This window comes from Stenotrophomonas sp. B1-1 (genome assembly GCF_010894375.1).
GTDB lineage: Bacteria > Pseudomonadota > Gammaproteobacteria > Xanthomonadales > Xanthomonadaceae > Stenotrophomonas.
On record NZ_JAAIUZ010000007.1, the window covers coordinates 168946 to 225547 of the forward strand.

Sequence of the window (56602 nt, forward strand, 5' to 3'; positions counted from 1 at the left end):
GATGCTGTGCAGGGCCAGGCCGGGCGTGTGCTGGATCAGCGGTGCATGGAACACACGGCCGGCCAGGCCGTAGCCGATCAGGGCCAGTTGCAGATCGGGGCGCATGGCAGGGCTCCGTGGGGGCGGGAAGGGCAGGGTAAACGAGCACGCGCGCTGCGCAAAACTGAACGGTTTGCCGTGCAAGTGCGCTGATTCACGGCGGCATGACCGTGGCGCCACGCCTGCCACACATGCCGGTGCGCACACTGCCGGCACACACAGAAGGAGCACCGCACGATGAGCACCCTGACCCGCACGATGATTGCTTCGGCCCTCACCCTGGGCCTGGCCCTGTCCTCCTCTGCTGCATTCGCCAAGGACCCGGCCGCCAAGAGCCCGCCGAAGGCCGACCATTCGGCGATGACCCATGCCGATCGCCACGATTCCAACGAGCCGGTGACCGACAGCTGGATCACCACCAAGGTGAAGGCCGACCTGCTGGCCAGCAGCAACGTGCCGGGCACCGAAGTGAAGGTGGAAACGGTGAACGGCGTGGTCAGCCTGAGCGGCACGGTGGCCACCCAGGCCGAGCATGACAAGGCGGTGACCACGGCCAAGGGCATCAAGGGCGTGACCCGCGTCGATGCGGCGGCGCTGAAGGTGAATGCCGCCGCCAAGCGCTGAGGCCAGCGCCAGACCCTGCAACACGACGGGGGCGTCCAACGGGCGCCCCCGTTTTTGCCGCGCCCGGGAAACCCCGTGACCGTCTGCGCTATATTGCCGGTTCCGCTGCGGTGCTGACGAGGGACTATGGCGCTGGTGTTCAGTGATGATGTCTGGGACCGCTGGCGATTGCCGGCCTTGGCCCTGGCGGCGGCCGCGATCATCGTGGTGCCGTGGCTGACCCTGCGCAAACTGCAGCAGGACAACGAGGCAGCGATGGCCTGGGTGACCCATACCCAGGCCGTGGGCGTGGCCCTGCAGCAGCTGCAGGCCGACGTGCGCGATGTGGAATCGGCCGCGCTGACCCTGTCCAAGGGCGTGGATGCGCCGGGACTGCGCGAACGTATGGCCAAGGCGCAGGACATTCCCGGCCGCCTGGCCGAACTGGGCCGCCTGACCCGCGACAACCCCGAACAGCTGATCCGCATTGGTCGCATTGAAGCGATGCTGGACGGGCGCATGGCGCTGGCGCGCGAACTTGCCCGTGCCGAGCCCAATACCGACCAGCGCGAGCTGGTCCAGGACCTGAGCACCCGCTATCCGATCCGTGGCCTGGTGGAAGAACTGCAGGCCAACGAGCAGAGACTGCTGGCCCAGCGCGCCGAGCAGGCCAGCCGCCAGCGCCGCCAGACCGAGTTCATTTCGTGGAGTTCGCTGGCCGTGCAGCTGGGCCTGCTGGGCCTGGTGCTGTGGCTGCTGCAACGGCAGATCGGGCGCCGCCTGCAGGCCGAGCGGCAGTCGCTGCGCGCGGCCGGGCGTGCGGCGTCGGTGCTGCAGACCGTGCGCGAACCCATCGTGCTGCTGGACCGCGAACTGCGCGTGCAGCTGCACAACCCGGCCTTTTCCGAGCTGTACGACCTGCAGGATGAGCGCGCCGACGGCACGCTGCTGGGTGATGTAGGCGATGGGGCATGGAAGGACCCGGTGGTCCGCCAGCGCCTGGCCGACGTGTTGCTGCGCGGCCGCGAGCTGTGGGATTTCGAACACGAACAGCGCACCGCCGATGGCATGGTGCGCTACATGCTGTTGAACGCACGGCGCATGCCGCTGCCCGACAGCGACGATGAAGTGGTGCTGCTGACCATCAGCGATGTGACCGTGCAACGTGCCGTGCAGTGGCGCGTGGAAGAACTGAACCGCCAGCTGGAAGGCAAGGTCGCGCAGGTGTCCGAGGTCAACCGCGAACTGGAAGCCTTCAGCTATTCGGTATCGCACGACCTGCGTGCACCACTGCGTCACGTGGCCGGTTTCTCGGACAAACTGACGCGCCATCTGGGCGACGACGCGGACGAGAAGAGCCGCCACTACCTGGAGGTCATTTCCAGTTCGGCGCGGCGCATGGCCGCACTGATCGACGATCTGCTGGTCTATTCGCGGCTGGGCCGCGCGGCCATGCGCCAGCAGGCCGTGGACATGCAATCGCTGGTGGCCGACACCCGCGCCATGCTCGACGCCAACCTGAAGACCGATGCCGAAGCCGGCGCGCCCGCGCACAGCGTGGAGTGGACGATTGCACCGCTGCCGATCGTGGTGGCCGATGAAAACATGATGCGCCAGGTGTGGCTGAACCTGCTGGGCAATGCGGTGAAGTATTCAGGCAACCGAGACCCGGCGAAGATCCGCGTGGACTACCAGGCACAGCCCGATGGCGGTCATCAGTTCACAGTCAGCGACAATGGTGCAGGCTTCGACATGGCCTACGCGGCCAAGCTGTTCGGGGTGTTCCAGCGCCTGCACAAGGCCAGCGACTACCCCGGTACCGGTATCGGCCTGGCCAGCGTGCGCCGCGTGCTGACCCGCCACGGTGGCCGCATCTGGGCCGAAGCCGAGCCCGATGCCGGCGCCACCTTCCACTTCTACCTGCCTCCCGCGCTGGACGCGGTCAACCAAGGTCCTTCCGCATGACGACTCTGCGTACCATCCTGCTGGCCGAAGACAGCCCGGCCGACGCTGAAATGGCCATCGACGCGCTGCAGGAAGCGCGCCTGGCCAACCCCATCGTGCACGTGGAAGACGGCGTGGAAGTGATGGATTACCTGCTGCGCCGCGGTGCCTTTGCCGATCGCGAGGAAGGCCTGCCGGCGGTGCTGCTGCTGGACATCAAGATGCCGCGCATGGATGGCCTGGAAGTGCTGCGGCAGATCCGCGAACACGAAGAACTCAAGCGCCTGCCAGTGGTCATCCTGTCCTCCTCGCGCGAGGAAAGCGATCTGGCGCGCAGCTGGGACATGGGCGTGAATGCCTACGTGGTCAAGCCGGTGGACGTGGACCAGTTCTTCGGTGCCGTGCAGACCCTGGGCAAGTTCTGGGCGCTGATCAACCAGGCGCCGGAGCGCGAGTAAACCCATGGTCCTGACCGCCCACGCGCTCGGCCCGCTGCGCATCCTGCTGGTGGAAGATTCGCCGGAAGATGCCGAGCTGATGTCCGAACAGATTCTGGACGCAGGCCTGGAGGCCCGCTTCGAACGCGTGGAAAGCGCGGGCGAGCTGCGCCAGGCGCTGGCCGGTTTCCTGCCTGACATCGTGCTGTCCGACCTGAGCATGCCGGGCTTTTCCGGCGATGAAGCGCTGCGCATCGTGCGCGAGAGCGCGCCGGATGTGCCCTTCATCTTCGTCTCGGGCACGATGGGCGAAGACAACGCAGTGGAAGCGCTGCAGAAGGGCGCCAACGATTACATCATCAAGCACCAGCCGGCGCGCCTGCCGTCGGCGGTGGCGCGTGCGGTACGCGAGGCACGCAGCGCGGTGGAACGCATGCGCGTGGAAACCGAGCTGATGCGCGCGCAGCGCCTGGAAAGCCTGTCGCTGCTGGCGGCGGGGTTGAGCCATGACCTGCGCAACATTCTGCAGCCGCTGCTGATCATGCCGGACCTGTTGAAGGCGCGTACCCAGGACCCGCAGCTGCACCACCTGGCCGATGTGATTGCCGAATGCGGGCGCCGTGGCCATGAGATGGCCGAATCGATGCTGTCGTTCGTGCGCGGTTCGCGCAAGCCCAGCGAACACATCCGCATCGATGATCTGTTCCAGGCGGTGGCGCTGCTGTTGCGCAGCAGCGTGCCCGATGCGGTCACCCTGGATGTACAAGTGCAGGACGAAGGCCTGGCCGTGGATGCCAATTCCACCGAGCTGCAGCAGGTGCTGTTGAACCTGGCCTTGAATGCGATCCAGGCGATGCCAGACGGCGGCCGCCTCAGCCTGGTCGCGCGCCATGATGGCCAGCGCGAGGGCGTGGACTGGATGCGCATTGCCGTGGCCGACGAAGGCATCGGCATGGACGCAGATACGCTGTCGCACCTGTTCAATCCCTTCTTCACCACCAAGGCCGAGGGCACCGGATTGGGCCTGATGTCGTGCAAGCGCATCGTCGAAGGCGCTGGCGGCAGCATCCAGGTCAGCAGCCAGCCGGGGCAGGGCAGCTGTTTCGAGCTGCACCTGCCGATGCACGACCGCGCCGACCGCAGCGAGCCGGTGGAACAGCTGGTGGCGCTGGGCAGTGGCCAATCGATCCTGGTGGTGGATGGCGAAGCCACGCGGCTGTCGCTGCTCGGCAATGCGCTGTCCAGCCAGGGCTACCAGTTGCAGTTGGCTTCCGACGGCCCGGCGGCGCTGCGCTGGATGCAGCAGGAGGCGATGCCGGCGCTGGTGATTGCCGATGCGGGATCGCGGTTGTTGCCGGCCAGCCAGCTGCTGGGCGAAATGGCCGCACTCGGCTATCGCGGCCCGGCGCTGGTGCTGGAAGAGGCGCAGGTGGACATGCCCGTCGACGATATTCCGCAGGGCATCCAGGTGCATGTGCTGCGCAAGCCGCTGCAGATGCAGCAGGTGTTCCGCGCCGTGGCCGAAGCATTGGCCTGAGCGCAGGTCGCCGGGCGTGGCCCGGCGCTACCCGGCTTCGCCGCGCGAGGTTTCCCACGGGAACCTGGGCAGGCTTTCCACCGCCTGTTCCAGCCGCCGCGACCAGTTCTGGTGGATGTCGGCGTACAGCGCCGAATCGGCCCCCAGCCGCAACTGCTGGCCGACCCGCAGCTCGCCATCGCGGATCAGTGCCAGATCGATCGGCAGGCCCACCGACAGGTTCGAACGGATGGTGGAATCGAGCGACACGATGGCCGTGCGTGCGGCATCGCCCAGGCGCGTGGCTGGGCTGAGGATGCGGTCCAGGATCGGCTTGCCGTACTTCGATTCGCCGATCTGCAGGTACGGCGTTTCCGGTGAAGCGGCAATCGCGTTGCCCAGCGGGTACACCATGTACAGGCCGGGTCGCTCGCCGGCCACTTGGCCGCCGAAGATCAGCGTGGCCTGGGTGTTGACCCCGTCGTGGCCGTGTTCGCTGTGCTGGCACTTCACCTGGCTTTCCACCAGCAGCTGGCCCACGTAGGCCGCGGCCTCGAACAGGTGGCTCATATCGCGCAGGTTCGGCGTGCGCCGTTCGGCGGCATCGCGGGCCAGCCGCGAGACCAGCAGCTGGGTGGTGGCCAGGTTGCCGGCGGCCATCAGCACGAAGGCGGCCTGGCCGGGGTAGTCGAACACGTGCAGCTTGCGGTGCACGCGCACGTCGTCCAGCGAGGCATTGGTGCGGGTGTCGGCGGCGAAGACCAGGCCCTCATCCACCTCGATTCCAACGCAATAGGTCATGTCGGTGCCCTATCATGTGCGTCCCGGAGTGTAGGCAGGCCGCCGTGATGACGGCATGCCCACGTCCCCCAGAACGCCGCCACCGGAATCGCATGACCACCGTGCTCCTGAGCCTGGGCAGCAACGTCCAGCCCCGCCGCTACCTCCACGCCGCGGTGGCGGCCCTGCGCGAGCGTTTCGGCGCCGTGCGGGTGTCGCCGGCCTACCAGACCGCCGCCGTCGGCTTTGAAGGCCCGGCCTTCCTCAACAACGCCGTGGCGATCGAGACCGACCTGCCGCTGCAGGAACTGGACGACTGGCTGCATGCGCTGGAAGACGCGCATGGGCGCGATCGCAGCGGGCCGCGTTTTTCCGACCGTACGCTGGACATCGACGTGGTGTTCTACGGCGATCTGATCGTGGAAGGCCCCGGCCACCTGCGCATTCCGCGCCCGGAACTGAAGCACGCCTTCGTGCTGAAGCCGCTGGCCGACATCGCCCCGGATTTCATCGACCCGGTCAGTGGCCAGGACCTGGCCACGCTGTGGCGGGCGCACCGGCAGCATGGCGAGACGTTCGAGGTGGTCGATCTCGCGTAATGGCGGTTCCCGCTGCGCTCGCCGGGCATGGCCCGGCGCTACCCGCCGCCCGCATCGGTAGCGCCGGGCCATGCCCGGCGGAACGCTCAACTGACGGTGCGGCCGCCATCCACGCGTAGCGTGTGGCCGGTCACGAAGTGCGCATCGGCCACCAGCCAGTAGACGGCCTCGGCAATCTCTTCCACGGTGCCGATGCGCGCCAGCGGCGTGCGCGCCAGCAGCGCTTCGCGCGCGAAATCATCCTTGCCCTGTTCCGGCCACAGGATCGCGCCGGGGGCGACCGCGTTCACCCGCACCTTCGGCGCCAGCTCCAGCGCCAGCGAACGGGTGGCCATTTCCAGCGCGGCCTTGGCCATCGTGTAGGCCACGTGGTCGCGCATCGGGTCGGTGCCGTGCAGGTCGGTCAGGTTCACGATGCTGCCGTGCTGGCGGCGCAGGTGCGGGGCGGCGGCCTGGGCCAGCAGCAGCGGCGCGCGCGCGTTCACCGCATACAGTTCGTCCATGGCCTCGGCGGTGACCTGGCCCAGCGGGGTGGCGAAGAAGTTGGAGGCATTGTTGACCAGCGCATCCAGGCGGCCGAAGTGGGCCACCGCCTGGTCCACCAGGTCGGGCAGGGCGGCGGCGTCACGCAGGTCGGCCTGCAGGGCCAGCACGCTGCCGGGGCGGACGTTTTCCAGATCGAAGGCGGCCTGCTGCAGCTCGGCGCTGGATGTATGCGCGTGCAGCACCACCGACCAGCCACAGGCGTGGAACTGGCGGGCAATGGCCGCGCCGATCCGGCGTGCGCTGCCGGTGATCAGGGCCACGGGGGCGGTGTCGCTCATGAGGGTCCTCCAAGGCTCGGCTATCCTGTGCACCATTGTCACCGCATTCGAAGACGCCATGCAGCCCACCTTCCCCCTGCCCGAAGCCGATGCCCTGGCCCACAGCGACCAGCTGGCCGCCGCCCTGCGCGCTGAAATCCTTGCGCAGGGTGGGGCGATGCCGTTCTCCCGCTTCATGGAACTGTGCCTGTACGCGCCGGGCTGGGGCTATTACAGCGCCGGTGCCAGCAAGTTCGGCGGCAGTGGCGATTTCACCACCGCGCCGGAACTGGGCGCGCTGTTCGCCGGCAGCGTGGCCAACGCGCTGGCGCCGGTGTTCGGCCAGCTGGGCGCGCACGCCCGCCTGCTGGAACTGGGCGGCGGCACCGGTGCATTCGCCGAAGCCGTGCTGCTGCGCCTGGCCGAGCTGGACGCCCTGCCGGCGCGCTACGCGATCCTGGAACCCAGTGCGGACCTGCGCCAGCGCCAGCAGCAGCGCCTGCAGCAGAACCTGCCGGCCGAGCTGGCCGCGCGCGTGGAGTGGGTGGACCGCCCGTTCGACGATGACTGGGAAGGCGTGGTGTTCGCCAACGAAGTGATCGACGCGCTGCCCACGCCGCGCTTCCTGGTGAAGGACGGCGAGGTCTACGAGGAAACCGTGGAACTGGATGGCCAAGGCAACTTCATGCGTGGCGCGCAGCCGGCCGACGTGCTGCTGAACGGCGCGGTGCGCCATATCGAGCGCTATCTGGAAAAACCCTTCGCCGAGGGCTATCGCTCCGAAGTGCTGCCGCAGCTGCCGTACTGGCTGCAGGCGGTGGCCGGTGGCCTGCAGCGCGGTGCGATGCTGTTCGTCGATTACGGCTACAGCCGCGCCGAGTTCTACCAGCACGACCGCGATGACGGCACGGTGCGCGCGTTCTACCGCCACCACGTGCACAACGAGGTGTACCGCTGGCCGGGCCTGCAGGACATCACCGCGTCGGTGGATTTCACCGCGATGGCCGAGGCCGGCCTACATGCGGGCTTCGATCTGGCCGGTTACTGCAGCCAGGCCAGCTTCCTGCTCGGCAACGGCCTGGACCAGGTGCTGGTACTGGCCGAAGAGCGCACCGATGAGGTGGGCCGCATCCAGCTGCGCGACCAAGTGAAGAAGCTGACCCTGCCGACCGAGATGGGCGAGCGCTTCCAGGTGATCGGCCTGCAGCGCGATGTCGATTTCGAGCCGGCCTTCGAACTGGGTGACCTGAGCTGGCGCCTGTGAGTGCGGCGCTGCCGCTGCTCAAACCGCTGCGCCGGCCGCGGCTGTGGGCGGCGCTGTGGGCGCTGGCGGTGCTGGTGGTGATCGTGGTCTGCCTGATCCCACCGCCGCCGCTGGACCTGCCGAAGAACAGCGACAAGGTCGAGCACGTCCTGGCCTATTTCATCCTGGCCGGCAGCGCCGTGCAGTTGTTCCGCCGTGGCCGCCCACTGCTGTGGGCGGGCGTGGGCCTGGTGCTGATGGGCGTGTGCATCGAGTTCGCGCAGGGCGCGCTGACCAGCAACCGCAGTGCCGACGCGATGGATGCCATCGCCAACACGATCGGCGTGCTGGCGGGCATGGGCACCACCTTTACCCCGCTGCGCGACCTGCTGCTGCGCTGGCGCGGGTGAGGGCTCCGATCGGGGTCAGAGCCCTTTCCTGCGGAGAGGGATCCGACCCCGCGACCGGGGGCGCTTACCGCAGCGTGGCTTCGTCCAGCACCCACATCGCCGGGCGGGTGTCGCCGGTGAAGTTGATGCACAGATCATCGGTGCCGGTCAGGCCGGCCGGCAGTGTGGCGTGCAGGGTCACGAAGCCATCGGCATCGGGCTTTTCCGGCAGCGGCACTTCGGCCAGCACCGGGCCGCTGCAGTCGCCGCGGCGGATGCGCATCTCACCGTTCGCGCGCGTGGCCTTTTCGAACTTGCGCGCCGGTTCGTCGTGGGCCAGCTGGAAGTAGTACGGAATGCGCCCGGCACGCACGTCGATGCGGCTGATACCGGTCAGCTGTGCATCGGCCCAGCGCCAGCACGGCTGGAAGATGTCCACATTGAACACGGCGCGTTCGCCTTCGCGCGGGCCGTCATCTTCCAGGCGCAGCACCAGGCCCTTTTCGCCCACGCAGCTGAGCAGCTGCTGGCTGCGGCGACTCAGCAGCGACTGCGCGCTGTAGTCCACCACGGTGGGCGCAGCGGCCAGCATCTGGCCCTGGTAGAACGCGGCCGCCTGCACGGTGGCCGGCAGCTTTTCGGTCAGCGGCGTGGTGTACAGCGGCGACTGCGCGGTGACCGGCTTGCCATCGGTGCGATAACGCACCTCGTAGCCCAGCGGGTTGGACAGCGACACCGTTACGGTGTTGGCGGCGCGGTTGTCGGTCTGGCCCACGGCCATCTGGAACGGCGTCTGTGCGTAGGCCAGGCCCCAGGCACGGTAGCGCTGCAGCTGCGCCGGCAGGCGGGCCAGGAAATCGCGGAAATCACGCTGCGCGACCGGGCTCCAGCCGGTTTCGGCCACCGCCGCCAGGCGCGGGAACAGGTTGTGCTGCAGGCGCGCGTAGCTGCGCGTGTGCTCGGTGAACATGTTGGCCTGCAGGCCCAGGATGTGCCCGCGCTTGTCGGCGGCCAGTTCGGCCGGCACCGGCTCGAAGGCGTACAGCTTGGCCAGGTTCACCTGCGCCGGGCGACCCGGTGGTTCGTTCGGCGAAGCCGTCTGCAGGTAATCCAGATACAGGTGGGTGACCGGCGACATGATCACGTCATGGCCGGCGCTGGCCGCGGCCAGGCCGCCTTCGGTGCCGCGCCAGGACATCACCGTGGCCTGCGGCGGCAGCCCGCCTTCCAGGATCTCGTCCCAACCGATCAGGCGGCGGTCGTGGTCTTCCAGGAAGGTTTCCAGGCGCTTGATGATGTGGCTCTGCATGGCCATCTCATCCTTGATGCCCAGCTGGCGCATGCGCTGCTGCACGCGCGCCGAGGCGATCCACTGGTCTTTCACTGCTTCGTCGCCACCCACATGCACGTAGCGCGCGGGGAACAGCGCGATCACTTCTTCCAGCACGTTTTCCAGGAACTGCACCGTGCTGTCTTCGGTATTGAACAGGTTGGGGAACACGCCCCATTCGCTGATCGGCTGCAGCGGGGTGCTGATCGAGCCCAGTTCGGGATAGGCCGCAATGGCGGCGGTGGCGTGGCCGGGCACGTCGATTTCCGGAATCACCTGGATATGCAGCTTGGCCGCATAGGCAATCACTTCGCGGATCTGGTCCTGGGTGTAGTAGCCGCAGTACGGGTACTGCTTGCCGCTGACCGGATCGATGCCGCCATCGCCGGCGGGCAGACGGCAGCTGCCGACGCTGGTCAGCTTCGGGTAGCGCTTGATCTCCATGCGCCAGCCCTGGTCGTCGGTCAGGTGCCAATGGAAGGTGTTGAGCTTGTGCGCGGCCATCGCATCGAGTACGCGCTTGATCTCGTCCAGACTCTGGAAATGGCGCGCCGAATCGAGCATGAAACCGCGCCAGCTGAAGCGCGGTTCGTCGGAAATCTGCACGGCCGGCAGTACGCCGTTGCTGCCGCCGGTGGCCAGCTGGGCCAGGGTGGTGGCGCCGTAGAACAGGCCGGTTTCGTTGCCGGCCTGCACCCGCACGCCCTGTGCGTCGCTTTCCAGCGTGTAGCTTTCGCCGCTGTCGCGGAAGGTCGGCACGATCTGGAACTGGATGCTGCCTGTGTTCGCCACTGCGCCCTCACGCGCTGCGGGTAGGCGCGGGCCACCGCTGCGCGCCAGCAGGTCGGCAAACTGCGCGGCCACGCGCTGTGCGGCTTCGCCGTCGGCCAGCAGCGGGGTGTCGGCACGCACGGTGATGCCCGCACCGGTGCCGCGCTGTACCCGCGCCGGGGCGGGAATCAGCATCAGGCTGCCGGCACGCAGTTGCGGGCCCGGGCCCGAATCCAGGGCCGGCGCATCGGCGGCCAGCGCCGGCAGGGCCGCGAACAGGGTGCCCAGCAGCAGCGGGGCAAGCGGGGAAAATCGCATCGTGTCACTCCTGTGGTGGGCGGCCTGCAGTGGCCGCCGCGCAGGCGCCTGTGCAGGCGCCCACCGGTATCCCATCGTACGACGGGCCCGGAAGACCGGGCCCGTCGCGCGTGTTGCACTGCGCTGGCTTAGAACTTGAAGTGCACGGTGGCCATGTAGCGGCGGCCACTCTTGTACTTGCCGGCCAGGTGTTCCTTGTCGCCCAGGTACTGGAAGTAGGTCTCGTCCAGCAGGTTCTGCGCGTCGATGTTCAACGACCAGTTGTCGTTGAAGGTGTAGCCGAAGCTGGCACCCAGTTCAGCGTAGTCATCCACGCTGGCCGGGGCCGCACCGGCCACGTAGCCACCGGCCAGGTAGCTGTCGCGCCAGTTGTAGGTCAGGCGGGCATTCACCGGGCCCTTTTCGAAGTACGGGCTGAGCGCGATGGCGTTGCGCGACTGGTAGGGCAGCGGATCGCCGGTGTTGTTCTCACCGTTGGCATAGGTGTAGTTGGCGGTCAGGCCGAAGCCGCTTTCACCGAAGGGCTGCTGCAGGCTGATGTTGAAGCCCTTCACGTGGCCGCTGCCGGCATTGCGCGGGCGCTGGATGCTGTAATCGCAGTAGCCGTCGGCGGTGCAGCCGTTGGTACCGACGATGTTCGCCCAGGTGGCCGGCGAGGTATCGCGGATCGAGTTGTACTGGCGCTCGATGGTGGCCGAGGTGTCGATGTAGTTGTCGATCTTCTTGTAGAACACCGACCAGGCCACCACCGACTGCGGTGCGTAGTAGTACTCGGCCGACGCGTTGAAGTTCCACGACTCGTACGGCGACAGATCGGCGTTGCCGCCCGAGCCGGTCAGGGTGGTGTCGTTCAGGAAGGTGTTGTTGACCATCTGGTTGTACGGCGCCCAGGCGATCACCTTCGCCGCGGCGAAGCGGAACACCCAGTCATTGTCGGTGTCCCAGGCCAGGCTCAGCGACGGCAGCACGAAGTCTTCCTTCTTGGTGCGGGTCTGCCACTTGCTGTCCAGGTCGGTCAGGGTGGGGGTGCCACCGTAGACGAAGCCGCTGCCTTCGGTCTTGGAATCGACGTAGCGCACGCCCAGGTTGCCGCGCAGCGGGCCGTTGGAGAAGTTCAACTGCGCGTAGGCGGCGTTGTTGGTCTGGGTGAGCGCCCAGCTGTTGTTGAGGTAGCTGGCCGGATCGGGGTTGCTGTAGTCGATCGGGCTGTTGCGCACCCAGTTCAGCACGTTGTCACGGCCGGCCTGCACGTGGCGGCCCTGGTCGTCGGTGAAGCCCTGGATGTCGGTCAGGCCGATGGTGCCCACGTCGGCCAGGGTGCCCGGGGTCACACCGCCGTACACGTTCAGGGTGAAGGCTTCATCGTGCTTGCCATGGCGCACGCCGAACTGCAGCTGGTTGAAGATGCTGTCGAACTGCACGTTGAAGTCGAGCTGGGCGTAGGTGTCCTTGCTCTCGGTGGAGAACACGCCGTTGTTGCCGAACCAGCCACCGGCCGAACCCCAGTTGGCCGGATCGCGGGCACCGGCCGGGTCATCGAAGGTGATGCCCTTGTCCATGTTCCAGCTGTAGCCACCGTTGTAGAACGGTTCGATGAAGTACTGCGCCAGGTCCTTGTTTTCCGACTTGCTCTGGCCGACCTGGCCGCTGACGCCCCACGATTCGCTCTTCCACGCGCCGCGCAGGTCCACGCCCTTGGTGGTCACCTCGGACAGGCGCACGTTGTTGTCATAGATCAGCGTGCCGCTGTTGGCGGTGGCGCTGGCATCGGAATGGCCGCTGGTGGCCACGCCGTTGCGCACGGTGCCCAGCTGGTCCACCGCGTTCACGGTGCCCGGGTTCCAGGTCAGGAAGGAGTAGAGCGACTGGTTGTAGTTGTCGAACTTTTCCTTGATGTACAGGCCGCTCAGGTTGAACTCCAGTTCGTCGGTCGGCTTGAACTGCAGGTTGACCACGGCGCTGTCGCGCTTGCGTTCCTGCTGGAACCAGGCGGCGTTGAACGAGTTCGGCACGTCCACGTCGGCGGCCACGCCGGTGGCGTTGGCGAAGGTGCTGGCCTTTACGTAGCCGAACACTTCCTTGCCCTGGCGGTCCACGGCTTCTTCATAGTGCTGCGCCGACACGGCCACGCCGAAGGTCTCGGCATCGTTCTTCCAGCTGTACAGCACGGCCGCGTTCGGCTTGCCTTCGCTGGCCTGCTCGCTGTAGCTGTAGCCCACCGAGGCGGCCACTTCGTTCTGCTTCATGTCCAGCGGCTGGCGGGTGTGCATCAGCACGGTGCCGCCCAGGCTGCCTTCGGTCAGGCGCGCTTCGGAGGACTTGATGATTTCAGCGCGGCCCAGGATCTGCGGCGCCAGCAGGGTGTAGTCGAAGCCGCGGTTGGGCTGTTCGCCATACAGCCAGATGGCCTGCGCCACCGGGTGGTTGTCCAGGAAGGACAGGTTGAGGCTGGGGTCGGTGCCGTCGATGCTGACACGCTCGCCCTGGCCGAAGCGGCGGTCCAGGGTGACGCCCGGAATCTGCGACAGCGCTTCGGCCACGTTGGTGCTGGGGAACTTGCCGATGTCTTCGGCGGTGATCGCTTCAGACACACCCACGTTGTTGCGCTTGGTGTCCAGCGACTTTTCCAGGCTGGCACGGATACCCACCACCTGCACGGTGTCCAGGTCCTGCGGGGTCGTTTGCTGTGCATGCGCCGAGAAGGCGAGGCAGCCGACGATGGCTGCCGAAAGCAGAGTCTTGCGGGTGTTCATGATGTCTCTCCTCATCACTGGGTTGCGGTGTCGGCGGCGTGCGGTAGGTAGGAACGCGCACGGCTGCCTCTGCAGCAACCTGCGCGGTGGTGCGGATACAGCGCGTACAGCGTGTTGCGTACTGCGTATTGCCGATCAGGCGGGGTGGTGCAGCAGGAACCAGCTGGCGGCGCCGATCACGCCCAGCTGTCCATGCTCGACCACCTTCACCGGGATGCGTGCCAGCGCTTCGCCCATCGGCCCCTTCTGCAGGTAGCGTTCGACGAAGGTGCTGGCGCGCAGGTATTCGCGGATCTGCGGCAGGATGCCGCCGGCCAGGTAGACGCCACCGTGGGCGCCGTAGAACAGCGCCATGTCACCGATGGTGCTGCCCAGCAGGCCGCAGAACACATCCAGCGCCTGCCGTGCGTGTGCATCGCTGCCGGACATGGCCGCCGCGGTGACCGCGTCGGGGCTGGCCAGCTGCGGGGCATCGCCGTGCAGGGCGCAGACGGCGTGGTACAGGTTCATCAGGCCGGGGCCGGACAGGGCGTGTTCGATCGACACATGCGCACGCTCGCGCTGCATGTGGCGCACGATGTCCATTTCCAGCGCGGTGCTGGCCGCCAGAGTGGGCTGGCCGGCTTCGGTGGCCAGGACCACCGGGCCGTTCGCGGTGGGAATCCACAACGCCGCGCCCAGGCCGGTGCCGGGGCCGACCACCAGGGTCGGGCCGCGCGCGGCGCTTTCGGGCCCGCACAGGTGCAGCACGCCGCTGGCATCGACCTGCGCGGCGGCATAGGCCACTGCTTCGAAGTCGTTGACGATGTGCACGCGCTGCACGCCCACCTCGGCTTCGATCTGCCGCGCCGACAACGGCCACGGCACGTTGGCGGTGATCACCGTGCCGTCTTCGCGGGCGTAGCCGGCGGTGGCCACCACGCAGTGCGCGGGGCGGGCGTCGTCGCCCAGGAAGTCGGAAAGGATGGCGGCCAGGCCGGCATGGTCGGCGTTGCGGTACTTGCGGTAGTCCAGCACCTGCACCGGATGGGCGGCATCGCCGCTGGCCTGCACCCGGGCCACGCGCACATGGGTGCCACCAACGTCAGCGGCCAGGAACGAGGGCGCGTGACGGGAAAGCACATGGGCCGGGGCGGGATGGCTGGCGGTCACGCGGGCTCCTGCTGCAGGTGGGTACCGGGCCCACGAAAGACCCGGCGATGGGGCGGAGTCTGTAACTGCGCTGACAACGATGTCAACGAGTTCGTGACACTTTCGTTGCTGCGACGCAACGAATCAAGTGCCGGGTAAACGTTTACACCGCGTGATGGTCGTTCGGTCCCGCAGGCCGTTGTGCCACAAGCGTCAAGGCCTGTCGCCCATTCAGCGGCATTGCCCCCCGTCTCCTTCTGCAGTGCAGCACCCGCGCGAACCGGTGCAGATTGGAAGTTGACAAACCGCCGCCGTCCATCGAAAGAATGTGACAACGTTGTTCCCAGCCACTCTCCGACGCCGCGTTCTGCGGCCGTCGCCGCAGGAGCCCTCCTGATGTCCGCCGTCCCCGCTGCAAGCGCGCGCCCGAACGTGGCCACCTCCATCGCCATCGTCGGCGTGCTGTTCTTCCTGATCGGCTTCTTCACCTGGCTCAACGGCCCGTTGATCACCTTCGTCAAGCTTGCCTTCGAGCTGAGCGAGGTCGGCGCCTTCCTGGTGCTGATGGTGTTCTACCTGTCCTACTTCTTCCTGGCGCTGCCCTCGTCGTGGATCCTGCGCCGCACGGGCATGAAGAAGGGCCTGAGCCTGAGCCTGCTGGTGATGGCCGGTGGCGCGGCACTGTTCGGCGAATTCGCCACCCAGCGCTGGTACCCCGGCGCACTGGGCGGCCTGTTCGTGATCGGCAGCGGCCTGGCGTTGCTGCAGACGGCCATCAACCCGTACATCTCCATCCTGGGGCCGATTGAAACGGCGGCGCGGCGCATCGCGTTGATGGGCATCTGCAACAAGATCGCCGGCATCCTGGCGCCGATCCTGATCGGCACGGTGGTGCTGCATGGCATTGGCGATCTGGACGTGCAGGTGCAGGCGGCCGATGCCGCGACCAAGGCCGTGCTGCTGAACCAGTTCGCCGCCAAGATCCACGCCCCGTACCTGGCCATGGCGGCGCTGCTGGTGGTACTGGCGGTGGCGATCCTGTTCTCGCCGCTGCCGGAAATCAAATCGTCCGAAGCCAACGCCACGCCGGTGGCGGCCGGTGCGGTCGAGCGCCGCAGCATCTTCCAGTTCCCGCACCTGTGGCTGGGCGTGCTGTGCCTGTTCGTGTACGTGGGCGTGGAAGTGATGGCCGGCGATGCCATCGGCACCTACGGCCATGGCTTCAACCTGCCGCTGGACGAGACCAAGATGTTCACCGCCTTCACCCTGGGCGCGATGCTGGTCGGTTACGTGGTCGGCCTGCTGGTGATTCCGCGTGTGGTCTCGCAGTCGCGCTACCTGACCCTGTCGGCGGTGCTGGGCGTGGTGTTCTGCCTGGGCGCGTGGGCAACGCACGGCTATGTGTCGGTGGCCTTCGTGGCCCTGCTGGGCTTTGCCAACGCCATGATGTGGCCGGCCATCTTCCCGCTGGCCATCCGCGGCCTGGGGCGCTTCACCGAAACCGGTTCGGCCCTGCTGGTGATGGGTATTGCCGGTGGCGCGATCATTCCGCAGCTGTTCGCCCTGCTCAAGCAGCACATCGATTTCCAGCTCACCTTCGTGCTGTTGATGGTGCCCTGCTACCTGTACATCCTGTTCTATTCGGTGGTGGGCCACCGCGTGGGCCTGCCGCAGGACCGGGGCTGATCGGCGATGATGGAAGGCAGCCAACCCCAGGAAAAACCGATGCGCAGAGCGACCATCAAGGACGTTGCCGAAAAGGCCAAGGTCTCGCTGAAGACGGTATCGCGGGTGATCAACAACGAGCCCTCGGTGATGCAGGCCACCCGCGCGCGGGTGCTGCGTGCCATCGCCGAGCTGGACTACGAACCTGATCCGTCTGCGCGCAACCTGCGCAGCGGCACCACCTTCGTGATCGGGCTGGTGTATGACAACCCCAACCCGTACCACATCATCGGCGTGCAGAACGGTGTGCTGGCGGCCTGCCGCGAAACCGGCTTCGGCCTGCAGATCCACCCCTGCGATTCCAGCTCGCCGCTGCTGGCCGACGAGCTGGCCGACTGGGTGCAGCGCTCGCGGCTGGCCGGGCTGGTGCTGACGGCCCCCATGTCCGAGCGCCGCGACCTGATCCAGGCGCTGACCGCGCGCGGCATCAAGCTGGTGCGCATCATTGCGGCCACCGAAGACCCGGCCGACGGTGCCTGCGTGTTCGTGGACGACCGCGAGGCCGCCTACGAGATCACCGAACACCTGATCCAGCTCGGCCACCAGCGCATCGGCTTCCTCTGGGGCGGCACCTCGCACCGTTCTTCCGGCGAACGTTACGCCGGTTACGAGGCGGCCCTGAAGGACTACGGCATGACCGTGGACAAGCACCTGGTGGTGCAGGGCGATTACACCTTCGACGACGGTTTCCGCGGTGCGCGCCGCCTGCTGGCGCTGCGCGAGCCGCCCACCGCCATCTTCGGTTCCAACGATGAAATCGCCGCCGGCGTACTGGCCGCTGCCAAGTCGGCCGGCATGAGCGTGCCCTACGACCTGTCCATTGCCGGCTTCGAGGACAGCCCGTTCTCGCGCCAGTCGTGGCCGCCACTGACCACCGCCAAGCAGGCCACCGAAGACATCGCCCGCCACGCCGCGCGCCTGCTGATCGGCCAGCTGCGCAGCGATGCCTACGATGAGGCGCCCGCGTCGCTGCACAACCAGGGCTTCGTGCCGCAGCTGGTGGTGCGCGGTTCCACTGCGCCGATGCGCCTGTCCGGCGCCCGTCCCCTTCCTTCCGAACCCGCCTGAGCCCGCCATGTCGCTGTCAGACCCCACCGCCACCCTGATGTTTGCCGAAGCCGCCGAAGCGGCCGATGTGGTCGCACGCCAGTTCGCCCGCAACCACGCCACCATGGAAACCCTGGCCGCCAGCCTGCGCGCGGCGCCGCCGCCGTTCGTGGTGACCTGCGCGCGCGGCAGTTCCGACCATGCCGCCACCTATGGCAAGTACCTGCTGGAAACCCAGCTGGGCCTGGTGGTGGCCTCGGCCTCGCCGTCGGTGGGTTCGGTCTATGCCGCACCGCTGCAGTTGCGCGGCGCGCTGTTCATCGTCATTTCGCAGTCGGGCAAGAGCCCGGACCTGCTGCGCAATGCCGAGGCCGCCAAGGCCGCCGGCGCCCGCGTGGTGGCGCTGGTGAACGTGGAAGATTCGCCGCTGGCGCAGCTGGCCGACACGGTCATTCCGCTGCACGCCGGTGCTGAAAAGAGCGTGGCCGCGACCAAGAGCTACCTGGCCTCGCTGGCCGCGCTGCTGCAGCTGGCCGCGTACTGGAAGCAGGACAGCGCCCTGCGCAACGCCCTGGACCTGCTGCCCGATGCACTGCGCGAAGCGTGGCAGTGCGACTGGACGGCGCTGACCGACGGTCTGGTCGAGGCGCACAACCTGTTCGTGCTGGGCCGTGGCCTGGGCCTGGGCGCAGCACAGGAAGCCGCGCTCAAGTTCAAGGAAACCTGCAGCCTGCATGCCGAAGCCTATAGTTCGGCCGAAGTGAAGCATGGCCCGATGGCGCTGGTGGACCGCGGTTTCCCGGTGCTGGCCTTCGCCCAGCCCGATGAAACCGGCGCCGGCACCCGTGCGGTGGTGGATGAATTCAGCGCACGCGGCGCGCAGGTGTGGCTGGCCGGTGCTGGTGGCAACCTGCCGGTGGCGGCAGCACCGCACCCGCTGTGCGCGCCGCTGCTGACCGTGCAGAGCTTCTACCGCGCAATCAATGCGCTGGCCCTGCGCCGCGGCTTCAACCCGGATCTGCCGCCGCATCTGAACAAGGTTACGGAGACGGTGTGATGGCCGCTGCCCCGCGCAAACAGGTGCTGCGCAACGCGCGCATCCTGACCGGCGATGATTTCCGCGACGATCTGGCGGTCGTGGTCGAAGACGGTCGCATCACCGCGCTGCTGCCCGATGCCGCCCCGCAGCTGGGCGCCGCCGGTGAGCAGGTGGACCTGGGCGGCGGCTGGCTGCTACCCGGCTTCATCGACGTGCAGGTGAACGGCGGTGGCGGCGCACTGTTCAACAACACGCCCGACGTGGCCGCACTGCGCACCATCGCGCAGGCGCACCGGCGCTTCGGTACCACCGCCATGCTGCCGACGCTGATCAGCGACGACGTGGGCGTGATGCGCGAAGCGATCGCGGCAATGCGCGATGCCATCGCGCAGGGCGTGCCGGGGGTGATCGGTATCCATCTGGAAGGCCCGTACATCGCCCCGGCGCGCAAGGGTACCCACGATGCCAGCAAGTTCCGCGTGCCCGACGCCGAGGAAATCGCGCTGGCCGCTTCGCTGGACAACGGCGTGACCCTGCTGACCCTGGCCCCCGAGCGGGTGCCGCTGGAGTCGATCCGCGCATTGGTGGAGCGCGGGGTGATCGTGGCCGCCGGGCATACCGCCGGCAGTTATGAAGAGATCCGCGCCGGCCTGGATGCCGGCGTGCGCGGCTTCACTCATCTGTACAACGCGATGTCGCCCCTGCAGGGGCGCGAGCCCGGTGCGGTCGGTGCCGCGCTGGAAGACCGTGACAGCTGGATCGGCATCATTGTCGATGGCGTGCACGTGCACCCGGCCAGCCTGCGCGTGGCGCTGGCGGCCAAGCCGCGCGGGCGCCTGCTGCTGGTGACTGACGCCATGCCGCCGGTCGGTGCCGATGACCCCAGCTATGTGCTGTACGGCGAAACCATCACCGCCGTGGATGGCGTGGTGCGCAACGCGGCTGGTGCGCTGGCCGGTTCGGCGCTGGACATGGCCACGGCCGTGCGCAACACCGTGCAATTGCTCGGCCAGCCGCTGGCCGAGGCCGCGCGCATGGCCTCGACCTACCCGGCGCAGTTCCTCAACTTGGATGATCGCCTGGGCCACATCGCCGAGGGCTACCAGGCCGACCTGGTGCTGCTGGACGATGCATTGCAGGTGCGCGGCACCTGGATTGCCGGGCAGTACGAGGCCGCGTGATGGGCGCGGCGGCGTCGGCACGGCTGGGCTCGATCGATGCGCTGCGTGGCCTGACCGTGGCCGGCATGCTGCTGGTCAACAACCCCGGTGACTGGGGCGCGGTGTTTGCGCCGTTGCGCCATGCCGAGTGGCATGGCTGCACGCCCACCGACCTGGTGTTTCCGTTCTTCCTGTTCCTGGTGGGCGTATCGATGGCCTTCAGCGTGGCCCCGCGTGCGCAGGACCGTGCCGCGCGCCCGGCGTTGGCCAAGGGTGTGCTGGAGCGCGCGCTGCGCATCGCCATTGCCGGGGTGCTGCTGCACCTGCTGGTGTGGTGGGCGCTGCACACGCATCACTTCCGCATCTGGGGGGTGCTGCAGCGCATCGCGCTGTGCGCGGCGCTGGTGGGCGTGCTGGCGGTGTATGCGCGGCCACGCACGCAGCTGGCGCTGCTGGTCGGTCTGCTGGTGGGCTACGCGGTGCTGCTGCTGGGCAGCGGCGATCTGGCACCGTTTACCAATCCGGCCAGCCGCTTGGATACCGCGTGGTTCGCACCGTGGATCTACCAATGGCAGCCGGAAACCGGCCTGGGCCACGACCCGGAAGGCCTGCTGAGCAGCCTGGGCGCGCTGGCCACCACTGTGCTCGGCCTGCTGGCCGGTGGCCTGCTGCGCGCTGGCCGTGGCGCTGCACTGGCCGGGGTGGGCGTGGCCTGTGCCGTGCTGGGTCTGCTGCTGGCAACGGTGCTGCCGTTGAACAAGCAGCTGTGGACGCCGAGCTACGTGTTGTGGACCGGTGGTCTGGCCGCCTTGGCGCTGTGGCTGGCGCATGTGTTGATTGACCGCCGCGGTTGGCCCGCGCTGGGGCGCCGTTTCGGTGTGAACGCGATTACCGCTTACCTGGGCGCATCGGTGATGTCGGTGGTCCTGCTGGCGACCGGCGCGTGGGGCTGGGTGTGGCAGCAGCTGTCCATGGCGATGCCGGGCGCGCTGGCGCTGGCGTCGCTGCTGCAGGCCGCCGCGTTCGTGGCGCTGTGGTGGGGCGTGGTGTGGTGGCTGGACCGGCGTCGCATTTATTTGAAGATTTGAGCGGGGTGGGGTTGGCGGGTGGAGCATCCACGCATGGCGTGGATCTACTGCCCGTGCGGGGGCGAGTAGAGCCACGCCATGCGTGGCTGCCCATGCCGTCCGCTGGAGGTCACACCTGTCGCGTGATGGAATCTTCACTTCCAGGCTTGGGGGCTTCTTTTACGGTAGGCGCGCCCGTTTTCTGAGCAGTGCCGTGCATCGCAGTTCCTGACCCCCGTTCCAGGAGTGCTGTATGTCCCGTGCAGATCTGTGTGGCGTGCGTCGTTCGCCCTTGTTCCTGGCCTCGGTCCTGGCCCTGGCCGCCCCATCGGCCTGGGCAGGATGCGATACCAGCACTCCCGTTGCCGGCCAGACCGTCAGCTGCGGTGCCGATGCGCCGAATCCGTACATCACCCCGATCACGGCCAGTGGCGCCGGCGGCATCACCGTGAACGTGGCCAGTGGCGCGCAGCTGCTGCAGAGCGGTGGTGCAACGCCGCTGGCACTGACCGGCGCAGGCGGTCATGTGCTGCTGAACCAAGGCGCGATCACCGCCACCGGCGGCATTGCTGTACAGCTGGGCGGTGGCAGTCGCGTCGACAACCAGGGCAGCATCAGCACAGGCAACACCACGGCGCTGCAGTTCACCGGCGCCGGTGACAGCGTTCTGGTCAACCGCGGCACGATCAGTGGCCGTACCGGCGTGCAGTTCGGCGCCGGCAACGATCGACTGGAGATGCTCGCAGGCAGCATCACCGGTGCCGTACTGCAGGGCGACGGCAACGACGTGCTGCTGCTCGACGATGGCACCCTGGACAGCGTTGACCAGGGCAACGGCGATGACCAGATGACCGTGCGCGGCGGCAACATTACCGGGCTGGTCACGCAGGGCAGCGGTGCCGACGATTTCGTCATGAACGGCGGCAGCATCGGCGCCCTGCAGCAGGGCGATAACATCGATACGTTCCGCATGAGCGGCGGCCGCATCGTCGGTGCGTTCGAAGATGGTGACCAGGCCTGGATGACCGGCGGCCGCATCGGCCGGGTCAACATGAAGCTGGACAAGAACCTGTGGGACCAGTCGGGCGGCACGGTGGATGGTAACGTGGTGACCGGTTTCGATACCGACACCATCATCATTTCCGGCACCGCCTATATCGGCGGCAACATCAGCGTGAGCGGTGGCGCCGACAGCGTGACCATCACCGATGGCACCGTGCGCGGGCAGATACTGCTCAGTACCGGCAACGACACCTTCAACTGGAATGGCGGCGGCATCGTCTATGGCGCCATCGATGCCGGTCCGGACGATGACGTGGCCACGCTGGCCAACCTCAACCAGGGCAATCTGGGCGCGGTGCCGCTGTTCGACGGCGGCAGTGGCAACGACCGGCTTGCGCTCAGCAACGTCAAGATGACCGGGGTGGGCCGCCTGCAGAACTGGGAAACCATCAGCCTGGCCAGCAGCACCGAGCTGACCTTCGATGGCGATCTGCGGCTGGGCGACAGTGCAACCGGCACCGGCACGCTCACCCTGGATGACACCAGCACGCTGTACGCGGGCAGCGGTTCCAATGCGGTGCGCCCGTTCACCGGCAGCGCGCTGGTGAACGTGGTCAACGCCGGGCGCATCGATCTGACCGGCGTAGGTGCCGGCGATGTATTCACGATCCGCGGCAACTACCGGGGTGAGGGTGGCGGTCTGTACCTGCGCACCGTGCTGGGCGCGGACGATTCGGTCACTGATCGCCTGGTGATCGATGGCGGCGCGGCAACCGGCACGACTGGCATCGGCGTCCTCAATGCCGGCGGTGGCGGCGCGGCCACGCTGGCCGACGGCATCCTGGTGGTGCAGGCGCTGAACGGTGCGACCACCGCTGCCGGTGCGTTCTCGCTGTTTGCCCCGGTGTCGGCCGGTGCCTACGAGTACTTCCTGTTCAAGGGCGGGGTAAGCGCGGGCAGCGGTGAGAACTGGTACCTGCGCTCCACCCTCGTATCCGGCCCGACCCCGGCACCCAGCGGAACCGGCAGCACCGCCGAGCCGCCGCCGCCCACGCCGCCCGTGGCGCCGCCGCCCGCGATTGCACCGGCCCCGCCACCGCCGCCCGAAGGGGCGGTGGACCCGGACCTGACCGCTGCCGAGACCGCGCCCCCGGCGCCCCCGCCGCAGCCGGCCGACGTGGCCCCGCCCAGCGACCCGCCGGTGCCCGACGTGCCGGTGGCCGGTGGCGCCCTGCCGGGCCTGGGCCCTGCGCCCAGTGCCGGCGCGCGACCCGCGCAGGGCGACGTGGTGCCGTTGTACCGTCTGGAAACGGCCACCTATGCGGTGGTGCCGCCGCTGCTGCGCGAGGCGTCGCTGGCCAGCCTGGGCACCTTCCATGAGCGCCAGGGCGAGCAGCGCCTGCTGTACAACACCGGTGCCCTGCGCACCGCCTGGGGCCGGCTGGTCGGGCAGAGCAGCGAGATCCAGTGGAAGGGCGACGCCCAGCCCGGCTTCGACGGCGATCTGATGGGCGTGCAGGCCGGCCTGGACGTCTGGGCCGCCGCCGCTGACGCACACCGCAACCAGATCGGCGTGTTCGTCGGCCGCACCCGCGCCGATGGCCGGGTGACCGGCCTGGCCCTGGGCTGGGAGAACGTGCAGGTGGGCCAGAGCCGCCTGGACGACAAGCACGTAGGCCTGTACTGGACGTTGACCGGAAGCGAAGGCGGCTACCTGGACGCGGTAGCGATGCAGAGCCGCTATGACGGCCGCATGCGCTCATCGCGCGGGCTGGGCATCGATGTGCGCGGTGACGGAACCACGCTGTCGCTGGAAGCCGGCAAGCCCCTGCTGCAGTTCGGGCAATCGGCGTGGTGGCTGGAACCGCAGGTACAGGTGATCTGGCAACGCAGTTCGCTGGATGACCAGCGCGACGCGGTGTCGGCGGTGTCGTTTGACAGTGACAACGCCTGGACCGGCCGTGTGGGCCTGCGCCTGGCCGCTGATTATCAGTTGGCCGACAACGGCTGGCAGCCGTACTTCAAGCTGAATTACTGGCACGGCCGCTCCGGCGAGGACCGCGTGCAGTTCGACACCGACGTGATAACCAGCGCGCAACGCTCACGCGCGCTGGAAGCCGGCATCGGCGTGGTGGGGCGCTTCAACCGCACCATCAGCGCGTATGCCGTGGCCGACTACACCCGCGAAGTGGGCGGCAGCCGCAACGAAGAACGGCGCGTGATCGAAGGCAACATCGGCCTGCGCGCAGACTGGTAGCGCCAGGCCCCGCTTTGGTAGGTGTCGACCTTGGTCGACACGCCATGATCCGCCCGAAAATCCGCCCGACGCCATGACCCGCTCTGGTAGGTCTCGACCTTGGTCGACACGCTATGACCCGTAGCGTCGAGCTTGCTCGACGGCTGTTGGCAAGGCAGTCGGGCAAGCTCGGCGCTACCGGCGGGTACCGCCAACGTCATGAACCAGTGCGCCGGCATGCAAGGCCACCCGCGTCGTGCAAGGTGGCGGGCGGTGCGGGTTGGCGTGCCGGTCAAAATCCAAGCGAAAAAGCCGACGGATCGCGAGGATCCCCACGCACCGCCCGCCATGGGCGAGCCGATGCATTGTCGTAATTGCCGCTGAGTCGGCAAGTCGATCGCTTGAATGTTTGATTCAGGACGCCAATCCCGGCCAGCGCAGTGTGCGTTGGCAAAGCCACCTTCGCGGTTTCACTGCAGCGCAGCCATGAGCAAAGTTGCAAATCCTGCGGTGGCCCAGGAGTGCGAAACACGACACGTCGCGCGACGTCCAAGGGCGTATCCTCGTTCCTCCATCTTCCGGCGAAGGAACGTCGAATGCCCATGGGTTTCCGCACCACGATTCTGGCACTGACCGCCGCAATGGCGGCACCTGCCCACGCCATCGAACTGCCCACGCGGCAGGCCCAGATCGAACTGGTGGACCTGCTGGAGCGCGAGGCGCTCTACCGTGATCGCGTGGATTGGCCGGAGATCCGTGCACGCATGAGTGCAGCGCAGGGCAACCCGGAGAAAATACGCGACGTACTGAAGGAAGCCATTGGCCGCAGTTCGGGCGGGCACGGTGCGTGGCTCAGCCCGAAGCGGATGCGCGCGGAAGCGCAGCGCCCTGGACGGGCCAACACGGCCGGCGCCGCCAACGCCACCGCAGGCATGACGGCCACGTCGACCGATACACCGCCTGTTGACCCACGCATCGGCTGGGTCGAGATCGGCGCGTTTTCCATCGTTCCCGGCCCGGAGCTGCAGCAGAAGATGCAGCACCGCGCCGCGCGCTGGCAGGCGACCATCGGTGCGCAGGACAACGGCGCGCGCTGCGGCTGGATCGTGGATCTGCGCGGCAACACCGGCGGCAACATGTGGCCCATGCTGCTGGGCGTCGCCCCGTTGCTGCGGATGACCGCCGGAGATGACGAGACCGTGGGCGCGTTCGTCACCGTCGACGGCCCTTCCGCCTGGCAGTCCACACCGTCTGGCCTGCGTCTGGGCGCGGGCGCCATCGTTGATCTGGGTAAGCCGGGTTATCAGCTGAAGCATGCCGCAGCGCCCGTGGCCGTGTTGACCGGTCCGCACACCGCCAGTGCCGGCGAAGCGACGGCGCTGGCATTCCGTGGTCGCCCGCAGACGCGCAGTTTCGGCGAACCCACCCGCGGTGTGTCCACCGCCAACGTGGTGCGGCCGCTGGTCGATGGCAGTTCCCTGGTGTTGACCACCAGCGTGATGCAGGACCGCCACGGTCGCGGCGATGGGCGGAAGATCGTGCCTGACGAGCATACCCGCGGCCCTGCAGCCACCGTTGCCGCCGCCCAGGCGTGGCTGCTGGCACAGCCGGCGTGTAGCGGAGGCTGAACGATGCTGCTGATCGGCCAGCAGGAACGGGTGGTGGTGGTCGGCCCGACCGAGGCACACCACTGCCTGCGCTGCCAGACAGAAACCGACTTCGCTCCGCAGCTGCGCTACCGCATGGCGCGCATCGACCTGCTGTTCGGCTTCGTCTACCAGCGCCGCTACGAACTGGCCTGCACCGGCTGCGGCCATGGCTGGGTGCTGGACACCGAGACCCTGGAACAGCAGCTGGGCAGGGTGCCGATTCCGTTCCGGCACCGCTTTGGCCTGCCGCTGATGCTGGGGGTGGTGGCCGGGCTGGCGGTGGCGGGGTGGATGTGGCGGCAAGGCTATCTGGCCTGAGCTCCCGGCCTGCTAAAGTGGAGCCCAGCAATCACGTACCGGAAGCGACCATGGACCACGACACGCCGTTTGAACCCACCAACGACCTGGAGGTCCGCCTGCTGCAGGCACAGGACGGCACGCTGACCGCCGCGCAGTTCCTGGACGGCCTGCTGACCGCGCCGGTGTTCGTGCTGCTGGACAAGGCCATTGGTGAAGATGGCGCCTGGGACGAGAGCATTTCACCGCTGGTGCTGACCAGCGAAAGCGGCGAGCCGATGTTTGCGGTGTTCACCGCGCCGGAACGTGCCGAGCTGTGGCACGAACAGCTGCCGCAGTTCGCCCACGCCATGCCGATTGCCGTGCACGCGCTGCTGTCGGGCATTGGCGAGGGCGTTGGCCTGGTGCTGAACCCCGGCCTGGACGTGGGCATGGAGATGATTCCCGATGCCGTGGCCCAGCTGAAGGAGCGCGCCGCGGCGATTACCCGCGGCATGGCGCACTGACCGCGCTCAGCGGGCCGCCGCAATCGCCTTCACCCGGGCCCTGGCCAGCGCTTCGCCAATGGCGGGGCCTTTCAGGTGGGTGGTATCCAGATCGCGCGCCTGCACTGAAAGCGCGGCCTGGTGCAGGCGCTTGAGCGTTTCGCCCTGCGGGTAATCGCTGTCTTCGAAACCCAGCCGGCCGCGCTTGTCGGCCTCGCAGCACAGCGCGATGCGCGCCACGCGCTCGGGCCGGCGCAGCGCATCGCAGCGGCCCAGCAGTTCGAGCACGGTGGCATCGCGCAGTTCGTCGATGCGGTGCACGTTCAAGTGCTCGCGGCAGACCGCTTCAGCCAGCTGCTGGTGTTCGGTGGGAATCTTCAGCCGTGCGCACAGTTCCTTCAGCGGCTTCACCCCACGCTGCTCGTGCATGATGTGGCGCGGCCATTCGTCCTGCGGGGTCAGGCCCTTGCCGAGGTCGTGGGTGAGCGCGGCGAAGCCCACAAGATCATCGCCCGGTGCCAGGCGCGCGGCCATGTCGCTGACCATTTCCTGGTGGATGCCGGTGTCGACTTCCGGATGGAATTCGGCACGCTGCGGCACGCCGTACAGTGCTTCCAGTTCCGGCAGGATCGGGCCCAGCGCGTGCGCGTCGTGCAGGGTGCGCAGGAAGGCGGACGGGCGTTCGCAGACCAGCGCCTTGCGCAGTTCCTGCCAGACGCGTTCGGGCACCAGCGCATCCAGTTCGCCACTGGCGGCGACCTCGCGCATCAGCGCCATGGTTTCGTCGGCGACGGCAAAGCCCAGCGGCGCGAAGCGCGCCATGAAGCGTGCCGCGCGCAGCACGCGGAGCGGGTCTTCCACGAATGCCGGGCCGACATGCCGCAGCACGCGCTGCTGCAGATCGCGCGCACCGCCGTAGGGGTCGACCAGGGTGCCGGTGTCTTCGTCGCAGGCAATGGCGTTGATGGTGAAATCGCGGCGCTGCAGATCCTCTTCCAGGGTGACCGCCGGATCGGCATCGACCACGAAGCCGCGATAGCCGCGGCCGGATTTGCGTTCGGTGCGCGCCAGTGCGTATTCCTCACCCGTTTTCGGATGCAGGAACACCGGGAAATCGCGGCCCACGGCGGTGTAGCCCTGCGCTTCCATCTGCGCGGGGGTGGCGCCGACCACCACCCAGTCACGGTCGCCGGCGGGGCGCTGCAGCAGGCGGTCGCGCACGGCGCCGCCGACAAGATAGATCTTCATGGTGAGGATGATCGCATGGCGGGTGGTGGCGTCGAGGGTGCGCAACCGGGCGACTTCGTAGAGTCGAGCTTGCTCGACTGCGTGGATTCAGTCGAGCAAGCTCGACTCTACCAACAGCAGTCGAGCAAGCTCGACTCTACCAGTGCCGGTCGAGCAAGCCCGGCGGCACCCGCCGCGTTGATCAATCCCCGCCCTGCTCGGCATTGGTGGCGCAGGTGAAGGCCTTGCGCTTGTCCACCAGGCGGCCCATCAGGCGGTCGCTGAGCGGCAGCGCATTGCCGTTGAGGCGCCAGTCGTAGATCACGCTGAAGGCCAGCACGCGGGCCACGTATTCGCGCGTTTCCTTGTAGCTGATGGTCTCGATCCACAGGTCCGGGTCGAAGCCCGGGCGCTGGGTCTGCCAGCGGGCGGTCGGGGTCGGCCCGGCGTTGTAGGCGGCGATGGTCACGTAGGGCAGGCCGTCGTACTTGTTCATCAGCTGGCGCAGGTACGCGGTGCCGATGGCGATGTTGGTGTCCGGGTCGTACAGGCTGTCGGCGCCGCCGTAGCCGGTCAGGCCGATCGACTTGGCCACGCTTGCACCGGTGGTGGGAAGTACCTGCATCAGGCCCATGGCATTGGCAGGCGAGCGCGCGCGCGGGGTGAACGTGCTCTCGGCGCGGATCTCGGCGGCCACCCAGGCCGGGTCGATGGCGTTGCGCGCCGATTCACGGCGGATGGTGCTGTCGTGGTGCAGCGGGAAGCGCAGGTCGTACAGGCGCTGTTCCTGCGGCTGCTTGCCCAGCGCGAACACGGCGCGGTCGAACCAGCCGTTGTCCTGCGCCACGCGCACGGCCAGGCGGCGCTGGGTGTCATCGAAGCGCGACAGCGCGCTGTTCCATTCGGCCACGGCCCAGCCGGTGCGGTCGATCTGGTACAGCGCCATGGCGCGCTGGATGGCCGGATCGCGGGCGACCGCGGCCTGCGCCTGGGCACTGTCGTTGGGCTTCCACGGGCACAGCGTGTACGCCTGCTGCAGCTTGTCGGCCGCCAGGAAGCCGTGGAAGGTGGGCGCGCGCGCGGCGTCGCGGAACAGCGGCTGCGCCTGCTGCACCTGCCCGGTCTTTTCCAGCATGCGCCCTTCGAAATAGGCCCAGCGCGAATCGCTGCGCTGCTTGCTGCCCATCTTGCGGATCGCGGCCAGCGCGGCCGGCCAATCGCCGCGCGACATCGCCTCGCGGGCGCGCCATTCGTGCAGGCGCTCGTCGTAGGCCGATTCGGGAACGGCATTGAGGCGGCGCGCCGAATCGGGCAGGTACGAGGCCACGGTCCACAGCGCGATCTGGTAGCGCACCTGGCCTTGCTGCTCGGCGCTCAGGCCCAATGCCTGCGCGTACTGCGGCAGTTGCTGTTCGGTGGCGCCGGGGTCGGCCTTGGCCAGTTTTTCCAGGCCGTCGGTGGCGATGCGCCGGCTGCGCTCGGTGCGCGGCCAGTTCAGGGCGCTGGCATTGGGGCGGTCGACAAAGGCGGCGTAGCTGTTGGCCTGGGCCAGCTCGGCGGCCGGCAGGCCACGCGCGGCGCTGCGCATCACCGCCGGCTGCTGGGCATCGGCAGCTGCATCGATGCGTTCCCAGCGCAGGGCATCGCTCATGCCGCCCTGCGCCTGCAGCACGGCGAACACCGCATCGCAGGCATCGGGCAGCGACTTGCCGTTCTTGCGCCACAGGTCCTGCGCTTCGCTGGTCCACTGCGCGTCCACCTTGCCGGTGGCCTGGCGGGCGGTCAGCTGCGCGCAGCGCAGGCCCAGGTTTTCGGTCGGCGCCCAGTTGGCCAGCAGGGTGGGCCAGTCCTGGCGGCGGGCCACCGAGGGCAGCCACACGCTGCGGAAGCTGTTGGCCACGGCCTGGCCGTCATAGCGCTTCAGGAAGGCCTGCGCCTGGCCGGTGTCCACGCTGTCGATGTTGCGCCGCAATTGCGCGAACTCGACCCAGCCATAGGCCGGGTGGCGGCTGAGCGCGGCGGCCTGGGCGGGCGCCAGCTGGCCACGCTCGGCGGCGTCCAGCGCGGCCTTCAACTGGCCGCTCTGGGCATCAAGGGACTGGGCACTGGCGCAGCCGATCAGCAGCGTGGTGGCCAGCGGGAACAGGGACAGGGCGGTCGAAGAGCGTCGGGTCATGGCCCCAGCATAGCGGGCCGTGGCTGAATTCAGTTTCGCGCAGCGTGCACGTGTGGTGCGGGCAAACGGCGGCTGAACGACTACGTGCGCAGCACTGCCAGTGTGGGCAATGGGCCAGGTAAGTTCGGCCACAGGGCAGGCGGCCCTGCTGCAGGGAGCGGCACATGGCATTCAGTAGCGCAGGACGAAGCGGACCACTGGCTGAGATCAACGTAACGCCACTGGTGGATGTGATGCTGGTGTTGTTGATCATCTTCATCGTGACCGCACCGATCGTGGCGCGGCCGATCACGGTGGATCTGCCGCAGGCCACCGACCGGGTGGTACAGCGGCCGGACCCGCCGCCGCCCATCGAGCTGCGCCTGGATGCGGCCAGCCAGTTGAGCTGGAACGGGCAGCCAATGGCCATCGGTGATCTGCAGCAGCGCCTGCGTGCGCAGGCGGGCGAGCACGCCGGCAACCTGCCGGAGCTGCGCATCAGCAGCGACCCTTCGGCCGAGTACGAAGGCATGGCACGCATCCTGGCCGCGGCTGAGGCCACAGGCATGCAACGGATCGCGTTCGTGCGTTGACACGATACGACCGGCGTTGAGGGGTTCTGCTTCCTCAACGCCGGTCTGACGCTCAGTACTGGCGGCAGTAGACCGTCCGGCCGTCCCAGCTACAGGACATGCGGCTGCTGTCGCCACGCTGCACGGTCAGCCCCTTGATCCAGAGTTGTGGAAGTGCCGTCGACGATGCGCAGGAACGCCATCTGGATCTGATTGGGCACCGGGGTGGGAAGGGCCCGCCATTTTCTGAACTCGCGATCGTATTCGACGTTGAATGCAGTAAGTCGTGCTCGCTCGAAGTCCATGACCACCGTCAGGCCAGCGCCCGATGGCAGCGCTGCATCCCGGGGGACGCACAGTTGTTGCATTCGACCAGCCCGCCTGCGCGGGCGTTGGTGGGCAATGACAGCAGGGCAATTGCAAGGAGCGTTGCGGGCAGCAGCACGGCACTGAGTGCTTTCACGATGAGACCTCGCGATTAGCGTCGGAAGCCTCAGTCTGTGATGAAGCTGCACGCAAGTTTGCTGGGGCACTTGGATTTCAAACAATCCCTAATCGTTCGCCAGCGCTGCGGATACGGTTGGTTCATTCGTCAAAAGCACGTGAAAGAGTGTTCTTCATCACGTCGTCATTTTTACAGGTTGTTTACAAAGGAGACGCTGCCGCCATGCAGGAGGGAGCGCGGCAGTCACTGTCCCGACATTCCTTTGGAGAGAGAGCGAATGAAGTACCTGCATCACCGCCCCTTGGCGGTTGCCGTCGCCCTGTGCGTGACGGCTCTGGCACCGATGAGTGCCGCGGCCCAATCCACCACCGATCTGGACCGCGTTGAAGTAACCGGCACGCGCATCAAGCGCGCCGAAGTGGAAGGCCAGGTGCCGATCCAGACCCTGACCCGCAGCGAGATCGAACGCACCGGCCTGAACTCCATCGGCGAGGTGCTGCAGCAGCTGACCGGTTCCGGTTCGGCGCTGAACGCCAAGTTCAATTCCTCCGGCAACTTCGGCTTCCCGCCCGACGGCAGCGGCGTGGGCGCCGGTTCGGCGCAGGTCGATCTGCGCCACCTGGGCGCCAAGCGCGTGCTGGTGCTGGTCGATGGCATCCGCTGGGTGAATGAATCGTCCGCTTCCGGCGTGGGCGCGGCCACCGATCTGAACACCATTCCGCTGGCGATTGTTGAGCGCATCGAAGTGCTGGAAGACGGTGCCTCGTCGCTGTACGGCTCCGATGCGATTGCCGGCGTGGTCAACATCATCACCCGTCGCGATTTCGATGGTGGCCAGGTCACCTTGAACTACGGTGAATACAGCAAGGGCGATGGCACGCAGAAGGGCGTGGACCTGGCCTGGGGTACGCGCGGTGACCGCTACAGCCTGTTCGTGGGCGGCAGCTGGACCAAGCAGGACGCGGTGTATGCGCGCGACCGCGAGCAATCGCGCTTCCCGGTGCCTGGCACCGGCCTGGCGCTGGGCAGTTCGGCCACGCCGGATGGCCGCTTCATCTTCACCGACCCCAACACCGGCACCACCCACGACCTGACCCCGAACGCCGGCACGCGGCCGACCTACAACGGCGGTGACGGCTGCGCGCGCACCGATGGCTACCACTGCTTCGGCACGGCCGACCGCTTCAACTTCGCCGAATACAACATGGTGCTGACGCCGTCGGAGCGCAAAGGCATCTTTGGCCAGTTCCGCTTCGACTTCAGCGACAACGTGCAGTGGTACGTGAAGGCACTGGGCAACCGCCGCGAATCGACCAACCAGGCCGCGCCGGAGCCGCTGTTCTTCGGTCCCGAAGCGGGCACCGGCAATCCGCTGGCCGACAACATCGTCATTTCCGCGCTGAACCCCTACAACCCGTTCGGCTTCACCCTGGATTCGTCGGACAACCTGATCATGATCGGCCGGCGCCCGCTGGAAGGCGGCGCGCGCGTGTTCGAGCAGAAGGTGGATACGCAGTACTTCGCCACCGGCCTGGAAGGCAATTTCCAGGCGGCCGACCGCCAGTGGTACTGGGACGTGAACGGCATGTACAGCAAGAACAAGGCCACCCAGACCAACTACGGCAGCTACAACATCTACAACATCAACCTGGCGCTGGGTGATCCGGCCATCTGCGCGGCCACGCCGGGCTGCGTGCCGCTGGATATCTTCGGCGGTCTGGGTTCGATCACGCCGGACATGCTGCAGTGGATCCAGCCGGTGGTGCGCGACCGCAGCCAGAACGAGCTGACCCTGTTCACCGCCAATCTGTCCAGCGAGCTGTTCAACCTGCCCGCCGGTGCGGTGTCCTTCGCTACCGGTCTGGAACACCGCAAGTACGAAGGCTGGTACCAGCCGGATCCGCTGACGGTGATCGGCCATTACAACGGCGTGCCGTCGCAGCCGACGTCCGGTTCGTACGATGTGAATGAAGCGTACCTGGAATTGAACGTGCCGCTGTTCGCCGCGCCGTCCTATGGCGGCAAGCTGGACCTGAGCGTGGCCGGCCGCTATTCGGACTACTCCACCTTCGGTGGCGAGTTCACGCCCAAGTACGGCCTGCGCTGGCAGGTGACCAACGACTTCGTGCTGCGCACCACCTATGCCGAAGGTTTCCGCGCGCCGTCGATCGGTGAGCTGTATGGTTCGGCCGCGCGTGCCGACCTGCAGATCTTCGACCCGTGCTCGATCGGTCTGGGTGGCACCGCACCGCGTGGCAGTGCGGCCAACTGTGCCGCGCTGGGCGTGCCGACCGGTTTCCAGCAGGCCAATTCGCAGATCTCGGTGACCACCGGCGGCAACCGCGAGCTGGACCCGGAGCGTTCGCGCAGCTTCAGCGCCGGCTTCGTGTGGAGCCCGTGGTTCGGCAACAACGCCAGCTGGTCTGAGCGCTTCGACGTGGACGTGACCTTCTACCGGCACTCCATCGACGGCGCGATCCAGGCCATCAATGCGCAGACCCAGCTGGACCTGTGTGTGGATACGCTGGACCCGCTGTACTGCGACGGCATCACCCGTGCCAGCACCGGCGGCATCAACGGCTTCAACAACCGCCTGACCAACCTGGGCTCGATCAAGACCGATGGCTGGGACGTGGACCTGCACTGGACGCTGCCGCAGAGCGCGGCCGGCCAGTTCAAGATCGGCTGGCAGAACACCTTCGTGGGCCGTTACGAGGCTACCGGCGCGGCCGGGCAGAAGCAGCCGCAGGGGCCGGGCATTGAAGTGGCTGACAGCTCGATTCCCGAATGGACCAGCAATCTGTCGCTGGGCTGGACGCTGGGCAACTGGAGCGCGAACTGGACGATGCGCCACATTTCCGAGCTGACCGAAGACTGTGGCGATGCGGTGGCGTTCGCGGTGTGCAGCGACCAGGCGGCGGGCACCAACACGCTGGCGGCCACCACCTTCCACGATGCGCAGGTGGGCTACCGGATTGAATGGATGAAAGGGCTGCAGTTGACCGCGGGTCTGAACAACGTGTTCGACAAGGATCCGCCGATCTGCCTGTCGTGCTCGTTGAACGGCTACGACGCCTCGACGTATGACATTCCGCGTGGGCGCTACTGGTACCTGCGCGCGGATCTGCGGTTCTGATGGGAGAGCACCGCGCCGGGATCACCCCGGCGCGGTGCTTGTGGCGCTGGGATCGGGCGCGGTGCTTGCTGTGCTGTGACCGACCGCGCGGGGTGCTTGCTGTGCTTTGGACCGCACGCGCGGGGGCTTGCTGTGCTGTGACCGATCGCGTGGGGGGCTTGCTGTGCTGTGACCGATCGCGTGGGGGGCTTGCTGCGCTTTGGTAGAGTCGAGCTTGCTCGACTGCTTTTCGGCGGTTCAGTCGAGCAAGCTCGACTCTACAAGGGCAAGGCAGTCGAGCAAGCTCGACTCTACAAGGGCAAGGCAGTCGAGCAAGGCTCGACTCTACAAGAGCAGAGCAGTCGAGCAAGCTCGACTCTACAAGAGCAGAGCAGTCGAGCAAGCTCGACTCTACAAAAGCAGGGCGGTCGAGGATGGCTCGACGCTACGCAATGGCGGCGCCGGGTTGAGCCGGCGCCGCGTCTGCATCAGAACGACCAGGTGAAGGTGATCGAGCCGTTGCGGCCGTCGCCGTAGGCACCGTAGCCGTTGATCTGCGAGAGGTACTTCTTGTCCAGCAGGTTGTTCAGGTTGGCCTGCACGCTCCATTCCGGCGACAGGCGGTAACGCACGAACGCGCTGACCAGGGCGTAGCCGCTCTGTTCGATGCGACCGTAGGCCGGCACCGCGTAGTAGATGCGGTTCTGCCAGTTGGCACCACCGCCGACGGTCAGTTCCTGCAGCGACTGCGGGGTGTAGCTGGTGAACAGCTTCAGCGCGGTCTGCGGCAGGTTGGTGTTGATGTCGGCATCGTTGATGTCCTTGGCCACGTAGCGCGAGGCACCGAAGGTGGCATTCCAGCCCGGGGCCAGTTCACCGTTCAGTTCGAACTCGAAGCCACGGCTGACGGTGCCGCGTGCGGCCACGTAGGCGGTTTCACCACCGGTACCGCCGATGACCGGCTCACCGGTGGACTGGCCCACGTTGTCCTGCTCGATGCGGAACACGGCCACCGAAGCATTCAGTCGGTTGTCGAACCAGGCACCCTTCACGCCCACTTCGTAGCTCTTGCCGTCCACCGGGTCCAGGTAGCTGCCGTTGCGGTCCTTCAGCATCTGCGGCTGGAAGATCTCGGTGTACGAGGCATAGGTGGAGTAGGTGTCGTTGATGTCGAACACCAGGCCGGCATACGGGGTGGTGACCTTGTGCGAACGGTCAGCGCCTTCGCCTTCGCTCTTCCAGTCGGTGTAGCGCGCGCCCACGATCAGCTTCAGCGGATCAGCCAGCGACAGGCGTGCAGCGGCATAGGCGGCCTTCTGGGTGATGGTGCCTTCGCTGGCCAGCGCCAGCGGATTCCAGTTCGGTTCGCTGATGTTGCCGTTCCAGTTCAGGTAGCTGGAGAAGGGGTCCCAGGCGAGACCGGCACCGCCGATCTGGTAGTCGCCGTAGTTGGCGTACTCGCGCTTGTTGTAGCTCAGGCCACCCATCACTTCGTGCTTCAGGCCAAACAGCTCGAACGCGCCACTGAAGTAGCCGTCCACCGCATTGACCTTGCGTTCGGTGTTGTAGAAGCCGGCCGACGGCGAGATGCCGGCACCGGTGTTCTTGTCGAAGTACGAAGCGCCGGTGACCCAGTCGTTGTAGGCCGGGTAGAACAGCTTGTCGTCGGCCTTGGTCTCGTCATGGGTCGCGCCGATGCGGATTTTCCAGTCTTCGTTGAAGGCATGTTCCAACGTGGCGAAGGCGCGCTTGCTGGTGGTGTCCCAGTAGGTCCAGTTCGGGCTGGCGTTGAACGATTCGTCGTAGCCGGTGCTGGTGCCATCGGAGAACAGCATCGGGAAACCACCCCAGGTGGCGCCGTTGGCGCGCTTCTGCTGGTAGTCGTAGCCCACGCTCAACTGGGTGTCCGGGGTCAGGTCGGCGTCGATGACGGCGTAGCCCAGCGTCTTGTGCTGGTTGTAGCGGTCCATCTGTGCGTCGGTGTCCAGGTAGCTGCCGATCACGCGGGCGCGCACCGAACCGCTCTTGTTCAGCGGGGTGGTCACGTCCACGGTGCTGCGGGTGCGGCCCCAGCTGCCCACGTTCACCGACACGCTGCCGGTCAGTTCGGCGCTGTCGGCGTGCTTGCGCACCAGGTTCACCGACGCCGACGGGTTGCCGGCACCGGTCAGCAGGCCGGTGGCGCCGCGCACCACTTCCACGCGGTCGTACAGGGCCAGGTCCAGGCCGGAATCGCCGTAGCTCCAGTTCTGCACCATCTGCGTGGGCAGGCCGTCGAACTGGTAGCTGTCGATGTAGAAGCCGCGCGAGTAGAACTCGGTGCGCTCGGTATCGGACTGGGTGCTGCTGACGCCGGTGGTGTTGGCCAGCACGTCGATGATGTCATCCAGGTTCTGATCTTCGATGCGCTGGTGGCTGATGATGCTGACCGACTGCGGAATTTCGCGCGGTGCCAGGTCGAAGCGGGTACCGGCCGAGGTGCGGCGCACGGAATAGCCTTCGGCGCGCTCGCCCTTCACCACGATCTTGTCCAGGGTGGTGGGGTCGGCAGCGGCGGTCTGGGCGAAGGCGGCCGGGGCGGCGGCCAGGCACAGGGCGGAAAGCACCGCCGCGGACAGGCGATGCGGCAGCAGGGCAGGGGTTGAACGGATCATGGGGTTCCTGGACGGGCACGTGCGTGCGTCCGACCGGCTTCCCGGATGGTCTGGCGCCGCGGCTGGTGGGGTTCTCACGCCGCTGGCCCGGTCCTGCGGGCAGGACGGGGGCTGGGCATTGTGATGGTGGACGACCGTCCTGGCCGCCCGGAAAACGCAAATATCGTAATGGGAATTGTTTCTATTTACAAATGGGCCGGTCGTGGCCTGGCCGGCGGTAGCGTCGAGCTTGCTCGACTGCGGCAAAGCAACGGCAGTCGAGCAAGCTCGACGCTACAAAGGCGGGTCGCGTTGGGCCTGGATCTTCATGTGCGGCAACTGTCCCTCGATGCCATCGGCGTACTCGACGGTGACCATCACGTCTTCATCGATCATGGGTGCGCCGTACACTTGCACCTTGCCGGTCATGTACACCGGTGTGCTGCGCGAACGGCCTGCGTGCAGGGCGGTGGGATCCAGGCAGGCCAGCGCGTGGCGGATATTGGCCGAGGCGAATTCAGTCGATGTGTTGGGGATCAGCCAGCGACAGAACTGCTGGCCCGCTTCGGTGCCATGGTCTACGCACCACTTGCTCCATTCCGCCCAGTCGGTGACCAGTTCGATCGACTGTGCGGTTTCCACCTGCGCGCTGTTGGCGAAGGCTGCCAGGTGCCCGCACCACGGGTCGCGGTGAGCCCGCAGGGTGCTGCAGCCGGTGACCAGGGTGAGGATCGTGATCAACAACGGTGCGGCGCGCAACAGGCCCATCGGTGCTCTCCCTGGCAGTGTGGTGATGATGCGGCGCGCGAGGTGGTACGGGCAACCGCAGTCGAGCAAGCTCGACTCTACAAAGGCGCGGCGTCCTGCGATCAACGCAGCAGCGGCAGCGGGTCGCGTGCGCCGTCGGCGCCGTAGATGCCCCAGTGCAGGTGCGGCGGGGTGCCCTGGGCGTTGCCGCTGTCACCCACGTGGCCCAGCAGGTCGCCGGCCTGCACGATCTGGCCCCGCGCCAGACCCTCGGCCCAGCTGTCCAGGTGGGCGTAGTAGTAGCGCTCGCGTGCGGGGCCGATCACCCAGACCTGGCGCCCGCCCAGGCCGCCGTCGCGCACATCGGCGATCACCCCGGTGGTGACGCTGCGCACCGGCGTGCCGCGCTTGGCGAAGATGTCGATGCCGGCGTGGGTACGGTCGCGCCCGCGTGGGGCGCCGAAGGTATCGGCAATCTGCCGGGGGCGTACGCCGTCCACAGGCACCGGCAGCTGCTGCGCCGGCGGCATGCGCGACAGCGACCACAGCAGCTTCGGTGCGGCGGCCCAGGGGCTGTTCCAGACGGTGAGCGCGGCGATGAGGGCGATCAGCAGCAGCAGGCCGCGCAGCAACCAGCGGCGCAGGCGTCGGGCGGGGGAGGGCGGAGTGCTCATGCCACCGAGTGTAGAGTCGAGCTTGCTCGACTGCTCTTCGCGGGGCCAATTATTTCGTCAGTCGAGCAAGCTCGACTCTACGGCGAAGTGCGGACCAACGGTCCGCACCCACCAGGGCCGGGCGGCTGGTCAGCGCAGGGCGTCGGCCGGCACGTCGATCGCCATGGCCAGGGCCAGGTGATCGGAAAACGCGGCGGGCACCGCTTCCACGCTGCGGGTCTGCAGGTTGCTGCTGACCAGGATGTGGTCGATCGCCCGGTCCGGGCGCCAGCTGGGGAAGGTGGGCACCGCGCAGCCGGGCGGTTGCAGCTGGGTCTTCTGGTACAGCACCTGCATTTCCGGGCGTTCGGCCAGGCAGTTGAAGTCGCCCATCAGCACCGCGTTGGGGTGGTCGGACAGCAGTTCGGCAATGAAGCCCAGCTGCGACATGCGCGAACCTGCGCCCAGCGACAGATGGGCCACCGCCACGGCCAGGCCGTCGGCACCATCGCCGAACTTGGCCAGCAGCACGCCGCGCCCGCCGATGCGGCCGGGCAGGGCGTGGTCCTGGACTTCCACCGGTTCCAGCTTGCTCAGCAGGCCGTTGGCGCTGGACGCTACACCGCCCATGCGCCGGTTCGGCTGGTGGCTCCAGTAATTGAAGCCGGCGCGCTGGGCCAGGTAGTGGGTCTGGTTGGTGAAACCGGAGCGCAGGCTGCCCGGGTCGGCCTCCTGCAGGCCGACGATGTCATGGTTGCGGGCCAGGGTGGCGATCGCATCCAGGCTGCTGCGCTTGCGCCCCGCCGGCAGCGCATGTGACCAGCTGCGGGTCACATAGTCGCTGTAGCGGCGGGTGCTTGAGCCGGCCTGGATATTGGCCGTCAGCAAGCGCAGGGTCCGTGTGTGGGGGGAAGTCACGACCGGGGAAACGTCTCTGGAATCAATGCGCCTGGGCGGCCGCGCGCTCGCGGGCGATCAGGTGGTCGGCAATGCGCAGCATGTCCGGGAAGCCCTTGCCCTTCACCAGGTACTTGCCGTTGACGATGATCGACGGGGTGCCGGAAATCAGGCTGCGCTGGGCGAACTGCTTGGCCGAGTTGGTCTTGGCGTTCACCGCGAAGCTGCCCATGGTGGCGGCGAACTGCTTGGGATCAACGCCGTAGGCGCCGTAGAACTTGGCGATATCTTCCACCGAGTCGGCACCGCGCTCGCCCTTCAGGGTCTTCTGCACGTGGATGGCCTGGTACAGGGCTTCGTGCGACTTCTCCTGCACGCCCAGGGTCTGCGCGGCGTAGAAGGCGCGGCCGTAATTATCCCAGGTGCCGCCGAACATGGCCGGCACGTAGACGAAGTTCACGTCGCTGGGCAGGCCAGCCTTCCACGGGCCCACCAGCGGCTGGAAGGCGGCACAGGCCGGGCAGACATAGCCGAAGATTTCCACCACTTCTACCTTGCCAGCGGCCGGCTGGAACGGCTGGCCGTTCGGGATCAGCTGGTAGTCGGCGCCTTCCACCGGAGCCGGGCCGGTCAGCGCGGTGGTGGTCGGGGCCGGTGCGGCCGCCGGTGCGGCGTCGGCCGGGGCGGTGCTGCCTTCGGCGGCGGGGGCGGCGCTTTCGCTGCCTGCGGCCGGCTCGGCGGCCGGGGCCGGGGTCTCGGTGGTGGCCGGGGTCGCTGCCGGTTCAGCCGGCGCGGTGGTATTGGCGGTGCCGTCGTCGGCCTTGCAGGCGGCCAGGATCGGCAGCAGCGCTGCAAGTGCGAGGGCGGCGTAACGGGTCTTCATGGAAACGTCTCCAGCATCTGGAATGGTGGGGCCGGCGGGTGAACGCCGGCCAGGGGGAAATGATGACACGCGGCGGCGGATGCGCCGTGTGCAGGGTCGGGATTGGTTCAGCGGCCGCGGCTGGCGCGGGCCTGGGCGATGAGCGCCGAGGCAATGCGCAGCTGGTCTTCGAAGCTGTTGCCGCGCACCAAGTACTGGCCGTTGATGATGATGGCCGGGGTGCCCGGCACCTGGGTGCGCTTGGCGAAGGCACGGGCGGCGGCGACCTTCTGCTGCACGGCTTCACCGCGCAGGGCCTGCTTGTAGCGGTCCGGGGCCACGCCGTAGGCCTTGTAGAAGGTGGCCAGTTCATCGGCCGACACGTTCTGCATGGGCAGCGAGCCGTCTTCGTGCAGGGCCTTGAACACCGCTGCATGGCTGCGCTTGGCGACGCCTACTTCATCGGCGGCGTAATAGGCCAGGGCCCAGGCATCCCACGGACCCCCGAAGGCGGCCGGGACCGGGGTGAAGCGCACGTCGGCCGGCAGCTTGGCGGCCCAGGCGGCCAGCTGCGGCTCGAAGTGGGCGCAGTGCGGGCAGGTGTAGCCGAACACTTCCACCACTTCGATCTTGCCAGCCAGCGGCTGGAACGGGCCGGGCTGGGCGATGCGCTCGTAATCTTTGCCTTCCACCAGCGGGGCGTTGGCAGGGGTGGCGGCGCAGGCCGCCAGCGGCAGCAGCACCAGCAGGGACAGCAACAGGCGGGACATCAACCTCATCGACGTGCATCTCCATTGAAAATAACAACGCCGGCGCAGCCGCCGGCGTGAAGGAAACATACCGCAGCAGCGGGCCGCCGTGGCGACCCGCGCCGACCAATGGCCGTCAGGGGGCGGCGGCCGGTGGCATGGCGGTGGTCTGCGCGGCCACGTCGTCGGCGCGGTTGTGCAGACCCTGCAGGTAGCTGGACAGGGCCTGGACTTCCTGTTCGGTCAGCTTCTGGGCGATGGCCGCCATGATCTGGAAGTGCGCCTTGTCGGCTTCGTGGGTCTGCCCGGCCTGGTATTCCTGCAGGCGCCGGGCGACATAGCTGGCGTGCTGGCCGCCGATATGCGGATAGGCCGGGCCCGGATTGCCGGCGCCGCTGGGGCCGTGGCAGGCCATGCAGGCCGGCAGGCCGCGCTGGGCATCGCCGCCGCGGTAAAGCTGCTGGCCGATTTCGTAGAACTTCATGCCCTTGTAGGGGCCGTCGGCCACCGGCGTGTCGTCGGCAATGCCGGCGGCGGCCTTCTGGGTGGCGAAGAACGCGCCGATGTCGCGCATGTCCTGCGGGGTGAGGTTCTGCACGAACGGCACCATGGCCACGGCGGCGCCGGAGCTGCGCTGGCCGTTGGCGATCAGCGCCATCTGCTGGGCCACGTAGCGTTCGCTCTGGCCGGCAATGGACGGGTACATCTCGACTGTGGAATTGCCATCGGCGCCGTGGCAGGCCGCGCAGGCGGCCGCCTTGCCCTGGCCTTCCTTGGCGTTGCCCCAGGTGGTCTTGCTGAAATCCACCTCGAGCGAGGCGGTCTGGATCGGGCCATTGTCGGGCAGCGGGACCAGGGTGGTCTGCGCAAAGGCAGCGGCGGCAACCACCACGGCCATGGCAAGGGCGGATACGGCAAGAACGCGAGCGTGGCGCATGCTGAAGCTCCGTTTGGACCGGGCCGGGCGGCAGCGACCGGCATCGCCCGGATTATCAACGCCGTTTCCGCGCACGGTCAACGAAGCAGCGCAGCATTTTCCGGACCCACGGTGCCCCGGGCGGGCGCGCGGCGCCGCAACATGCGATCCTACGCACATGTCATTGCTCATCGAACGCGCCCGCTACCACCTCTCGGCCCACAACGCGCGGCAGCTGCCGCCCGATGAAGGGGCCGAAGTGGCCTTCGCCGGCCGCTCCAACGCTGGCAAGTCCAGTGCCCTCAACGCGCTGACCCGGCAGAACGCGCTGGCCCGCGTGTCCAAGACGCCCGGCCGCACCCAGCAGCTGGTGTTCTTCCAGATCACCCCGGAAGCCAGCCTGGTCGATCTGCCAGGTTACGGCTATGCCAAGGTGCCGCTGGAGCTGCAGGCACACTGGCAGGCCTTCATCGACAAGTACTTCCGCACCCGCGAGGCACTGCGTGGCCTGGTGGTGGTGATGGATATCCGCCACCCGCTGAAGGACTACGACCGGCAGATGCTGGCCTATGCCGTGCAGCGTGGCCTGCCGGCGCATGCACTGCTGACCAAGGCCGACAAGCTCAGCCGCAGCCAGCAGATGCAGACCCTGCAGAAGGTGCGCAAGGAACTGCATTCGGCCTATGGCGATACGGTGAGCGTGCAGGTGTTTTCCGGCGAAGACCGTACCGGCGTGGAAGAAGCGCGCGGGGTGATCGGCGGCTGGCTGGGGCTGGAATAAGCGGCTGTCGGTGCGTTCGCCGGGCATGGCCCGGCGCTACCCGTTGGCGGCGTCTGCTGAAGGGTACCGGTAGCGCCGGGCCATGCCCGGCGTCACCTCATTTCAGCGGCGAATATTCCGCCGGCACCCAGGCGTAGGCCTGGCCTTCGCTGCGCACGTGGCCCAGACCGGGGAACGGCAGGTGCGCGCCGGCCACCCACCAGCCCTTGGCGGTGGCCTGCTGCAGCACGTTGCGCCGGCTGGCGGTGGCCGCCGGGCGATCGGCATCGGCTTCGAACGCGGCTTCCGGGTGCGCGAACTGCACCGCGTGGAAATGCAGCACATCGCCCCACACCAGCAGTGACTGGCCCTGGCTGTCGAACCGGTAGGAGACATGGCCGGGGGTATGGCCGTGGGTGTCCATGGCCACCGCGCCACCGGGCAGCGCGTCGCCGGGCTGGAAGGTGCGCAGGCGCCCAGCGGCCTGGTACGGCGCCACGGCGTTGCGGGCCAAGGGGAAGGCGAAGCGCACGCCTTCGGGCGCACTGGCCGCGCTGGCCGGGTCCAGCCAGTAATCGGCATCGGCCTGGGTGAGCCACACGGTGGCATTGGGGTAGGCCGGCTGGCCCTGCGCATCGAGCACGCCGCACATGTGGTCGGGGTGGGCGTGGGTGAGCAGGATGTCATCCACCTGCGCCGGGTCGACGCCGGCGGCGCGCAGGTTGGCCAGCACCTGGCCCAGGCCGGGGCCGAAGCACTGCGCGGTGCCGGTATCGACCAGGGTGAGGTGGTTGCCCTGGCGCACCAGGTAGGCGTTCACGGCGGTCTGCAGGCCCTTGCTGTCTTCGGGCACGTAGTGGCCTTCCAGCAGGCGGCTGACCAGGGTAGGCGGTACGCCCACCACTTCCTGTCGACCCAGTGCCACTACGCCGTCGAACAGCGCGGTGACCTGCAGGTTGCCGATGCGCTGGTGGTAGACGCCGGGCACCTGCTGGGTGGGGGCGGGGGAGGTGGCTTCGGCCAGCGCAGCCGTGGGCAGGCCGGCAATGGCCAGCAGCAGGGCGCCGCACAGCGGCAGGTGACGCGGGGTCATGGGGTGTCCTGGGTGAGGCGGAGGATTCCGTCGCTGTGCAGCGTGCCGTGCGGGCGGCGCGCGATGCGCTCAAAGCAGTGCGCGCAATGCTCAGGGTGGGGGGAGTTTGTTTGCAGGGCTTGCAGCCCTGCACCTGCCTGGAGCAACGTCAACGGCAAAAGCGTGCATTCCGTGGGATGGCGGGGTGGGTCCGGTTGCGGGGGACGGCGCAAGTACGTCCATGTAGCCTCGGTCGCGCCATCCATGGCGCTCACGCCCCCGCAACCGGACCCACCCCGCCTTCGACAGATTTCCGCGCGCTGTTGGAACGGCACGGGGTCGGATCCCGTTGCTGCGCAACGGGCTCTGACCCCAATCTGGAATTCGATATCTGACAGATGTGTCGACCAAGGTCGACACCTACCAACAGCCGCGCGCAACAACAGTCGCAGTTACCAACAGCCGCCGGAATCTGTCAGAGGTGGGGCGGTGTGGGTGGGCAGGACCGCAGGCGCCATGGATGGCGCCTACGAGCCCCCATGGATGGGTTTACGGCGTGTCCTGCCCACCCACACCGCCCCGCCATCCCACGCAATGCAGCTGTTGCTGTTGCTTTGGCCGTTGACGTTGACGTTGACGTTGCTCTGAGCAGGTGCAGGGCGCAGCCCTGCCGATACCCCCCCTAGATCTCGCTGGGGGAAAGACCGTACTGCTCGGCGAAACGCTTGCTGAAGCTGGCGGCGGAGCGATAGCCCGCGCGGGCGGCCACGGTCTTCAGCGGCAGGTCGGTGGTGTACAGCAGGTTCATGCCGTGGGCCAGGCGCGCTTCGGTCAGTAGCTGGCGCAGGCTGGTCTGTTCGGCCGCCAGGCGGCGGCGCAGGGTGGCGCCGCTCAGCGCGAACTGCGCTTCCACATCGCGGGATTGCCAGTCGCGCGCGGGGTCGGTGGCGATGCGGTCGCGGATCTGCTCGCCCAGCGTGGGCGCCTGCGGCAGCAGCAGGTTGCCGTGGCCCTTGCGGCACCACGCCAGGATCAGGCTGGCCAGGGCCAGGCGCGCTTCGCTGTAATGGCCGTCCTGCAGGTGCTGGCGCCACTGCCGCAGCAGGGGGCCGTGTTCGTGCAGCGCCAACCTTGCCACGCTGGCACCCGGTGCCGGCAGGGGTTCGTTCCACAGCGTGCGGGCTGCAGCCAGGGCTTCGGCACAGAGCGGCACGATGGCGCTCAGGTAGCGCCCGGTGCGCGGATCGGGGGTGTTCACCACATCGATGCGGCAGCGCTGGGTGACCAGCAGGATGTCGCCCGGTGCGAACTCCAGCGATTGATGCGCGGTGCGCACCTGCTTGCGGCCCTCCAGCAGGATGGCGAACTGCGGCTGCGGAATTTCCACCGAACTGGCGCCGTGCTCGCGCCGCGCGGTGATGCAGGCATAGCCTTCGGCGCGCCCGCAGTGGGCCAGGCTGGCCAGTTCGGCCAGCAGCGTGGTGGCGGGCGGCGGCTGGCCGGTCATGTGATGTGTGCGCCCAGCAGGCGCCCGATCGCGGCGGCCGCGGCCATCGCCACTGCACCCCAGACCATCACCCGCAGGGCGCCGCGTACCGGCGCGGCACCGCCGGCGTGGGCGGCCAGCGCACCGGTCACGCACAGGCCCAGCAGGGTGGCGATGGTGGTCATGGCGGCAACCCGCTCTGCGGCGGACAGCAGCGCGGTGACGACCGGCAGCGCTGCGCCGCAGGTGAAGGCCGCCGCTGACGCCAGCGCCGCCTGCAGCGGTCGCGCGCGCAGCGTATCGGTGATGCCCAGTTCGTCGCGTGCATGCGCGCCCAGCGCATCGTGCGCGGTGAGCTGTTCGGCCACCTGCCGCGCCAGTGCCGGCTGCAGGCCGCGGTGGCGGTAGATGGCGGTCAGTTCGTCCAGTTCGCTATGCGGGTCTTCGTGCAGTTCGCGCTTTTCCACGGCCAGATCGGCCGCTTCCGTATCGGCCTGGGTCTGCACCGAAACGTACTCGCCGGCGGCCATCGACATCGCGCCGGCCACGGTGCCGGCAATGCCCGTGGCCAGCACGGTGCTTGCCGACGCCCCACCGGCGGCCACGCCCACCACCAGGCCGGCCACCGAGACGATGCCATCATTGGCACCCAGCACGGCCGCCCGCAGCCAGCCGACGCGGTCGGTCCGGTGCAGCTCGGGGTGTCGTGAATGGCGACTCATGCGCGCCAGTGTACGGGGGTCAAGGGGCCGTCGGTAGGATGCTGAAACCCGTCACAGTGGCATGACGCGGTGAACCGCCACGCTATAGTGCGCCCTTGCGATGGAAGGCCCTGGGCCCCACATCCCCAGCCCCCTGCACAGCGAGCCACCCCCTTGTCGAGCCCCAGCCACGTCGCCGATACGCCCATTACCGACCGCACGCAGCTGGTCGAGGTGCTTGCCTCCGGTGAAAAGCCCCGCGCGCAGTGGCGCATTGGTACCGAGCACGAGAAGTTCGGCTTCCGCCTGGACGATCTGCGCCCGCCCACCTACGACGGTGATCGCGGCATCGAGGCGCTGCTCAACGGCCTGGTGCGCTTTGGCTGGGAACCGGTGCAGGAAAACGGCAACACCATCGCCCTGCTGCGCGACGGCGCCTCGGTGACGCTGGAACCGGCCGGGCAGCTGGAACTGTCGGGCGCGGCGCTGGAAACCATCCACCAGACCTGCGTGGAAACCGGCACGCATCTGAATGAAGTGGCACAGGTGGCCGGCGAGCTGCAGCTGGGCTTCCTGGGCATGGGCTTCCAGCCCAAGTGGACGCGCGATGAGATGCCGTGGATGCCCAAGGGCCGCTACAAGATCATGCGCAACTACATGCCCAAGGTCGGTTCGCTGGGCCTGGACATGATGACCCGCACCTGCACGGTGCAGGTGAACCTGGACTACGCCACCGAAGCGGACATGGTGAAGAAGTTCCGTGTGTCGCTGGCGCTGCAGCCGATCGCCACCGCGCTGTTTGCCGATTCGCCGTTCACCGAAGGCAAGCCGAACGGCTACCTGAGCTATCGCTCGCACATCTGGACCGACACCGACGCCGACCGCACCGGCATGCTCGACTTCGTGTTCGAGGATGGCTTTGGCTACGAGCGTTACGTCGACTACCTGCTGGACGTGCCGATGTACTTCTCTTACCGCGATGGCATCTACCACGATGCCAGCGGGCAGAGCTTCCGCGATTTCATGCAGGGCAAGCTGCCGGTGCTGCCCGGTGCGCTGCCGACCCTGCGCGACTGGTCGGACCACATGACCACCGCATTCCCGGAAGTGCGCCTGAAGAAGTATCTGGAAATGCGCGGCGCCGACGGTGGCCCGTGGAGCCGCCTGTGTGCGCTGCCGGCGTTCTGGGTGGGCCTGCTGTACGACGATGCCTCGCTGGATGCCGCCTGGGACCTGGTGCGTGACTTCACCCTGGCCGAGCGCCATGCGCTGCGCGATGGCGTGCCGAAGTACGCGATGGGCCTGCCGTTCCGCAACGGCACCGTGCGCGACCTGGCCCGCGAAGCGGTGAAGATTTCCGTGGAAGGGCTGAAGCGCCGCGCTGCGCGCAATGCCGATGGCCAGGACGAAAGCAAGTTCCTGGACGTGCTGCAGGAAATCGTCGAATCGGGCCTGACCCCGGCCGAACGCAAGCTGGCGCTGTTCCATGGCCGCTGGCATGGCGACGTGGATCCGGTGTTCCGCGAGTTCGCGTATTGACCGCGTTGCGGTAGCGCCGGGCCATGCCCGGCGGCTCGGACCATGAAAAAACCCCGGCATTGCCGGGGTTTTTTCGTTCCATCACCGCGGCGATCAGGCCTTGATGGTGGCCATGTCGATCACGAAGCGATAGCGCACATCGTTCTTCGCCATGCGCTCCCAGGCGTCGTTGACGTTCTTGATGTCGATCACTTCGACGTCGGCCACGATGCCGTGCTCGGCGCAGAAGTCCATCATTTCCTGGGTTTCGGCCATGCCGCCGATGGCCGAGCCGGTCACGTGCTTGCGGCCGAAGATCACGCTGGCACCCATCAGTGCCGGGTCCAGTTCAGTGATCACGCCGACCAGGCACATGGTGCTGTCGCGCTTGAGCAGGCTCATGTACGGGTTGGTGTCATGGCTGACCGGCACCGTGTTGAGCAGGAAGTCGAAGCTGTTGGCGTGGGCCTTCATCTGCGCCGGATCGCGCGAGACCAGCACTTCGTCGGCGCCCAGACGCTTGGCGTCGGCACCCTTTTCCGGGGTGGTGGTGATCATCACCACGTGCGCGCCCAGCGCCTTGGCGAACTTCACGCCCATGTGGCCCAGGCCACCCAGACCGATCACGCCGACCTTCTGGCCGGGGCCGACCTTCCAGTGGCGCAGCGGCGACCAGGTGGTGATGCCGGCGCACAGCAGCGGCGCGGCAGACTTCAGGTCCAGCTTCTCGGACACCTTCACCACGAAGCGCTGCTCCACCACGATGTGGTCGGAGTAGCCGCCCTGGGTCAGTTCGCCGGTGACACGGTCGCGGCTGTTGTAGGTGTAGGTCGGGCCCTTTTCGCAGTACTGCTCCAGGTCGTGGTCGCAGGCATCGCAGTGGCGGCAGGAATCGACCATGCAGCCGACGCCGGCGAAATCACCGGCCTTCAGCGTGGTCACGCCCGGGCCGACTTCCACCACCCGGCCGATGATCTCGTGGCCCGGCACCATCGGGTACTCGGCGCCGCCCCAGTCGTCGCGGGCCTGGTGCAGGTCGGAATGGCAGATGCCGCTGTACAGCACTTCGATGCGCACATCGTTGGCGCCGACCGCGCGGCGTTCAAAGCTGATGGGTTCGAGCGGGGCGGTGTTGCTGCGTACCGCATAACCGAGGGCGAGGGACATGGGGAATCCTTGGCGGGGTTTGTCGAAAGGCGCTTTACAATACGCCCCTCGCGCGGGGGTAAGAACCCCGGATATCGGCATGATTCATCAAGTGGGACTGCACAATCATGGCCACTGACAACCTGACACACCTGGCCGCGTTCGCCGCCGTGGCCCGGCACCGCAGCTTCCGCCGGGCCGGGGCCGAGCTGGCCCTGTCCACCTCGGCGGTGAGCTACGCGATCCGCGCGCTGGAAGAACGGCTGGGCGTGGGCCTGTTCCACCGCACCACCCGCAGCGTGGCCCTGACCGAGGCCGGCCAGCGGCTGCTGCAGCGGTTGCAGCCGGCGCTGGGCCAGGTGCACGAGGCGCTGGAGGAAATGAACCAGTTCCGGGCCAGCCCCACCGGCCTGCTGCGCATCAACGCCGCGCGCGCGGCGGTGCCGACCCAGCTCGGCCCGCGCCTGACCCGCTTCCTGCATGCGCACCCCGATGTGCGCCTGGAGCTGACCGAGAACGACGGTCTGGTGGATATTGTGGGCGAAGGCTACGACGCCGGCGTGCGCCTGCACGAGTTCGTGCCCGAGGACATGGTGGCGGTGCCACTGGGGCCGGCGCTGCGCGGGATGATCGTCGCCTCGCCGGACTACCTGCGGCGGCACCCGGCCCCGCAGCACCCGCGTGACCTGCTGGAGCACGAATGCATCCGCTTCCGCTTCGCCAGCGGGCATCTGTACAAATGGCAGTTCGACCGCGGTGGTGAATCGCTGGAAATCGACGTGCGCGGGCGGCTGACGCTGAGCGAGCAGACCACCATCATCCGTGCGGTGATCGATGGCTTCGGCCTGGCGTATGTGCTGGAAGATGCCGCCCGACCGCATATCGAGGCCGGGCGCATGGTGGCGGTACTGCAGGACTGGAGCGAACCGTTCGCCGGCTTCGTGCTTTATTACCCCAAGCAGCGGCAGATGGCGTCGGCGCTGCGCGCGTTCGTGGATATGTTGCGGCAGTGAAGCGCAGCAATGCAGTAGATCCACGCCATGCGTGGATGGCTGGCCCCGATCACTCCACCAACGCGTCATACCCCTTGCCGACGAACTGCAGCAGGCAGAAGCCATGCCCGAACGGGTCGGCCAGCACGGCCAGCCGGCCCCATGCGCGCTCGCTGACCGGGCGTTCGATCAGCGCACCGGCGGCGACCGCGCGTGACAGGGCGGCGTTGATATCGTCCACCACCCAGTCCAGGTGGATGGGCGTCCAGTGGCGCTCGTAGTCGCGCACATCGCCATCGTCGGCGGCGGCGCTGCCGTCGGCGTTCTGCAGCAGGTACAGCGGCGTGGGCCCGCCCAGCAGTTCGGTGGCGCCCGCGCCGAGCCTACGGCCGATGCGCAGGCCGAACGCCTGGGTGTAGAACGCCTCGGCCGCGGCCAGGTCGGGCACGTCCAGATTGACGATGAAGGAGGGGGCGGGGGAGTCCATGGCGGGGCAACGTACGGCGGGGCAGTGCAGTCTAGGCCCGTGGCGTGACGGTGCCGGTTCATCTTGCTGGCCGCGCGCGCAGGGTTCAGGCAAGGTAGTCGGCTGGGTTCCAACAAGGATACGTATGAACACGCTTGCCGACGTCGAACAGGCCACCGGCCAGGTCTTTCCGCCGCTGTACCACCAGTTGTCTGCCGCTGGGCAGCTGCAGTGGGGCGCGCTGGGCTGGGAGGGTTTCCAGCAGCAATCCGCACAGCTGCGCGCGCAGCCGCCGCTGCTGCTGTTTGCCGATGAGTTCGAGCCGATCGGCCGCGACGAACTGCGGGAAGCGTGGGAAGACCTGACCGCCGAGGACCACTACAACCCGCTGCGCGACGACCTGCAGCTGCTGCCGTTCGCGCGCAGCGGCGCGGGCGACGTGTACTGCTTCTGGTCCAACGCACCGGGCTTCAGCGAGCCGCCGGTGCTGTTGGTGTGGCACGACGATGATCGCGCCGACATCCTGGCCGCCAACCTGCAGGACTTCGTGTTCCGCAAGATGGTGGAGGCGGTGGTGGAACTGGAGACGCAGTACTCGATGCTGGGCAAGGACACGCTGGCCGACGATCTGCAGGCGTGGCTGGGCACGCACCGCGCGTGGCTGCGGGCCGACCAGGTGGCGGCGCTGGAACGCCTGTACGCGCGCACTGACGAGATCGTTGCAGGGCGGATCAGCGAGGACGAGGGACAGGCGCTGCTGAAGCAGGTGATCGGCTTTGCGCGGCTGGATGAATCGTTCGCGTACGTGCGCGAAGGGGCGTGACCCCGTGCAGCAAGGGGTCGGATCCGCGCGCAGCGCGGCTCTGACCCCATGCCCGATCAGCTGGCGATCGGGTAATCCAGATAGCCCTCGCGGCCACCGCCGTAGTAAGTAGCGCGATCCGGCGTGGTCAGCGCCACGTCGGCCTGCAGGCGCTCGACCAGGTCGGGGTTGGCGATGAACGGTTGGCCGAAGGCGGCGATATCGATGGTGCCTTCGTCCACCAGGCGCAGGGCACGCTCGCGGGTCATCCCGCCGGCCAGGATGACGGTTCCGCCGTAGGCCTGCTTGAAGGCCTTCAGGAACGCTTCGCCGATGGCCGGCGCGCCGTGCAGGTAGTTGTCGTTCAGATGCACATAGGCCAGCCCACGCTTGCCCAGTTCTTCGGCCAGGTACAGATAGCTGGCTTGCTTTTCCGCATAGGCCGGCATGTCGAAGACCTGGCTGTTCGGTGCCAGGCGCACGCCCACGCGTTGCGCGCCGATGCGTGCGGTCATGGCATCCACGGTGTCCAGGATCAGCCGCGCGCGGTTGGCCAGCGAACCGCCGTACTGGTCCTGGCGATCATTGGTGAGCGGGTTGAGGAACTGTTCGAACAGATAGCCGTTGGCGGCATGCAGCTCGATGCCGTCAAAACCGGCGGCGACGGCATTCTCGGCGCCGCGCACGAAGTCGTTGACGATGCCCGGCACTTCGTCGGTGCGCAGGGCGCGCGGCGGGGTCGGATCGGCCGGGCCGCGGCTGCCGTCGTCGCGATACACGAAGGCGAAGCTGCGCGGATCGTGGGCCACCGCGCGCGTACTGGCGCTGACCGGCTGGCCACCGTCGGGCTGCAGCGAGCTGTGCGACATGCGGCCCACGTGCCAGAGCTGGGCGAAGATGGCGCCCTGTGCGGCATGCACGGCATCAGTGACCTGGCGCCAGCCGGCCACCTGTTCCTGCGACCAGATGCCCGGCACGTCGATGTAGCCCTGGCCCTGCGGCGACACCGGGGTGCCCTCGCTGATGATCAGGCCGGCACTGGCGCGCTGGCGGTAGTACTGCGCGGTCAGTTCGTTGGCCACGTAGTCGGGATTGCGCGCACGGGTCATCGGCGCCATGGCAATACGGTTGCGCAGCGGCGTGCCGGCCAGATCGAACGGTTGGAAGAGCGGGGCGGTCATGTGCAGGTCTCTTGGGGGAAGGAGCGCCGGTGGCGCGATGCCTACAGGATGGCGTTGACATCGGGCCCCATAAATGGGTTCCATTTCCCATCGAGCGGGACTATTTGTCCCCAATAGGGCCCCCGGCATGCTACCCGTCGAATCCTTGAATGGTCTGGTCACCTTCGTGACCACTGCACGCGCGACCACCTTTACCGAGGCGGCCGAGGCGCTGGGCATTTCCCGCTCGGCGGTGGGCAAGGCCATCGCCCGGCTGGAAGTGCGGCTGGGCGTGCGCCTGTTCCACCGCACCACCCGGCGCATCTCACTGACCACCGACGGCGAGGCCTACTACGCGTCCTGCGCCGCCGCGCTGGAGGAGATTTCCGCGGCCGAGGCCTGCCTGGGCCTGGGCGCGCACGTGCCCAGCGGTCGCCTGCGCATCGACATGCCCTCGTCGTTTGGCCGCATGGTGGTGATGCCGGTGCTGCTGAAGCTGTGCCAGCAGTACCCGGACCTGCAGCTGACGGTGACCTTCACCGATCACTTCGTAGACCCCATCGAGGAAGGCATCGATCTGCTGATCCGTTTCGGCGGGCTGCAGCAGGCCGAACATCTGGTGGCGCGGCGGCTGGGCAGCCAACGCCTGGTGACCTGTGCGGCACCGGCCTACCTGCAGGCGCACGGGGTGCCGCGGACGGTGGACGATCTGCGCCAGCACCGCAGCATCGTCGGCTACCGCCATGGTCAACCGGTGGCGTGGCGGGTGGGCGTGGAGGGCGAGGGCGGCACGTTCATCCCCAGCGCCACCCACCAGTTGAACGATGGCGATGCGGTGATTGACGGCGCACTGGCCGGGCTGGGCATCTGCCAGATGCCGATGTCGCTGGTGCGGCCGCACCTGCAGTCGGGCGCGCTGCAGTCGGTGCTGGACGAGCAGATGCAGCGCCATGTCGATATCCATGCCCTGTGGCCGCCCACCCGCCACCTGCGGCCGAAGGTGCGCTACGTGGTGGATGAGCTGACCCGGTTGGCGGCCGGGGGCGCCTTCGATTGAGTTTGCGCGGCCGGCCTGTATACTGTCCCCCAGTATAGTTCCGCAGGTGGCCGCCCATGCCGCATTCACCCGAAGAGAAAAAGAAGGTCCTGGCCCGCGTGCGCCGCATCCGTGGCCAGTGCGATGCGCTGGACCGCGCGCTGCAAGCCGGCGCCGAGTGCGGCCCGGTGCTGCAGCAGATCGCGGCCATCCGCGGCGCGGTGAACGGCTTGATGTCCGAAGTGATGGAAGCCCACCTGCGCGAGGAATTCGGCCAACCAGCCGCATCCGATGAACAGCGCGCCGAGCGCGTGCGCGAGATGAGCGGCTTGATCCGTTCGTACCTGAAATAAACGAGGGCGCAACACTGCGCCATCCATGCTGTCTTTGTCTGTCCTTGGAGAATCCGCCATGAAATCCCGTGCCGCCGTCGCCTTTGGTCCCGGCCAGCCGCTGCAGATCGTCGAAATCGACGTCGCCCCGCCGAAGGCTGGCGAAGTGCTGGTGAAGATCACCCACACCGGTGTCTGCCACACCGATGCGTTCACCCTGTCCGGCGATGACCCGGAAGGCCTGTTCCCGGTGGTGCTGGGCCATGAAGGCGCCGGCATCGTGGTGGAAGTGGGCGAGGGCGTGACCAGCGTGAAGCCGGGCGACCACGTCATTCCGCTGTACACCGCCGAGTGCGGCGAATGCCTGTTCTGCAAGAGCGGCAAGACCAACCTGTGCGTGTCGGTGCGTGCTACCCAGGGCAAGGGCGTGATGCCCGACGGCACCAGCCGCTTCAGCTACAACGGCGAACCGATCTACCACTACATGGGCTGCTCGACCTTCAGCGAGTACACCGTGGTGGCCGAAGTATCGCTGGCCAAGATCAACCCGGAAGCGAACCCGGAACACGTCTGCCTGCTGGGCTGCGGCGTGACCACCGGCATCGGCGCGGTGCACAACACCGCCAAGGTGCAGGAAGGCGACAGCGTGGCCGTGTTCGGCCTGGGCGGCATCGGCCTGGCGGTCATCCAGGGTGCCCGCCAGGCCAAGGCCGGCCGCATCATCGCGGTGGACACCAACCCGTCCAAGTTCGAGCTGGCGCGCGAATTCGGCGCCACCGACTGCATCAACCCGAAGGACTTCGACAAGCCGATCCAGCAGGTCATCGTGGAAATGACCACCTGGGGCGTGGACCACAGCTTCGAGTGCATCGGCAACACCAGCGTGATGCGTGCGGCGCTGGAATGCGCGCACCGCGGCTGGGGCCAGAGCGTGGTGATCGGCGTGGCCGGCGCGGGCCAGGAAATCTCCACCCGTCCGTTCCAGCTGGTGACCGGCCGCAAGTGGATGGGCACTGCCTTCGGCGGCGTGAAGGGCCGCAGCCAGCTGCCGGGCATGGTGGAGGACGCGATGAAGGGCGATATCGAACTGGCCCCGTTCGTCACCCACACCATGGACCTGGACAAGATCAACGAAGCCTTCGACCTGATGCACGAAGGCAAGTCGATCCGTTCGGTCGTCCACTACTGAACCACGCCAGGCGGCAGGCCGCGCGCCTGCCGCCACCGGGAGCACTCCATGGAACGCATTGAACACCGTGCCTGCTTCGGCGGCTGGCAGGATGTCTATCGCCACACGTCCACCACGCTGGGCTGCGACATGCAGTTCGCCGTGTACCTGCCGCCGCAGGCGGCCACGCAGAAACTGCCGGTGCTGTACTGGCTGAGTGGCCTGACCTGCACCGAACAGAACGTGATCACCAAGGCCGGCGCGCAGCGTTACGCCGCCGAACACGGGGTGATCCTGGTGGCCCCCGATACCAGCCCGCGCGGTGACGACGTGGCCGATGCCGAAGGCTACGACCTGGGCAAGGGCGCAGGCTTCTATCTCAACGCCACCGAACAGCCATGGGCACGGCACTACCGCATGCACGACTACGTGGTGCAGGAGCTGCCGGCGCTGATCGAGGCGCACTTCCCGGCGACCGATGCGCGTGCCATCAGCGGCCATTCGATGGGTGGACATGGCGCGCTGGTGCTGGCGCTGCGCAATCCCGGCCGCTACCGCAGCGTGTCGGCGTTTTCGCCGATCGTGGCACCCAGCCAGGTGCCGTGGGGCGAAAAGGCCTTCACCGCCTACCTGGGCGACGACCGTGCGGCCTGGGCGCAGTGGGATGCCACCGCGCTGATCGCCGATGCCGGCGAGCGCCTGCCGCTGCTGGTGGACCAGGGCGATGCCGATGAATTCCTGCAGACCCAGTTGCAGCCGCAGCGCCTGCAGCAGGCGTGCGAAGCGGTGGGCCACCCGCTGACCCTGCGCCTGCAGCCGGGCTACGACCACAGCTATTACTTCATCGCCAGCTTCATTGGCGAGCACATCGCGCACCACGGCAAGGCGCTGCGCGGCTGAGGCGAACGCGGCGCCGCTGAGGCGTAGAGTCGAGCTTGCTCGACTGGCGTGGAAAATCAGTCGAGCAAGCTCGACTCTACCCAAGCGGGCAGTCGAGCAAGCTCGACTCTACCGAAGCGGGGCAGTCGAGCGCGCTCGAGCCCACCCGGTGCGGCTGGGTTTTCGGCAGTCGATCACGCCCCGCTGGCGGGGCAACGCGCTATGGTGCGCACAGACGGCTTGCCGATGGGGGATCCATGCCGGTAGTGCTTGCGCTGCTGTACGTGCTCTGCCACGGGGTGGTCGTGGCGTTCTGGCCGGGGCCGGCCGGGGAAGGTTCGTTCGTGTTCCTGACCGCCGCGCCGGTGCTGGCGGCGATGGCCTGCCTGTGGCGCGCGCGGCGTGACCGGGCGGCGCTGGGCTGGCGGGCCACCGCATTGGCGCTGCTGCTGTGGGCCGGAGGCATGGCGGTGAACATGGCCGATGCGATCGGTGCCGGGCGTGCCGATCTGACCCCGCGGGTCAGCCTGCTGCTGTATGTAATCTACGGCGTGCCGCTGGTGTTCATCCTTGCCCGCGCCCGCCGCGAGCGCTGGACCATCAGCACCATCGACGGCCTGATGGCGGCGCTGCTGGGCGTGCTGTTCTTCGTGCACACCCTGTCCTTCGCCGACCGCATCAACGTCGATGACACGGCCATGGCCAACATGCGCCGCATGTTCGACATCCAGAACCTGTGCATTGCTGCGTTCGCCTGCGTGCGCTGGCTGGCCGGCGACGTGCCCGAACGGCGCAGCTTCTTCCGCGCGCTGGCGCTGTATGCGCTGCTCTATCTGGGCGTGGCGTACTACATCAACCATTTCACCGCCGAACAGTCCTTCGGTGCCTACAACGACCTGCTGATCGACGTGCCGTTCCTGCTGCTGGCGGTGCTGGCCCTGCGCCAGGCGCCGGCCCCCGGCGGCGTGCTGCACCCGCGCCTGTCGCGGCTGGTCCAGGCCGGTGGACCGATGATCCTGCCGCTGCTGCTGCTGGTGGTCGGGGCGCTGGTGGTGGACCACGCGCGCCCGCTGGCGCTGGCCGGCTTCGTGGTTGCTACGCTGGGTTTCAGCCTGCGCAGCACCCTGCTGCAGATCGACCTGCTGGAAGCGCAGGCACGGCTGGACCAGCTGGCGCGGCAGGACGGCCTGACCGGCGTAGCTAATCGCCGCCAGTTCGATGCGGCGCTGACCAGCGAGTGGAACCGGGCCCGCCGCAGCGGCACCGAAGTGGGCCTGCTGCTGGTGGACATCGACCATTTCAAAGCGTTCAACGACCAGCACGGGCACCCCGCCGGCGACCGCTGCCTGCAGGCCGTGGCCGCGGTACTGCAGGCCACCGCCAACCGCGCGGCCGACACCGTGGCGCGCTATGGCGGCGAGGAATTCGCGGTGATCGTGCCCGGCACCAGCGTGGAGGGCGTGCTGGCGCTGGCCGAGCGCCTGCGCGTGGCAGTGCAGGCGCTGCAGCTGCCGGAAGGGCGGGTCAGCATCAGCGTGGGGGTGGGGTTCGCCCACCCGCCGGTGATGGCCACGGCCGAACAGCTGCTGGCCCATGCCGATGCGGGTCTGTACGCGGCCAAGCGGGGCGGCCGCAACCAGGTGGCCGCACTGCCGTCCGGGCCGATGGGCTTCAGCTTCGCCCGGTAGTGGCCAACCTTGGTTGGCCGCCTTTCCCATGCGCGCCAACCAAGGTTGGCGCCTACCAAAGC

General features: G+C 67.8%; 49 protein-coding genes (1 of these 49 cut by a window edge). 27 read left to right on the plus strand and 22 right to left on the minus strand.

What is annotated here, in order from left to right; translation table 11 throughout:
• Nucleotides 1-105 carry the 5' portion of an oxidoreductase gene (locus G4G00_RS06720; protein WP_108754169.1) on the minus strand. The gene continues 939 nt to the left of window position 1, outside the view, so 105 of the gene's 1044 nt are visible here — the first part of the coding sequence; it begins with the start codon at nucleotides 103-105; its stop codon lies off the left edge, out of view.
• Nucleotides 106-276: 171 nt separating this feature from the next.
• Here G4G00_RS06720 and G4G00_RS06725 point away from each other — a divergent pair, with 171 nt between their 5' ends.
• The 4 genes from G4G00_RS06725 to G4G00_RS06740 all read left to right on the plus strand — a co-directional run bounded on the left by G4G00_RS06725 (nucleotide 277) and on the right by G4G00_RS06740 (nucleotide 4560).
• Complete coding sequence (locus G4G00_RS06725; protein WP_108750513.1) at nucleotides 277-663, plus strand: BON domain-containing protein; 387 nt, start codon at nucleotides 277-279, stop codon at nucleotides 661-663.
• A gap of 126 nt (nucleotides 664-789) precedes the next feature.
• A complete protein-coding gene (locus tag G4G00_RS06730) occupies nucleotides 790-2607 on the plus strand; it encodes an ATP-binding protein (protein ID WP_108754168.1) in 1818 nt (605 codons plus the stop codon).
• A complete protein-coding gene (locus G4G00_RS06735) occupies nucleotides 2604-3044 on the plus strand; it encodes a response regulator (RefSeq protein WP_108750515.1) in 441 nt (146 codons plus the stop codon). The genes G4G00_RS06730 and G4G00_RS06735 overlap by 4 nt, the downstream gene beginning before the upstream one ends.
• A 4-nt stretch (nucleotides 3045-3048) precedes the next feature.
• Nucleotides 3049-4560 (plus strand): ATP-binding protein, encoded by a 1512-nt coding sequence (locus G4G00_RS06740; RefSeq protein ID WP_108754167.1) that lies wholly within the window; start codon nucleotides 3049-3051, stop codon nucleotides 4558-4560.
• 27 nt (nucleotides 4561-4587) lie between these two features.
• Here G4G00_RS06740 and G4G00_RS06745 read toward each other — a convergent pair whose 3' ends face one another.
• Nucleotides 4588-5340: a 20S proteasome subunit A/B gene (locus G4G00_RS06745; protein WP_108754166.1), complete on the minus strand. Its 753-nt coding sequence runs from the start codon at nucleotides 5338-5340 to the stop codon at nucleotides 4588-4590.
• Between the two features lie 92 nt (nucleotides 5341-5432).
• Between G4G00_RS06745 and folK the strand changes: the two genes are divergently transcribed.
• Nucleotides 5433-5918 carry a 2-amino-4-hydroxy-6-hydroxymethyldihydropteridine diphosphokinase gene (folK, locus tag G4G00_RS06750; RefSeq protein WP_108754165.1) on the plus strand — a complete coding sequence of 162 codons (486 nt, stop codon included), beginning with the start codon at nucleotides 5433-5435 and terminating at the stop codon, nucleotides 5916-5918.
• Nucleotides 5919-6004: 86 nt separating this feature from the next.
• On the opposite strand, the gene G4G00_RS06755 is transcribed toward folK, so the two are convergent.
• Nucleotides 6005-6742 carry a pteridine reductase gene (locus G4G00_RS06755; RefSeq protein ID WP_108754164.1) on the minus strand — a complete coding sequence of 246 codons (738 nt, stop codon included), beginning with the start codon at nucleotides 6740-6742 and terminating at the stop codon, nucleotides 6005-6007.
• A 58-nt stretch (nucleotides 6743-6800) separates the two neighbouring features.
• Here G4G00_RS06755 and G4G00_RS06760 point away from each other — a divergent pair, with 58 nt between their 5' ends.
• Both G4G00_RS06760 and G4G00_RS06765 read left to right on the plus strand, forming a co-directional pair.
• On the plus strand, nucleotides 6801-7985 hold the full coding sequence (locus G4G00_RS06760; RefSeq protein ID WP_108754163.1) for an SAM-dependent methyltransferase: 1185 nt from the start codon (nucleotides 6801-6803) through the stop codon (nucleotides 7983-7985).
• Complete coding sequence (locus G4G00_RS06765) at nucleotides 7982-8374, plus strand: VanZ family protein (protein ID WP_108754162.1); 393 nt, start codon at nucleotides 7982-7984, stop codon at nucleotides 8372-8374. Before G4G00_RS06760 ends, G4G00_RS06765 begins: the two co-directional genes overlap by 4 nt.
• A gap of 64 nt (nucleotides 8375-8438) precedes the next feature.
• On the opposite strand, the gene G4G00_RS06770 is transcribed toward G4G00_RS06765, so the two are convergent.
• The 3 genes from G4G00_RS06770 to G4G00_RS06780 form a co-directional block, all read right to left on the minus strand.
• Nucleotides 8439-10772 carry a family 20 glycosylhydrolase gene (locus G4G00_RS06770; RefSeq protein ID WP_164272040.1) on the minus strand — a complete coding sequence of 778 codons (2334 nt, stop codon included), beginning with the start codon at nucleotides 10770-10772 and terminating at the stop codon, nucleotides 8439-8441.
• A gap of 128 nt (nucleotides 10773-10900) precedes the next feature.
• Nucleotides 10901-13525, minus strand: a complete 2625-nt coding sequence (locus G4G00_RS06775) for a TonB-dependent receptor (protein ID WP_164272043.1) — start codon at nucleotides 13523-13525, stop codon at nucleotides 10901-10903.
• 135 nt (nucleotides 13526-13660) lie between these two features.
• Complete coding sequence (locus G4G00_RS06780) at nucleotides 13661-14677, minus strand: glucokinase family protein (RefSeq protein ID WP_164272046.1); 1017 nt, start codon at nucleotides 14675-14677, stop codon at nucleotides 13661-13663.
• 375 nt (nucleotides 14678-15052) lie between these two features.
• Between G4G00_RS06780 and G4G00_RS06785 the strand changes: the two genes are divergently transcribed.
• The 9 genes from G4G00_RS06785 to G4G00_RS06825 all read left to right on the plus strand — a co-directional run bounded on the left by G4G00_RS06785 (nucleotide 15053) and on the right by G4G00_RS06825 (nucleotide 26384).
• On the plus strand, nucleotides 15053-16342 hold the full coding sequence (locus tag G4G00_RS06785; protein WP_108762900.1) for a sugar MFS transporter: 1290 nt from the start codon (nucleotides 15053-15055) through the stop codon (nucleotides 16340-16342).
• A gap of 39 nt (nucleotides 16343-16381) precedes the next feature.
• Entirely contained in the window at nucleotides 16382-17449 is a 1068-nt protein-coding gene (locus tag G4G00_RS06790) for a LacI family DNA-binding transcriptional regulator (protein ID WP_108754878.1), read from the plus strand.
• A 7-nt stretch (nucleotides 17450-17456) separates the two neighbouring features.
• A complete protein-coding gene (locus tag G4G00_RS06795) occupies nucleotides 17457-18485 on the plus strand; it encodes an SIS domain-containing protein (protein WP_108754157.1) in 1029 nt (342 codons plus the stop codon).
• On the plus strand, nucleotides 18485-19648 hold the full coding sequence (gene nagA, locus G4G00_RS06800; RefSeq protein ID WP_108754156.1) for an N-acetylglucosamine-6-phosphate deacetylase: 1164 nt from the start codon (nucleotides 18485-18487) through the stop codon (nucleotides 19646-19648). Before G4G00_RS06795 ends, nagA begins: the two co-directional genes overlap by 1 nt.
• A complete protein-coding gene (locus G4G00_RS06805; RefSeq protein ID WP_164272049.1) occupies nucleotides 19648-20715 on the plus strand; it encodes a heparan-alpha-glucosaminide N-acetyltransferase domain-containing protein in 1068 nt (355 codons plus the stop codon). The genes nagA and G4G00_RS06805 overlap by 1 nt, the downstream gene beginning before the upstream one ends.
• A gap of 232 nt (nucleotides 20716-20947) precedes the next feature.
• Nucleotides 20948-23953: an autotransporter outer membrane beta-barrel domain-containing protein gene (locus G4G00_RS06810; RefSeq protein ID WP_164272051.1), complete on the plus strand. Its 3006-nt coding sequence runs from the start codon at nucleotides 20948-20950 to the stop codon at nucleotides 23951-23953.
• Nucleotides 23954-24528: 575 nt separating this feature from the next.
• Nucleotides 24529-25560 (plus strand): S41 family peptidase, encoded by a 1032-nt coding sequence (locus G4G00_RS06815; RefSeq protein WP_164272054.1) that lies wholly within the window; start codon nucleotides 24529-24531, stop codon nucleotides 25558-25560.
• A 3-nt stretch (nucleotides 25561-25563) separates the two neighbouring features.
• A complete protein-coding gene (locus G4G00_RS06820; RefSeq protein WP_164272057.1) occupies nucleotides 25564-25899 on the plus strand; it encodes a hypothetical protein in 336 nt (111 codons plus the stop codon).
• A 50-nt stretch (nucleotides 25900-25949) separates the two neighbouring features.
• Entirely contained in the window at nucleotides 25950-26384 is a 435-nt protein-coding gene (locus G4G00_RS06825; RefSeq protein ID WP_108750534.1) for an SseB family protein, read from the plus strand.
• A gap of 6 nt (nucleotides 26385-26390) precedes the next feature.
• Here G4G00_RS06825 and G4G00_RS06830 read toward each other — a convergent pair whose 3' ends face one another.
• Nucleotides 26391-27611, minus strand: a complete 1221-nt coding sequence (locus G4G00_RS06830; RefSeq protein ID WP_164272202.1) for a multifunctional CCA addition/repair protein — start codon at nucleotides 27609-27611, stop codon at nucleotides 26391-26393.
• Between the two features lie 181 nt (nucleotides 27612-27792).
• Nucleotides 27793-29766 carry a transglycosylase SLT domain-containing protein gene (locus G4G00_RS06835; RefSeq protein WP_164272060.1) on the minus strand — a complete coding sequence of 658 codons (1974 nt, stop codon included), beginning with the start codon at nucleotides 29764-29766 and terminating at the stop codon, nucleotides 27793-27795.
• 164 nt (nucleotides 29767-29930) lie between these two features.
• Between G4G00_RS06835 and G4G00_RS06840 the strand changes: the two genes are divergently transcribed.
• The gene (locus G4G00_RS06840; RefSeq protein ID WP_108750536.1) at nucleotides 29931-30338 is read left to right on the plus strand and encodes a biopolymer transporter ExbD; all 408 of its coding nucleotides are present in this window, start codon (nucleotides 29931-29933) and stop codon (nucleotides 30336-30338) included.
• An 89-nt stretch (nucleotides 30339-30427) separates the two neighbouring features.
• Here G4G00_RS06840 and G4G00_RS06845 read toward each other — a convergent pair whose 3' ends face one another.
• Entirely contained in the window at nucleotides 30428-30685 is a 258-nt protein-coding gene (locus G4G00_RS06845) for a hypothetical protein (RefSeq protein WP_164272062.1), read from the minus strand.
• Nucleotides 30686-31039: 354 nt separating this feature from the next.
• Between G4G00_RS06845 and G4G00_RS06850 the strand changes: the two genes are divergently transcribed.
• Nucleotides 31040-33898 (plus strand): TonB-dependent receptor, encoded by a 2859-nt coding sequence (locus tag G4G00_RS06850; protein ID WP_164272065.1) that lies wholly within the window; start codon nucleotides 31040-31042, stop codon nucleotides 33896-33898.
• Nucleotides 33899-34365: 467 nt separating this feature from the next.
• On the opposite strand, the gene fhuE is transcribed toward G4G00_RS06850, so the two are convergent.
• The 7 genes from fhuE to G4G00_RS06885 all read right to left on the minus strand — a co-directional run bounded on the left by fhuE (nucleotide 34366) and on the right by G4G00_RS06885 (nucleotide 41355).
• Nucleotides 34366-36531, minus strand: a complete 2166-nt coding sequence (gene fhuE, locus G4G00_RS06855; protein ID WP_108754148.1) for a ferric-rhodotorulic acid/ferric-coprogen receptor FhuE — start codon at nucleotides 36529-36531, stop codon at nucleotides 34366-34368.
• 273 nt (nucleotides 36532-36804) lie between these two features.
• Nucleotides 36805-37278, minus strand: coding sequence for a hypothetical protein (locus G4G00_RS06860; protein WP_108754147.1), 474 nt, complete (start codon nucleotides 37276-37278; stop codon nucleotides 36805-36807).
• A 101-nt stretch (nucleotides 37279-37379) separates the two neighbouring features.
• The gene (locus G4G00_RS06865; protein WP_108754146.1) at nucleotides 37380-37931 is read right to left on the minus strand and encodes a M23 family metallopeptidase; all 552 of its coding nucleotides are present in this window, start codon (nucleotides 37929-37931) and stop codon (nucleotides 37380-37382) included.
• Between the two features lie 129 nt (nucleotides 37932-38060).
• Complete coding sequence (locus G4G00_RS06870; protein WP_199911379.1) at nucleotides 38061-38798, minus strand: endonuclease/exonuclease/phosphatase family protein; 738 nt, start codon at nucleotides 38796-38798, stop codon at nucleotides 38061-38063.
• Nucleotides 38799-38850: 52 nt separating this feature from the next.
• Nucleotides 38851-39690, minus strand: coding sequence for a thiol:disulfide interchange protein DsbA/DsbL (locus G4G00_RS06875; RefSeq protein WP_164272068.1), 840 nt, complete (start codon nucleotides 39688-39690; stop codon nucleotides 38851-38853).
• Nucleotides 39691-39797: 107 nt separating this feature from the next.
• Nucleotides 39798-40448, minus strand: a complete 651-nt coding sequence (locus tag G4G00_RS06880) for a thiol:disulfide interchange protein DsbA/DsbL (protein ID WP_108754143.1) — start codon at nucleotides 40446-40448, stop codon at nucleotides 39798-39800.
• Between the two features lie 106 nt (nucleotides 40449-40554).
• Complete coding sequence (locus G4G00_RS06885; protein WP_108754142.1) at nucleotides 40555-41355, minus strand: c-type cytochrome; 801 nt, start codon at nucleotides 41353-41355, stop codon at nucleotides 40555-40557.
• 157 nt (nucleotides 41356-41512) lie between these two features.
• Here G4G00_RS06885 and yihA point away from each other — a divergent pair, with 157 nt between their 5' ends.
• Nucleotides 41513-42115: a ribosome biogenesis GTP-binding protein YihA/YsxC gene (gene yihA, locus G4G00_RS06890; protein WP_108750547.1), complete on the plus strand. Its 603-nt coding sequence runs from the start codon at nucleotides 41513-41515 to the stop codon at nucleotides 42113-42115.
• 97 nt (nucleotides 42116-42212) lie between these two features.
• Here the strand turns inward: yihA and G4G00_RS06895 are convergent, their stop codons facing one another.
• From G4G00_RS06895 to G4G00_RS06905, 3 genes are all read right to left on the minus strand, one after another.
• The gene (locus tag G4G00_RS06895) at nucleotides 42213-43187 is read right to left on the minus strand and encodes an MBL fold metallo-hydrolase (protein ID WP_164272071.1); all 975 of its coding nucleotides are present in this window, start codon (nucleotides 43185-43187) and stop codon (nucleotides 42213-42215) included.
• Nucleotides 43188-43848: 661 nt separating this feature from the next.
• A complete protein-coding gene (locus G4G00_RS06900; RefSeq protein ID WP_164272073.1) occupies nucleotides 43849-44673 on the minus strand; it encodes a helix-turn-helix transcriptional regulator in 825 nt (274 codons plus the stop codon).
• Nucleotides 44670-45374, minus strand: a complete 705-nt coding sequence (locus G4G00_RS06905; protein WP_108754138.1) for a VIT family protein — start codon at nucleotides 45372-45374, stop codon at nucleotides 44670-44672. The genes G4G00_RS06900 and G4G00_RS06905 overlap by 4 nt, the downstream gene beginning before the upstream one ends.
• A 153-nt stretch (nucleotides 45375-45527) precedes the next feature.
• On the opposite strand from G4G00_RS06905, the gene G4G00_RS06910 reads away from it, so the two are divergent.
• Nucleotides 45528-46892 (plus strand): glutamate--cysteine ligase, encoded by a 1365-nt coding sequence (locus G4G00_RS06910; RefSeq protein ID WP_108750550.1) that lies wholly within the window; start codon nucleotides 45528-45530, stop codon nucleotides 46890-46892.
• 93 nt (nucleotides 46893-46985) lie between these two features.
• Here G4G00_RS06910 and G4G00_RS06915 read toward each other — a convergent pair whose 3' ends face one another.
• Nucleotides 46986-48038 (minus strand): NAD(P)-dependent alcohol dehydrogenase, encoded by a 1053-nt coding sequence (locus tag G4G00_RS06915; RefSeq protein ID WP_164272076.1) that lies wholly within the window; start codon nucleotides 48036-48038, stop codon nucleotides 46986-46988.
• A gap of 107 nt (nucleotides 48039-48145) precedes the next feature.
• Between G4G00_RS06915 and G4G00_RS06920 the strand changes: the two genes are divergently transcribed.
• A complete protein-coding gene (locus G4G00_RS06920; protein ID WP_164272079.1) occupies nucleotides 48146-49030 on the plus strand; it encodes a LysR family transcriptional regulator in 885 nt (294 codons plus the stop codon).
• A gap of 49 nt (nucleotides 49031-49079) precedes the next feature.
• Here the strand turns inward: G4G00_RS06920 and G4G00_RS06925 are convergent, their stop codons facing one another.
• Entirely contained in the window at nucleotides 49080-49496 is a 417-nt protein-coding gene (locus G4G00_RS06925) for a VOC family protein (protein WP_108754133.1), read from the minus strand.
• 124 nt (nucleotides 49497-49620) lie between these two features.
• Between G4G00_RS06925 and G4G00_RS06930 the strand changes: the two genes are divergently transcribed.
• Entirely contained in the window at nucleotides 49621-50298 is a 678-nt protein-coding gene (locus tag G4G00_RS06930; protein WP_164272082.1) for an SMI1/KNR4 family protein, read from the plus strand.
• Between the two features lie 56 nt (nucleotides 50299-50354).
• On the opposite strand, the gene G4G00_RS06935 is transcribed toward G4G00_RS06930, so the two are convergent.
• Nucleotides 50355-51458: an alkene reductase gene (locus G4G00_RS06935; RefSeq protein ID WP_164272085.1), complete on the minus strand. Its 1104-nt coding sequence runs from the start codon at nucleotides 51456-51458 to the stop codon at nucleotides 50355-50357.
• Nucleotides 51459-51585: 127 nt separating this feature from the next.
• Between G4G00_RS06935 and G4G00_RS06940 the strand changes: the two genes are divergently transcribed.
• From G4G00_RS06940 to G4G00_RS06960, 5 genes are all read left to right on the plus strand, one after another.
• A complete protein-coding gene (locus tag G4G00_RS06940) occupies nucleotides 51586-52494 on the plus strand; it encodes a LysR family transcriptional regulator (protein WP_108754130.1) in 909 nt (302 codons plus the stop codon).
• Nucleotides 52495-52550: 56 nt separating this feature from the next.
• On the plus strand, nucleotides 52551-52826 hold the full coding sequence (locus tag G4G00_RS06945) for a metal/formaldehyde-sensitive transcriptional repressor (RefSeq protein WP_108754129.1): 276 nt from the start codon (nucleotides 52551-52553) through the stop codon (nucleotides 52824-52826).
• A 58-nt stretch (nucleotides 52827-52884) separates the two neighbouring features.
• Nucleotides 52885-53994 (plus strand): S-(hydroxymethyl)glutathione dehydrogenase/class III alcohol dehydrogenase, encoded by a 1110-nt coding sequence (locus G4G00_RS06950; protein WP_108754128.1) that lies wholly within the window; start codon nucleotides 52885-52887, stop codon nucleotides 53992-53994.
• A gap of 48 nt (nucleotides 53995-54042) precedes the next feature.
• Nucleotides 54043-54873, plus strand: a complete 831-nt coding sequence (gene fghA / locus G4G00_RS06955; protein ID WP_108754127.1) for an S-formylglutathione hydrolase — start codon at nucleotides 54043-54045, stop codon at nucleotides 54871-54873.
• Nucleotides 54874-55109: 236 nt separating this feature from the next.
• The gene (locus G4G00_RS06960; RefSeq protein WP_108754126.1) at nucleotides 55110-56540 is read left to right on the plus strand and encodes a GGDEF domain-containing protein; all 1431 of its coding nucleotides are present in this window, start codon (nucleotides 55110-55112) and stop codon (nucleotides 56538-56540) included.
• The last annotated feature ends 62 nt before the right edge of the window (nucleotides 56541-56602 follow it).

Excerpts from the sequence above, each read along its gene's own strand:
- G4G00_RS06935 (WP_164272085.1), bottom strand. The coding sequence starts at position 51,458 with ATGACCGCCCCGCTCTTCCAACCGTTCGATCTGGCCGGCACGCCGCTG.
- G4G00_RS06745 (WP_108754166.1), bottom strand. The coding sequence starts at position 5,340 with ATGACCTATTGCGTTGGAATCGAGGTGGATGAGGGCCTGGTCTTCGCC.
- G4G00_RS06950 (WP_108754128.1), top strand. The coding sequence starts at position 52,885 with ATGAAATCCCGTGCCGCCGTCGCCTTTGGTCCCGGCCAGCCGCTGCAG.
- yihA (WP_108750547.1), top strand. The coding sequence starts at position 41,513 with ATGTCATTGCTCATCGAACGCGCCCGCTACCACCTCTCGGCCCACAAC.
- G4G00_RS06760 (WP_108754163.1), top strand. The coding sequence starts at position 6,801 with ATGCAGCCCACCTTCCCCCTGCCCGAAGCCGATGCCCTGGCCCACAGC.
- G4G00_RS06915 (WP_164272076.1), bottom strand. The coding sequence starts at position 48,038 with ATGTCCCTCGCCCTCGGTTATGCGGTACGCAGCAACACCGCCCCGCTC.
- G4G00_RS06860 (WP_108754147.1), bottom strand. The coding sequence starts at position 37,278 with ATGGGCCTGTTGCGCGCCGCACCGTTGTTGATCACGATCCTCACCCTG.
- fghA (WP_108754127.1), top strand. The coding sequence starts at position 54,043 with ATGGAACGCATTGAACACCGTGCCTGCTTCGGCGGCTGGCAGGATGTC.
- G4G00_RS06945 (WP_108754129.1), top strand. The coding sequence starts at position 52,551 with ATGCCGCATTCACCCGAAGAGAAAAAGAAGGTCCTGGCCCGCGTGCGC.
- G4G00_RS06795 (WP_108754157.1), top strand. The coding sequence starts at position 17,457 with ATGTCGCTGTCAGACCCCACCGCCACCCTGATGTTTGCCGAAGCCGCC.
- G4G00_RS06785 (WP_108762900.1), top strand. The coding sequence starts at position 15,053 with ATGTCCGCCGTCCCCGCTGCAAGCGCGCGCCCGAACGTGGCCACCTCC.
- G4G00_RS06740 (WP_108754167.1), top strand. The coding sequence starts at position 3,049 with ATGGTCCTGACCGCCCACGCGCTCGGCCCGCTGCGCATCCTGCTGGTG.
- G4G00_RS06960 (WP_108754126.1), top strand. The coding sequence starts at position 55,110 with ATGCCGGTAGTGCTTGCGCTGCTGTACGTGCTCTGCCACGGGGTGGTC.
- G4G00_RS06725 (WP_108750513.1), top strand. The coding sequence starts at position 277 with ATGAGCACCCTGACCCGCACGATGATTGCTTCGGCCCTCACCCTGGGC.
- G4G00_RS06840 (WP_108750536.1), top strand. The coding sequence starts at position 29,931 with ATGGCATTCAGTAGCGCAGGACGAAGCGGACCACTGGCTGAGATCAAC.
- G4G00_RS06775 (WP_164272043.1), bottom strand. The coding sequence starts at position 13,525 with ATGAACACCCGCAAGACTCTGCTTTCGGCAGCCATCGTCGGCTGCCTC.
- G4G00_RS06835 (WP_164272060.1), bottom strand. The coding sequence starts at position 29,766 with ATGACCCGACGCTCTTCGACCGCCCTGTCCCTGTTCCCGCTGGCCACC.
- G4G00_RS06755 (WP_108754164.1), bottom strand. The coding sequence starts at position 6,742 with ATGAGCGACACCGCCCCCGTGGCCCTGATCACCGGCAGCGCACGCCGG.
- G4G00_RS06820 (WP_164272057.1), top strand. The coding sequence starts at position 25,564 with ATGCTGCTGATCGGCCAGCAGGAACGGGTGGTGGTGGTCGGCCCGACC.
- G4G00_RS06885 (WP_108754142.1), bottom strand. The coding sequence starts at position 41,355 with ATGCGCCACGCTCGCGTTCTTGCCGTATCCGCCCTTGCCATGGCCGTG.
- G4G00_RS06895 (WP_164272071.1), bottom strand. The coding sequence starts at position 43,187 with ATGACCCCGCGTCACCTGCCGCTGTGCGGCGCCCTGCTGCTGGCCATT.
- G4G00_RS06850 (WP_164272065.1), top strand. The coding sequence starts at position 31,040 with ATGAAGTACCTGCATCACCGCCCCTTGGCGGTTGCCGTCGCCCTGTGC.
- G4G00_RS06875 (WP_164272068.1), bottom strand. The coding sequence starts at position 39,690 with ATGAAGACCCGTTACGCCGCCCTCGCACTTGCAGCGCTGCTGCCGATC.
- G4G00_RS06845 (WP_164272062.1), bottom strand. The coding sequence starts at position 30,685 with ATGCAACAACTGTGCGTCCCCCGGGATGCAGCGCTGCCATCGGGCGCT.
- fhuE (WP_108754148.1), bottom strand. The coding sequence starts at position 36,531 with ATGATCCGTTCAACCCCTGCCCTGCTGCCGCATCGCCTGTCCGCGGCG.
- G4G00_RS06770 (WP_164272040.1), bottom strand. The coding sequence starts at position 10,772 with ATGCGATTTTCCCCGCTTGCCCCGCTGCTGCTGGGCACCCTGTTCGCG.
- G4G00_RS06865 (WP_108754146.1), bottom strand. The coding sequence starts at position 37,931 with ATGAGCACTCCGCCCTCCCCCGCCCGACGCCTGCGCCGCTGGTTGCTG.
- G4G00_RS06805 (WP_164272049.1), top strand. The coding sequence starts at position 19,648 with ATGGGCGCGGCGGCGTCGGCACGGCTGGGCTCGATCGATGCGCTGCGT.
- G4G00_RS06880 (WP_108754143.1), bottom strand. The coding sequence starts at position 40,448 with ATGAGGTTGATGTCCCGCCTGTTGCTGTCCCTGCTGGTGCTGCTGCCG.
- folK (WP_108754165.1), top strand. The coding sequence starts at position 5,433 with ATGACCACCGTGCTCCTGAGCCTGGGCAGCAACGTCCAGCCCCGCCGC.
- G4G00_RS06735 (WP_108750515.1), top strand. The coding sequence starts at position 2,604 with ATGACGACTCTGCGTACCATCCTGCTGGCCGAAGACAGCCCGGCCGAC.
- G4G00_RS06905 (WP_108754138.1), bottom strand. The coding sequence starts at position 45,374 with ATGAGTCGCCATTCACGACACCCCGAGCTGCACCGGACCGACCGCGTC.
- G4G00_RS06730 (WP_108754168.1), top strand. The coding sequence starts at position 790 with ATGGCGCTGGTGTTCAGTGATGATGTCTGGGACCGCTGGCGATTGCCG.
- G4G00_RS06900 (WP_164272073.1), bottom strand. The coding sequence starts at position 44,673 with ATGACCGGCCAGCCGCCGCCCGCCACCACGCTGCTGGCCGAACTGGCC.
- G4G00_RS06830 (WP_164272202.1), bottom strand. The coding sequence starts at position 27,611 with ATGAAGATCTATCTTGTCGGCGGCGCCGTGCGCGACCGCCTGCTGCAG.
- G4G00_RS06790 (WP_108754878.1), top strand. The coding sequence starts at position 16,382 with ATGCGCAGAGCGACCATCAAGGACGTTGCCGAAAAGGCCAAGGTCTCG.
- G4G00_RS06815 (WP_164272054.1), top strand. The coding sequence starts at position 24,529 with ATGCCCATGGGTTTCCGCACCACGATTCTGGCACTGACCGCCGCAATG.
- nagA (WP_108754156.1), top strand. The coding sequence starts at position 18,485 with ATGGCCGCTGCCCCGCGCAAACAGGTGCTGCGCAACGCGCGCATCCTG.
- G4G00_RS06920 (WP_164272079.1), top strand. The coding sequence starts at position 48,146 with ATGGCCACTGACAACCTGACACACCTGGCCGCGTTCGCCGCCGTGGCC.
- G4G00_RS06810 (WP_164272051.1), top strand. The coding sequence starts at position 20,948 with ATGTCCCGTGCAGATCTGTGTGGCGTGCGTCGTTCGCCCTTGTTCCTG.
- G4G00_RS06925 (WP_108754133.1), bottom strand. The coding sequence starts at position 49,496 with ATGGACTCCCCCGCCCCCTCCTTCATCGTCAATCTGGACGTGCCCGAC.
- G4G00_RS06930 (WP_164272082.1), top strand. The coding sequence starts at position 49,621 with ATGAACACGCTTGCCGACGTCGAACAGGCCACCGGCCAGGTCTTTCCG.
- G4G00_RS06825 (WP_108750534.1), top strand. The coding sequence starts at position 25,950 with ATGGACCACGACACGCCGTTTGAACCCACCAACGACCTGGAGGTCCGC.
- G4G00_RS06940 (WP_108754130.1), top strand. The coding sequence starts at position 51,586 with ATGCTACCCGTCGAATCCTTGAATGGTCTGGTCACCTTCGTGACCACT.